At 44.0% G+C, this 49,009-nt stretch carries 61 protein-coding genes and 2 pseudogenes; 15 read left to right on the top strand and 48 right to left on the bottom strand.

Going from position 1 to position 49,009, the window contains the following annotated elements; translation table 11 throughout:
• Window positions 1-413 precede the first annotated feature (413 nt).
• From F4V45_RS06840 to F4V45_RS06830, 3 genes are read left to right on the top strand one after another with little or no spacing between them, the layout of a single operon-like run.
• Complete coding sequence (locus F4V45_RS06840; protein ID WP_210670600.1) at window positions 414-1,295, top strand: DUF5718 family protein; 882 nt, start codon at window positions 414-416, stop codon at window positions 1,293-1,295.
• Entirely contained in the window at window positions 1,288-1,983 is a 696-nt protein-coding gene (locus F4V45_RS06835) for an amino acid ABC transporter permease (protein WP_150337630.1), read from the top strand. Before F4V45_RS06840 ends, F4V45_RS06835 begins: the two co-directional genes overlap by 8 nt.
• Before the next feature lie 33 nt (window positions 1,984-2,016).
• On the top strand, window positions 2,017-2,673 hold the full coding sequence (locus tag F4V45_RS06830) for an amino acid ABC transporter permease (RefSeq protein WP_150337620.1): 657 nt from the start codon (window positions 2,017-2,019) through the stop codon (window positions 2,671-2,673).
• A 41-nt stretch (window positions 2,674-2,714) separates the two neighbouring features.
• On the opposite strand, the gene F4V45_RS06825 is transcribed toward F4V45_RS06830, so the two are convergent.
• Window positions 2,715-2,879 (bottom strand): transcriptional regulator, encoded by a 165-nt coding sequence (locus F4V45_RS06825; protein WP_084330996.1) that lies wholly within the window; start codon window positions 2,877-2,879, stop codon window positions 2,715-2,717.
• A 269-nt stretch (window positions 2,880-3,148) separates the two neighbouring features.
• Between F4V45_RS06825 and rfbF the strand changes: the two genes are divergently transcribed.
• Genes rfbF through F4V45_RS06810 form a run of 3 tightly spaced genes read left to right on the top strand, consistent with a single transcriptional unit; the run spans window position 3,149 to window position 6,276 of the window.
• Entirely contained in the window at window positions 3,149-3,973 is an 825-nt protein-coding gene (rfbF, locus tag F4V45_RS06820) for a glucose-1-phosphate cytidylyltransferase (protein WP_150337619.1), read from the top strand.
• Between the two features lies 1 nt (window position 3,974).
• Window positions 3,975-4,991: a radical SAM/SPASM domain-containing protein gene (locus tag F4V45_RS06815; protein WP_150337618.1), complete on the top strand. Its 1,017-nt coding sequence runs from the start codon at window positions 3,975-3,977 to the stop codon at window positions 4,989-4,991.
• Window positions 4,984-6,276 carry a glycosyltransferase family 8 protein gene (locus F4V45_RS06810; protein WP_210670599.1) on the top strand — a complete coding sequence of 431 codons (1,293 nt, stop codon included), beginning with the start codon at window positions 4,984-4,986 and terminating at the stop codon, window positions 6,274-6,276. Before F4V45_RS06815 ends, F4V45_RS06810 begins: the two co-directional genes overlap by 8 nt.
• Window positions 6,277-6,301: 25 nt before the next feature.
• Here F4V45_RS06810 and F4V45_RS10010 read toward each other — a convergent pair whose 3' ends face one another.
• Both F4V45_RS10010 and lysA read right to left on the bottom strand, forming a co-directional pair.
• The gene (locus F4V45_RS10010) at window positions 6,302-6,772 is read right to left on the bottom strand and encodes a hypothetical protein (protein WP_342779762.1); all 471 of its coding nucleotides are present in this window, start codon (window positions 6,770-6,772) and stop codon (window positions 6,302-6,304) included.
• A 225-nt stretch (window positions 6,773-6,997) separates the two neighbouring features.
• Window positions 6,998-7,996, bottom strand: a pseudogene (lysA, locus tag F4V45_RS06805) (diaminopimelate decarboxylase); the annotation flags it as partial.
• A 137-nt stretch (window positions 7,997-8,133) separates the two neighbouring features.
• Here lysA and F4V45_RS06800 point away from each other — a divergent pair.
• Genes F4V45_RS06800 through F4V45_RS06775 form a run of 6 tightly spaced genes read left to right on the top strand, consistent with a single transcriptional unit; the run spans window position 8,134 to window position 12,842 of the window.
• A complete protein-coding gene (locus tag F4V45_RS06800; RefSeq protein ID WP_150337617.1) occupies window positions 8,134-8,541 on the top strand; it encodes a hypothetical protein in 408 nt (135 codons plus the stop codon).
• A gap of 13 nt (window positions 8,542-8,554) precedes the next feature.
• On the top strand, window positions 8,555-9,238 hold the full coding sequence (locus F4V45_RS06795) for a sulfite exporter TauE/SafE family protein (protein ID WP_150337616.1): 684 nt from the start codon (window positions 8,555-8,557) through the stop codon (window positions 9,236-9,238).
• A gap of 9 nt (window positions 9,239-9,247) precedes the next feature.
• Window positions 9,248-9,787 carry a D-glycero-alpha-D-manno-heptose-1,7-bisphosphate 7-phosphatase gene (locus F4V45_RS06790; RefSeq protein WP_150337615.1) on the top strand — a complete coding sequence of 180 codons (540 nt, stop codon included), beginning with the start codon at window positions 9,248-9,250 and terminating at the stop codon, window positions 9,785-9,787.
• Between the two features lie 9 nt (window positions 9,788-9,796).
• Window positions 9,797-10,855, top strand: coding sequence for an ADP-glyceromanno-heptose 6-epimerase (gene rfaD / locus F4V45_RS06785; RefSeq protein ID WP_150337614.1), 1,059 nt, complete (start codon window positions 9,797-9,799; stop codon window positions 10,853-10,855).
• Window positions 10,852-12,282: a D-glycero-beta-D-manno-heptose-7-phosphate kinase gene (gene rfaE1 / locus F4V45_RS06780; RefSeq protein WP_150337613.1), complete on the top strand. Its 1,431-nt coding sequence runs from the start codon at window positions 10,852-10,854 to the stop codon at window positions 12,280-12,282. Before rfaD ends, rfaE1 begins: the two co-directional genes overlap by 4 nt.
• A 2-nt stretch (window positions 12,283-12,284) precedes the next feature.
• Entirely contained in the window at window positions 12,285-12,842 is a 558-nt protein-coding gene (locus F4V45_RS06775) for a D-sedoheptulose 7-phosphate isomerase (protein WP_150337612.1), read from the top strand.
• A 17-nt stretch (window positions 12,843-12,859) separates the two neighbouring features.
• On the opposite strand, the gene F4V45_RS06770 is transcribed toward F4V45_RS06775, so the two are convergent.
• From F4V45_RS06770 to F4V45_RS06570, 41 genes and pseudogenes are all read right to left on the bottom strand, one after another.
• A complete protein-coding gene (locus F4V45_RS06770; protein ID WP_150337611.1) occupies window positions 12,860-13,858 on the bottom strand; it encodes an asparaginase in 999 nt (332 codons plus the stop codon).
• Window positions 13,858-14,823 (bottom strand): tRNA modification radical SAM protein MnmL/YtqA, encoded by a 966-nt coding sequence (locus F4V45_RS06765; RefSeq protein WP_150337610.1) that lies wholly within the window; start codon window positions 14,821-14,823, stop codon window positions 13,858-13,860. Before F4V45_RS06765 ends, F4V45_RS06770 begins: the two co-directional genes overlap by 1 nt.
• Window positions 14,823-16,310, bottom strand: a complete 1,488-nt coding sequence (gene purF / locus F4V45_RS06760; RefSeq protein ID WP_150337609.1) for an amidophosphoribosyltransferase — start codon at window positions 16,308-16,310, stop codon at window positions 14,823-14,825. Before purF ends, F4V45_RS06765 begins: the two co-directional genes overlap by 1 nt.
• A gap of 136 nt (window positions 16,311-16,446) precedes the next feature.
• Entirely contained in the window at window positions 16,447-17,712 is a 1,266-nt protein-coding gene (locus F4V45_RS06755) for an ArsS family sensor histidine kinase (RefSeq protein WP_034577794.1), read from the bottom strand.
• 27 nt (window positions 17,713-17,739) lie between these two features.
• Complete coding sequence (gene arsR / locus F4V45_RS06750; RefSeq protein ID WP_150337608.1) at window positions 17,740-18,417, bottom strand: acid response regulator transcription factor ArsR; 678 nt, start codon at window positions 18,415-18,417, stop codon at window positions 17,740-17,742.
• 210 nt (window positions 18,418-18,627) lie between these two features.
• A complete protein-coding gene (locus F4V45_RS06745; protein ID WP_210670598.1) occupies window positions 18,628-19,377 on the bottom strand; it encodes an amino acid ABC transporter ATP-binding protein in 750 nt (249 codons plus the stop codon).
• A 24-nt stretch (window positions 19,378-19,401) separates the two neighbouring features.
• Window positions 19,402-20,100 (bottom strand): pirin family protein, encoded by a 699-nt coding sequence (locus F4V45_RS06740; protein ID WP_150337607.1) that lies wholly within the window; start codon window positions 20,098-20,100, stop codon window positions 19,402-19,404.
• A 30-nt stretch (window positions 20,101-20,130) separates the two neighbouring features.
• Window positions 20,131-21,810, bottom strand: coding sequence for an ABC transporter ATP-binding protein (locus tag F4V45_RS06735; protein ID WP_150337606.1), 1,680 nt, complete (start codon window positions 21,808-21,810; stop codon window positions 20,131-20,133).
• Complete coding sequence (locus F4V45_RS06730; RefSeq protein WP_150337605.1) at window positions 21,807-22,739, bottom strand: pyrroline-5-carboxylate reductase; 933 nt, start codon at window positions 22,737-22,739, stop codon at window positions 21,807-21,809. The genes F4V45_RS06735 and F4V45_RS06730 overlap by 4 nt, the downstream gene beginning before the upstream one ends.
• Window positions 22,739-23,092: a rhodanese-like domain-containing protein gene (locus F4V45_RS06725; RefSeq protein ID WP_150337604.1), complete on the bottom strand. Its 354-nt coding sequence runs from the start codon at window positions 23,090-23,092 to the stop codon at window positions 22,739-22,741. Before F4V45_RS06725 ends, F4V45_RS06730 begins: the two co-directional genes overlap by 1 nt.
• An 84-nt stretch (window positions 23,093-23,176) precedes the next feature.
• Complete coding sequence (gene rplQ / locus F4V45_RS06720; protein WP_023930298.1) at window positions 23,177-23,530, bottom strand: 50S ribosomal protein L17; 354 nt, start codon at window positions 23,528-23,530, stop codon at window positions 23,177-23,179.
• A gap of 23 nt (window positions 23,531-23,553) precedes the next feature.
• Window positions 23,554-24,567: a DNA-directed RNA polymerase subunit alpha gene (locus F4V45_RS06715; protein ID WP_150337603.1), complete on the bottom strand. Its 1,014-nt coding sequence runs from the start codon at window positions 24,565-24,567 to the stop codon at window positions 23,554-23,556.
• A gap of 19 nt (window positions 24,568-24,586) precedes the next feature.
• On the bottom strand, window positions 24,587-25,213 hold the full coding sequence (rpsD, locus tag F4V45_RS06710) for a 30S ribosomal protein S4 (protein ID WP_034577790.1): 627 nt from the start codon (window positions 25,211-25,213) through the stop codon (window positions 24,587-24,589).
• 10 nt (window positions 25,214-25,223) lie between these two features.
• Window positions 25,224-25,613, bottom strand: a complete 390-nt coding sequence (gene rpsK / locus F4V45_RS06705; protein ID WP_023930294.1) for a 30S ribosomal protein S11 — start codon at window positions 25,611-25,613, stop codon at window positions 25,224-25,226.
• A gap of 20 nt (window positions 25,614-25,633) precedes the next feature.
• Window positions 25,634-25,999, bottom strand: coding sequence for a 30S ribosomal protein S13 (rpsM, locus tag F4V45_RS06700; RefSeq protein ID WP_023930292.1), 366 nt, complete (start codon window positions 25,997-25,999; stop codon window positions 25,634-25,636).
• A 3-nt stretch (window positions 26,000-26,002) separates the two neighbouring features.
• Window positions 26,003-26,116: a 50S ribosomal protein L36 gene (rpmJ, locus tag F4V45_RS06695; protein ID WP_033588102.1), complete on the bottom strand. Its 114-nt coding sequence runs from the start codon at window positions 26,114-26,116 to the stop codon at window positions 26,003-26,005.
• 108 nt (window positions 26,117-26,224) lie between these two features.
• A complete protein-coding gene (gene infA / locus F4V45_RS06690) occupies window positions 26,225-26,443 on the bottom strand; it encodes a translation initiation factor IF-1 (protein WP_023930291.1) in 219 nt (72 codons plus the stop codon).
• 10 nt (window positions 26,444-26,453) lie between these two features.
• Entirely contained in the window at window positions 26,454-27,212 is a 759-nt protein-coding gene (map, locus tag F4V45_RS06685) for a type I methionyl aminopeptidase (RefSeq protein ID WP_150337602.1), read from the bottom strand.
• A gap of 27 nt (window positions 27,213-27,239) precedes the next feature.
• Complete coding sequence (gene secY, locus F4V45_RS06680) at window positions 27,240-28,499, bottom strand: preprotein translocase subunit SecY (protein ID WP_023930288.1); 1,260 nt, start codon at window positions 28,497-28,499, stop codon at window positions 27,240-27,242.
• 14 nt (window positions 28,500-28,513) lie between these two features.
• Entirely contained in the window at window positions 28,514-28,957 is a 444-nt protein-coding gene (gene rplO, locus F4V45_RS06675; RefSeq protein ID WP_150337601.1) for a 50S ribosomal protein L15, read from the bottom strand.
• Window positions 28,958-28,968: 11 nt separating this feature from the next.
• Window positions 28,969-29,409: a 30S ribosomal protein S5 gene (gene rpsE / locus F4V45_RS06670; protein WP_023930286.1), complete on the bottom strand. Its 441-nt coding sequence runs from the start codon at window positions 29,407-29,409 to the stop codon at window positions 28,969-28,971.
• 16 nt (window positions 29,410-29,425) lie between these two features.
• Entirely contained in the window at window positions 29,426-29,782 is a 357-nt protein-coding gene (rplR, locus tag F4V45_RS06665) for a 50S ribosomal protein L18 (protein ID WP_150337600.1), read from the bottom strand.
• Window positions 29,783-29,795: 13 nt separating this feature from the next.
• Complete coding sequence (gene rplF, locus F4V45_RS06660; protein ID WP_150337599.1) at window positions 29,796-30,332, bottom strand: 50S ribosomal protein L6; 537 nt, start codon at window positions 30,330-30,332, stop codon at window positions 29,796-29,798.
• 12 nt (window positions 30,333-30,344) lie between these two features.
• On the bottom strand, window positions 30,345-30,740 hold the full coding sequence (gene rpsH / locus F4V45_RS06655) for a 30S ribosomal protein S8 (RefSeq protein WP_023930282.1): 396 nt from the start codon (window positions 30,738-30,740) through the stop codon (window positions 30,345-30,347).
• 13 nt (window positions 30,741-30,753) lie between these two features.
• Complete coding sequence (locus tag F4V45_RS06650; protein ID WP_084330938.1) at window positions 30,754-30,939, bottom strand: type Z 30S ribosomal protein S14; 186 nt, start codon at window positions 30,937-30,939, stop codon at window positions 30,754-30,756.
• Between the two features lies 1 nt (window position 30,940).
• Entirely contained in the window at window positions 30,941-31,486 is a 546-nt protein-coding gene (gene rplE / locus F4V45_RS06645) for a 50S ribosomal protein L5 (protein ID WP_023930281.1), read from the bottom strand.
• A 3-nt stretch (window positions 31,487-31,489) separates the two neighbouring features.
• On the bottom strand, window positions 31,490-31,720 hold the full coding sequence (gene rplX / locus F4V45_RS06640; protein ID WP_150337598.1) for a 50S ribosomal protein L24: 231 nt from the start codon (window positions 31,718-31,720) through the stop codon (window positions 31,490-31,492).
• Window positions 31,720-32,088, bottom strand: coding sequence for a 50S ribosomal protein L14 (gene rplN / locus F4V45_RS06635; RefSeq protein ID WP_023930279.1), 369 nt, complete (start codon window positions 32,086-32,088; stop codon window positions 31,720-31,722). The genes rplX and rplN overlap by 1 nt, the downstream gene beginning before the upstream one ends.
• Window position 32,089: 1 nt before the next feature.
• The gene (rpsQ, locus tag F4V45_RS06630; RefSeq protein WP_150337597.1) at window positions 32,090-32,344 is read right to left on the bottom strand and encodes a 30S ribosomal protein S17; all 255 of its coding nucleotides are present in this window, start codon (window positions 32,342-32,344) and stop codon (window positions 32,090-32,092) included.
• The gene (rpmC, locus tag F4V45_RS06625; protein ID WP_023930277.1) at window positions 32,341-32,535 is read right to left on the bottom strand and encodes a 50S ribosomal protein L29; all 195 of its coding nucleotides are present in this window, start codon (window positions 32,533-32,535) and stop codon (window positions 32,341-32,343) included. Before rpmC ends, rpsQ begins: the two co-directional genes overlap by 4 nt.
• Window positions 32,522-32,947, bottom strand: coding sequence for a 50S ribosomal protein L16 (gene rplP, locus F4V45_RS06620; protein WP_023930276.1), 426 nt, complete (start codon window positions 32,945-32,947; stop codon window positions 32,522-32,524). Before rplP ends, rpmC begins: the two co-directional genes overlap by 14 nt.
• 3 nt (window positions 32,948-32,950) lie before the next feature.
• On the bottom strand, window positions 32,951-33,661 hold the full coding sequence (gene rpsC / locus F4V45_RS06615; protein WP_023930275.1) for a 30S ribosomal protein S3: 711 nt from the start codon (window positions 33,659-33,661) through the stop codon (window positions 32,951-32,953).
• A gap of 161 nt (window positions 33,662-33,822) precedes the next feature.
• Window positions 33,823-34,167, bottom strand: a pseudogene (rplV, locus tag F4V45_RS10005) (50S ribosomal protein L22); the annotation flags it as partial.
• Between the two features lie 9 nt (window positions 34,168-34,176).
• Window positions 34,177-34,458, bottom strand: a complete 282-nt coding sequence (gene rpsS, locus F4V45_RS06605; protein ID WP_023930273.1) for a 30S ribosomal protein S19 — start codon at window positions 34,456-34,458, stop codon at window positions 34,177-34,179.
• Between the two features lie 9 nt (window positions 34,459-34,467).
• On the bottom strand, window positions 34,468-35,295 hold the full coding sequence (rplB, locus tag F4V45_RS06600; RefSeq protein WP_023930272.1) for a 50S ribosomal protein L2: 828 nt from the start codon (window positions 35,293-35,295) through the stop codon (window positions 34,468-34,470).
• Window positions 35,296-35,306: 11 nt separating this feature from the next.
• Window positions 35,307-35,612 (bottom strand): 50S ribosomal protein L23, encoded by a 306-nt coding sequence (locus F4V45_RS06595; RefSeq protein WP_023930271.1) that lies wholly within the window; start codon window positions 35,610-35,612, stop codon window positions 35,307-35,309.
• Complete coding sequence (rplD, locus tag F4V45_RS06590) at window positions 35,613-36,242, bottom strand: 50S ribosomal protein L4 (RefSeq protein WP_023930270.1); 630 nt, start codon at window positions 36,240-36,242, stop codon at window positions 35,613-35,615.
• Between the two features lie 9 nt (window positions 36,243-36,251).
• Entirely contained in the window at window positions 36,252-36,830 is a 579-nt protein-coding gene (gene rplC, locus F4V45_RS06585) for a 50S ribosomal protein L3 (protein WP_023930269.1), read from the bottom strand.
• Between the two features lie 27 nt (window positions 36,831-36,857).
• Window positions 36,858-37,169 (bottom strand): 30S ribosomal protein S10, encoded by a 312-nt coding sequence (rpsJ, locus tag F4V45_RS06580; protein ID WP_023930268.1) that lies wholly within the window; start codon window positions 37,167-37,169, stop codon window positions 36,858-36,860.
• 324 nt (window positions 37,170-37,493) lie between these two features.
• Complete coding sequence (locus F4V45_RS06575) at window positions 37,494-39,509, bottom strand: ATP-dependent helicase (protein WP_150337595.1); 2,016 nt, start codon at window positions 39,507-39,509, stop codon at window positions 37,494-37,496.
• Entirely contained in the window at window positions 39,509-42,904 is a 3,396-nt protein-coding gene (locus F4V45_RS06570) for a YhdP family protein (protein ID WP_170235199.1), read from the bottom strand. Before F4V45_RS06570 ends, F4V45_RS06575 begins: the two co-directional genes overlap by 1 nt.
• Window positions 42,905-43,052: 148 nt before the next feature.
• Here F4V45_RS06570 and mltG point away from each other — a divergent pair, with 148 nt between their 5' ends.
• Genes mltG through F4V45_RS06555 form a run of 3 tightly spaced genes read left to right on the top strand, consistent with a single transcriptional unit; the run spans window position 43,053 to window position 45,421 of the window.
• Window positions 43,053-44,003: an endolytic transglycosylase MltG gene (gene mltG, locus F4V45_RS06565; RefSeq protein WP_150337593.1), complete on the top strand. Its 951-nt coding sequence runs from the start codon at window positions 43,053-43,055 to the stop codon at window positions 44,001-44,003.
• Entirely contained in the window at window positions 43,993-45,024 is a 1,032-nt protein-coding gene (locus F4V45_RS06560; RefSeq protein ID WP_170235198.1) for an alpha/beta fold hydrolase, read from the top strand. Before mltG ends, F4V45_RS06560 begins: the two co-directional genes overlap by 11 nt.
• A 1-nt stretch (window position 45,025) precedes the next feature.
• Window positions 45,026-45,421 carry a DUF1090 family protein gene (locus tag F4V45_RS06555; protein WP_150337591.1) on the top strand — a complete coding sequence of 132 codons (396 nt, stop codon included), beginning with the start codon at window positions 45,026-45,028 and terminating at the stop codon, window positions 45,419-45,421.
• Window positions 45,422-45,553: 132 nt separating this feature from the next.
• Here F4V45_RS06555 and F4V45_RS06550 read toward each other — a convergent pair whose 3' ends face one another.
• Genes F4V45_RS06550 through F4V45_RS06535 form a run of 4 tightly spaced genes read right to left on the bottom strand, consistent with a single transcriptional unit; the run spans window position 45,554 to window position 48,958 of the window.
• A complete protein-coding gene (locus tag F4V45_RS06550; RefSeq protein WP_150337590.1) occupies window positions 45,554-46,396 on the bottom strand; it encodes a hypothetical protein in 843 nt (280 codons plus the stop codon).
• Between the two features lie 36 nt (window positions 46,397-46,432).
• Complete coding sequence (locus F4V45_RS06545; protein ID WP_150337589.1) at window positions 46,433-46,984, bottom strand: LPP20 family lipoprotein; 552 nt, start codon at window positions 46,982-46,984, stop codon at window positions 46,433-46,435.
• A gap of 9 nt (window positions 46,985-46,993) precedes the next feature.
• Complete coding sequence (locus tag F4V45_RS06540; protein ID WP_150337588.1) at window positions 46,994-47,575, bottom strand: LpoB-related protein; 582 nt, start codon at window positions 47,573-47,575, stop codon at window positions 46,994-46,996.
• A complete protein-coding gene (locus F4V45_RS06535) occupies window positions 47,576-48,958 on the bottom strand; it encodes a hypothetical protein (protein ID WP_150337587.1) in 1,383 nt (460 codons plus the stop codon).
• Window positions 48,959-49,009 lie beyond the last annotated feature (51 nt).

The raw sequence follows: 49,009 nt of genomic DNA, 5'->3' as shown, positions 1-49,009 counted from the left end.
GGGAGTTGGGGATTACGCATAATGCTTCTGTAAGGTGGCATTACTTTTTCTAGCCTAGGGCGATTCAGCTTTGCGCGATAAAGCAGGGAGTTTGTGGCTCACTGCGTCAATAGACCTCTAGTCTTATTTCCTTGTGAGCCTTGAAAAACGCCGTTTTTAGCTCAAAAATCCTACCGCCCGCGACTTTCTTAGTTTTTCAACACAGCCCCACCGCAAATCTTAGAATCGTGTTGAAGCAAAACGAGCTTTTATACTAGAATCCACTTTTACACTATGCTTACACACCCTCTCACCAAAAGCACAACACCATAAATGCGTAGATTTGGACATTTGTGCGAGAAATTTTGTAAAACTTAGTAGCGTTTTGTGTAAAGTTGGCTAGAATCGCGTTTATTTTATCCGCAAGGACATTTATGCAAGCAGACAAACAAGCGATAATTGGCTTTGGACTCGCAGGGAATTTCGCCAACCACCTAGAGCAAGCAGGAGAGGCAAAGGACTTTGCCAACATTGTATGTGATGATGTCAATGCGCCTAAGGGGATTTTTCCATTTTATGTGCCTAGCTCCGCTACGCTAGGGCGCGACTGCTTTAATGATAGAGCCATAATCTTGCCGCAAGATTCTGCTATGTGCATACAAGCAGAGCCAGAAGTCGCCTTGGAGTGTGAGATCATCTATGAAGATTCTAGCGCGCAAAGGCTGGTCAAAGCCGTTGTGCCCAAATTTTTTATGGCGTGCAATGATACTTCTGTGCGCAACGACTGCAATGCCAAAAAGCTCTCGCAAAAGAAAAACTTCTCCCTTGGCTCCAAAGGACTTGGCACAAAAATCCCTATCGATACTTTCATAGAATCTGGCATTTGCCACCGCTACTCAATCGCCTCTTTTATCTCGCATAAAGGCGCAGAGTTTATGCCTTATGGCGAGTGTAGCCCCCTTAGCTCTTATAGCTACTTTTATGGCAAGCTTACTGAGTGGATCGCCTGTAAATTTAACACGCAAAAGGACTTTGGTGTCCTAGAAGATCTCGCCCAGATTCTAGCGCAAGCAAACTACCCACGCCAAGCACTTATCTCTATCGGTGCTACTCGCTATATGCCACGCTATGAGCAGTATTTCTTACAAGCAGGCGATGAGCTTGGCATTGTCGTGTTTGACCACACACGCTTTAGTGCCACGCAAGTAAAGGATCTTGTAGAATCTATCGCCAAAGCACGCAGAGACTGCACGCCACAAAGCTGCATAGATGGAGTCTCTGCACTTTATCAGGTCGTGCAAGCACACAATGCTTGATTTTGCATTTATTTGGCAGCATATTGGGCTGTTTAAAAGCGGGCTGCTTCTTACAATCACTATCTCACTTTGTGGCATTGCGCTGGCTATTGTCATAGGGCTTTTGTGTGCGTGCGTGCTTATAGAGTGCGAGCGTGAGCTAGCTAATAGCGGCAAGCTTAAGCGCGCACTTTTGCAAGCCACGCGCTTTGCTATCACAAGCTATGTCGAAGTAGCACGCAATACACCCTTACTTATCCAGCTCTTTTTTCTCTACTTTGCTTTGCCAAAGGTAGGTATCACGCTCTCTGCCTTTACTTGCGCGAGCACTGCGCTGGCATTTCTTGGCGGGGGGTATATGTGCGAGAGCTTCCGTGCCGGGCTTGGGAGCATTAGCAAGACACAGGTAGAATCTGCACTTAGCATAGGGCTTTCCCGCCTAAATATACTACGCTTTGTCGTGCTACCCCAAGGGCTTGGAGTCGCCCTACCCGGGATCACAGCAAATGTGATCTTTCTCATCAAGGAAACTTCTGTTGTGGGGATTTTGGCATTGGGAGATATTTTATACATTAGTAAGGATATTATTGATTTGTATGGGAAAACTTATGAGGCTCTCGCTATGCTGCTTTTAATGTATGTCGTGCTGCTTTTGCCTATTTCTTTAGCAGCAAGCGCGCTAGAATCCCACCTAAACAAGCGACTATAAGCCCGATAAATAAGAAAGTGTAAAGGAAGTGTGATGGAAGTGCTCTATAATATCCACAATCTTACCAGACTCCTACAAGGCATTGGCGTTAGCTTCTCTATCGCACTTGCTTCAATTGCTTGCTCCATTGTCATTGGCACGATTGTGGGGCTTATGATGGTATCTAGCTCTAGGATTTTGCGCATAGCCTGCAAGCTCTACCTAGAATCTGTGCGGCTGATCCCTATCCTAGCTTTGCTCTATGTGTGCTACTTTGGCTTGCCCCAGCTCTTGCATATAAGTCTATCAAATATCGCAGTGGCGGTGCTAGTCTTTAGCTTCTGGGGAGGTGCTGAGATGGCAGATCTGGTGCGGGGGGCACTGCAAAGTGTCGATAAACACCAAAAAGAAGCTGCCCTATCCCTTGGGCTCTCCCCCCTTAGTGTGCAGCTCTTTGTCATCTTGCCCATTGCGAGTAAGCGGCTTTTGCCCGGGCTTATCAATCTTTTTACAAGGCTGATTAAGACCACTTCACTGCTGCTTTTCATCGGTATTGCCGATATGCTGCAAGTAGGGCGCCAGATCATAGAAGCAAATCGCTCTATCCCCACAGCGGCATTTGCCATATATGGCGCGTTGCTTGTGGGGTATTTTGCGATGTGCTTCCCGCTAAGTCGGCTTGCCAAATCCCTAGAAGCGCGCGCGAAGTAGATTCTAGCTAGAATCTAGCAGAATCTACCAGCCTTATGCCGCTAAGTAAGATGCGCTTCTATCTCCAAAAGCTCTGCATAATTTCTCTTGCTACACTCTAGCAGCTCGTCAAATTTAAAGCCTAGCATAACAATGCGGTAAAGATTTGGCTTATGCTTTTTCCAATTATAGAGCGTTTTAGTATCAATGCCCAAAATCCCAGCCATATCGCGCTGGAAGAGCTGCTTGCCGCTTTTTTGCTTGGGGGCTTTGGGGGCTTGGCTAGATTCTAGCTTAGGTGTGGAGCTTGACATAAGCGACCTTGCATTGGTGTTTCTGCAAGCATATAAACTCTTAGCATAAAAATAAACAAAGTAATATTTACTATATATTCTAGTTTTATAAGTAATAATTCCCTAATTATTAAGTATGGTTAAAACTTTTTACCCCTATAATCTCGCCAAAGTTTTACCAAAGTGCAAGAGAAAGGTGCAGCGTGAAAGTGCTAATTTTAGCCGGTGGGCTTGGGACAAGGCTTGCTGAAGAGACAAGCTTCAAGCCAAAACCTATGGTAGAAATCGGCGGCTATCCCATTTTGTGGCATATTATGAAACTCTATGGATTCTATGGGTTTAATGACTTTGTCATCTTAACAGGCTACAAATCCCACATTATTAAAGAATACTTCACAAGCTACACTATGCGATATAGCAATGTAACCATCGATCTCTCTACAAACTCCCTGCAAATCCATAGCAGCAAGGTCGAGCCTTGGACAATCACCATACTCTACACCGGACAGGAGAATATGACAGGCTCTAGAATCTACCAAGCAAGAGACTATATAGGGGGTGAGCGATTCGCCCTAACTTATGGTGATGGGCTAGGCGATATTGACCTGCACGCACTGCTAGATTTCCACAAGAAGCACAAAGGCGCAGTAACGATGACTTCTGTGCTGCCTGAAGGGCGATTTGGCGCGCTACACTTTGATGAGAGCGGAGAGAGAGTTAGCTCATTTTATGAAAAGCCCAAAGGCGATCTAGCGCAGCTAGATTCTAGTGCGCAAGGCGGGTGGATCAATGCTGGGTTTTTCATCTGTGAGCCTAGTGTGTTTGAGTATCTCTCAAGCGATAAGGCTTGTGTCTTTGAGCAAGAGCCCTTGCGCAATCTATGCGCTTCTAACAATCTCTATGCCTATAAGCATTATGGATTCTGGCAGTGTATGGACACCCTGCGCGATAGAAATAAGCTCATAGAGCTATGGAGCAGCGGCAGCGCACCTTGGGCACTATGGCAATCACAAACCACAAAGGACTAGTATGGAACTACAGCGTAACGCAAGCGAGCTTACAGGGATTCTAGGGGCGGAGAAAATAGAGCTGCTGCAAGCCATCAATGACCCTATCCTTTGGCGCAGCTACCGAGACACTTACGCCAAAGCACAAAAGCTAGAGATAATCACCCCCTACCCCATACAAATCGACTTTGAGCTAAATGCTACTTGCAATCTCGCCTGCCCTATGTGCCCACTATCAATGGAGAGCAATGCAGAAAAATCACATCTAAACTTCCCCTATGAGCTCTTTTGCAAAATCATCGATGATGGCGTGCCAAAGGGCTTAAAGGCGATCAAGCTAAACTACCTAAACGAGCCGCTTTTGCGCAAGGATTTAGAACGCTTTATCACCTATGCCAAAAAGGCTGGGGTGCTTGATGTGTATTTCTCTAGCAATGGGCTTTTGCTGAATGAAAACCGCATACGCTCTTTGGTAGAATCTGGGCTAGATCGCTTGCAAATCTCCATTGATGCGATCTCTAAAGAAGTCTATGACATTATCCGCCCCGGCGGAGACTATAAGCGCGTGGTAGAAAATGTCCTAGCTCTTCTAGCCTACAAAAAGCAAGCAAACTCCCTAACACCGCTTGTGCGGGTGAATTTTGTCCGCACACAAAGGAATGAATTTGAGCTGCAAGATTTCCTAGCATTTTGGCAGAATAAGGCAGATATGATTGGCGTGCAAGAGATGGTGCTACCTACCAAAAAGAAAGAGTCCATACTCTCCAAAACCACGACAAAAAAGCATAATTTCTCCTGCTCTTTTCCCTACAAGCAGCTTGTCATCACTGCTGAGGGCAATGTGCTTCCTTGCTGCACATTTTGGGGGGAGAAGCTAGCTTTAGGCAATATCCTAGAATCTTATAAGCAAAGTGGGCGAGTAGATATAGAGGGCTTCTGGGGGAAGATGCAAGAGCTACGGGAATTGCATAAAAGAGGGGAGTTTGCAAGCAATGAGATTTGTAAAAAATGTGTGCTAGGAGCGGTTGAGAATGCCTAGCCTAGAATCTACTTTTGAAAACGCCAAAAATTTAAACAAGTCGCAGGCGGCAGGATTTTGCGATGATTTTCTAAAGAAACTTCGTTTTGTGGGTTGTCAAGCTGGAGGTGAAGGGAGTTACCTAAGCGGTAATGACCAAGACTCCAGCGCAGACTCCCGCAAAAGCGCGCAAAAGCCAACGCCCAAACCAAGCAAAGCCGAATCCTCCCAAGAAGCCCACCATATCTTTTTCAACTCTTCCACCCCCTACCTCAAATATTTATCCGTGCTTCTACACAGCATCATAGCCCACGCCAATGCCACTAATAGCGCGCCCTTTGCTTTCCATATCCTGCTAGATTCTAGGGGCTTTGATGAAGATAGCCCCCAAGAGCTAGCCAAACTACCTGCCCTAGAATCCTTGCTAAATAGCACACATCCTTGCACAATCAGCACGCACGATTGCGCCACGCTTTTAGATACGATCAACGCCCCAAAAAACCAAACTCGCGTGATTTACAGCCGACTATTTCTCGCCCGTTTTGTGCCAGAGAGTGTGCAAAAAGCCCTATATTTAGATGTAGATATGCTAGCTTTAAGTGATGTGAGAGAGATATTTGCAAATCATATGCAAGACTCCATTATAGCGGTGGTAAGAGATGTGGTCTCCAAGCAGTCCCCTTTAAGCGCGCGCGATGCCACAGGCGCACCCTATCACTTTAGCCCAAAGCATATCTACTTTAATTCTGGAATGATGCTCATAAATCTCCCCAAGTGGAGAGAGAAGCGAATCGAGCAGCGATGTGTAGAGTTTCTTAACACCTACTGCGCGCTATACTTTGACCAAGATGCGCTTAATGCCGTGGTAGGAGAGAATGCCCACTACCTTGATATAAGCTGGAATCTCCAAACGCAGTTTTATAATCAATATCGATTCTATGAATACCGCATAGCAAACGCACTCTCCTACAAAAACCCACTAGCACAAAGCTTTGCTGCAAGAAAGATTATCCACTATGTGTGTGAGCCAAAGCCCTGGGACTCCCCCTATCTCGCGCTAGATTCTACACATTTGCCAATGTTTGGCTATGAGCGCGCGATCTGGTGGGATCTAGCGCGGAAAACAACGCCCTTTGCCAAGCAGCTTATAGAGCTAGAATCTAGCTTTGCAAGCCTAGAAGACTATGCCCACGCACTAAGCAAGGATCTGCAAGCAATGCAGCTGCGAGTTGATAAAATCATAGCCCTACTCAAAAACCCTTTAGGCTTTGCCTACCGCGCTTGCAAAGCAAGATTCACAAAATAATGTCTTGCAAAAAATACCTTCAGGGCTATTTACTAGAATCTAGCAAAGCTAGCTCATCAGCCACACTTGCTTCAAAGCTCTCTCTAGGCTTAATCAATCTCGCCCCATCTGCATAAATCCCCACTTCTGCTGGGCGCATTCTGGCATTATAAGTGCTAGCCATAGAGTATCCATACGCCCCGGCGTTTTCAAAGCCTAGCAGCGTGCCATTATGCAAAGGAGGCAGAGCGATATTTTTGCAAAAGGTATCGCTGCTCTCGCACACAGGTCCCACAATGTCAGCTTTTGGCATTGGCTGCTCGCTGGAGGATTCGGCTTTGCGCGATAAATCGGCGATTCTGCGCGATTGTCGCAGGTCTCCACTAAGGTAACTCCCTTGCCAATCGCTTGAAAGCCCCGATTTACTAAAGAAACTGCGGCTGCGCCTTGTTTTCTCATCGCAAATCCTAGAATCCTTTGTTGGCTCGTTTAGAGTTGTTGTGGTGCTAGAATCCACTTGCGCGCTAGATTCTAGTGTGGATTGCTTCGCGGATACCGCTCGCAATGACAAAGAAGCCTGATTTTCTTCTAGGATTCTAGGATTTGCGGTGGGGCTTTCGTGGTTTTTTAGGGATTTGGGGGCAGAGCTAGACTTGAGGTCTGCGGTTGTCTCCAAATCCCTAAAATCTGCGGAATGACTACCCAAAGCCGAATCCCTACCATAGCCTAGCACAATAGGCTGATGAAACGCACCATACAACGCCGGTCTCATCAAATCATTCATACCCGCATCAACAATAACAAACCGCTTAGATTCTGTGTGCTTTTGGCTAATCACGCGCGTAAGCAGTAGCCCACTATCGCCCACAATCCTTCTGCCCGGCTCGCATATAATCGTCCAATCACAGCCACTAAGCGTGCTTAGAATCCCCTGCGCATAGGCATATAAATCGATGGGCTTTTCATCTTCATAGCATATTCCAAGCCCCCCACCGATGTCAAAAAAGCGCAGATTGATCCCAAGGGCGACAAGTGAGCGTGCGAGATCAGCGATTTTACGCGAGGCTTCTATGAGTGGCTCTAGCTCTGTGAGCTGGCTACCTATGTGGAAGTGGATTCCAATAGGCTCTAAAAATGCGGATTTATGCGCATAGAGATACATTTGTTTCGCACTATCCATATCCACGCCAAATTTATTTTCGTGCAAGCCTGTGGAGATATAGGGGTGGGTTTTGGCATCGATATTGGGATTGACACGGATAGAAATGCGCGCCTTTTGCAATGAATCTTTGCTAGATTCTAGCTTTTGCTCTTTAGATTCTAGCTCCTGTGCTAGCTCTTTAGCGATAGCTTCTACACGCTTTAGCTCTTCAAAGGACTCCACATTGATAAACAAAATCCCAAGCTCTAATGCCTGCTTGATCTCATCATCTCTTTTCCCCACGCCAGAGAAGATGATTTTATACGCTGGGATTCCAGCTAAAAGTGCGCGCCTAACTTCGCCGATAGAGACGCAGTCCGCCCCGCTACCAAGCTCAGCCAAAAGGCGCAAAACGCTAAGGTTGGAGTTTGCCTTCAAGGCGTAGCATATAAGCGATTTGCGACCACTAAAGGCTTGCTTAAATGCTGTGAAATTACGCGCAATTTGGGGCATATCATAGACATAAAGCGGCGTGCCATAAGTGTGTGCTAGCTCTTGTAAAAGCTGGATTCTAGCTGGTGGGAGATGATGTGCTGTCATTTGCTATCCTAGTGTAAATCTCGCGTGAAGCCCAAGTTAAAGCCCCCCAATAAGCCCCAATGTTTGCGAGCAAAATGATAAAAAATAAGCTAAAATTCTACCAAAATTATGAAAAATTGGGTGTTTAAGGTATAGCAATGGAAGAGCTGCTCTTTTATCTAAGTTTGTTTATCTTTGTGATTTTAGCCTGTGTGATTGTGGTAGCGCGTTTTAGTAAGCCAGCTCCTGTAAAAGACTCTAGCGATGAGTATGAGATCATCAACTTTGAGACAATGCTCCTACCGCTTGAGTTTTCCTCCAGCTCTAATGAGCAGCTAGCCCAAGCTGTCGCTAAGCTTTTTGCACACTACGATGAGCTTGAGATGACCACGACACAAAAGAGATTTTTTCTCTACTGCCTTAGCAAGCACCCAAATGTCCAAGCTGACCTAGTGCTACAAGCCCTTGATGATATGAGTGAAAAAAACCCAGCCATAGCCAAAGAGCTTGAAGCAAGCGTGAAAAAGGGACTTGATAGGCGCGATCTAATCAAGAGAATGGTCTAGCTAGATTCTAGCGATGGAGCTAGTAGAATCCACTCTAATCCCCTTAAGCTTGGTATTTATAAGCGCATTTACGCTCTCTCTTGGACATTGCGCGGGAATGTGCGGGGGGATTGTGCTAGCCTATACGCAGATCAAAAGCCCTAGCTGGGCGGGGCATTTGGCATATAGCCTAGGGCGATGGTGTAGCTATGTGTGCATTGGCGTAGTATTTGCCCTACTTGGCAAGGCATTTGCGCTGCATCATTTGTGGCGCGAGTTTGCAAGCTTATTTGTAGGGGTGCTGCTAATTGTGTATGCGATATGCTATGGCTTTTTTCCAAAAGTTTTGCGCGCTCTAGAGCCAAGGATACAGGATTCTAGGTGGCTTAGCAGGAGCTTTGGCGCGCTGCTTCAATCACGCTCTTTATGGAGCTTTTTTGGCATTGGCGTGCTCAATGGACTCCTGCCTTGTGGGCTGGTGTATTTTTTCGCGCTTTATACGCTTAATGAGCAAATCCTAGGACTTAGTGGTGTGCTTGGAGCTGTATGTGTGATGAGCGTATTCTGGCTAGGGAGCTTGCCTAGTATGCTAGGACTAGGTATGCTAGGCAGTGCGCTTAGCGCGTATAAAAAGCAGGCATTTTGGGTAAGCTTTATAGCTATGGTGCTACTTGGTTTATGGAATATTTATGCAGGCATTACTACAATGTGGCATTAAAGGAGTGTGATGAAAAAGGCGGTGTTTTTTGATAGAGATGGCGTGATCAATAAAGACTTAGGCTATGTATATAAGCAAGAGGACTTTATCTTTAGCGAGGGGATTTTTGATGCGCTGCGCTTTTGCAAGGAGCAGGGATTCTTGCTCTTTGTCGTTACTAATCAAAGTGGCATAGGCAGGGGGTATTACACACTAGAAGACTTCCGCACTATCACTGCCTATATGCAAAAAGAGCTAAAAACTAGGCTAGGCTTTGGCTTTGATAGTATTTATTTCTGTCCGCATACAGAAGGGGAGGATTGCGTGTGCCGCAAGCCAAAGGCTGGTATGATTGAGCAGGCGAAAAAGGATTATGATATAAAGCTTACTGACTGCTTTATTATCGGTGATAAAATTACTGATATGCAAGCAGGGCAAGCAGGCGGGATCCGCCATAAACTCCTTGTAGGCAAACTCCCCAAAGAACGCTTCGCCCCCATTGACAATCTCCACATACTCCCAAACACCAAGGCGATTTGTGAGAGTATGCAAACTATCCTTTCTGTATAGGAGTGTAAAATGCTAGATTCTATCCCTAATCCAAAAATCCCAGAGCACCTGCTCCCAAATCTCTCTGGCAAGAGTATTCTAATCACCGGTGGGGCAGGATTTATCGGCAGTGCGCTTGCCGCCTACTTCCAAGCCCACCATAAAGATACGCACGTCATTGTGCTAGATAAATTCCGCGATGGAGAGTGCTTCCCAAGTGGGAATCCCACTTCACTAGGACATTTTAAAAATCTCTTAGGCTTTCAAGGCGATGTGCTAGCCCTTGATATTACCAAAAGCTTAGAGATTTTGCGTGAGCTGCATTTTGACTATGTATTCCACCAAGCTGCCATAAGCGATACCACCGCGAGCAATCAAAAGCTAATGATCGAGACCAATCACCACGCATTTTTAGAGCTTTTGCATATCGCGCTGCAAAAGGGTGCGAAGATGATTTATGCAAGCTCGGCAGGCACTTATGGCAACACCCCTGCTCCAAACACCATAGGCTCTGGCGAGATCCCAGAAAATATCTATGGCTACTCAAAGCTGCTTATGGATCATAGTGTGCGCAAGATTCTAGCAGACTCGCCCAATGCGCCAATCATAGGACTACGCTACTTTAATGTCTATGGCAGGAGAGAATTTTACAAAGGCAAGACTGCTTCGATGATTTTGCAGCTTGGCTTGCAAGCACTAGAATCTAAGTGTGTGAAGCTCTTTGAGTTTGGCGAGCAAATGAGAGATTTTGTCTATATCGATGATGTGGTAGCGGCAAATGTGCTAGCGATGAGTGCGCAAAAAGGCGGGGTCTATAATGTGGGCTTTGGAGTTAGCCGCAGCTTTAATGACATTATTGCCATTTTGCGCAAGGAGCTAAATGCTTTAAGTGCGCGCGAGAATCTAGCACCCTTAGGAGATTTCACGCTAGAATATATCAAAAACCCTTACACATTTTTCCAAACACACACCCAAGCAGACATTACTCTAAGCACGCAAGATCTAGGCTATATCCCAGCTTATAGCTTAGAAGATGGCATAGCTGACTATATTGAAGGCATTTACAAGCTACATAAGGATAAGCAATGATACGACTGCACAACAAAACACCTAGAATCCTTGTCGTAGGGGACATAATGGTAGATCACTATATCTGGGGATCGTGCAATAGAATCTCCCCAGAAGCCCCTGTGCAAGTGGTCAATGTCAAAAGTGAAAACAATCGCCTAGGCGGCGCGTGCAATGTAGGCGCGAATCTTAGCGCGCTTGGAGCGAAAGTAAGCTTGTGCGGGATTGTCGGCGAAGATAATTTAGGCAAGTGGCTTATTGGCGAGCTAGATCGACTAGATATTGATGTCTCCTATATTATCCCCACCCCTCGCCCCACCACGCAAAAAAGCAGAATCCTAATCTCCCACCAGCAAGTTTTGCGCGTAGATAGAGAAGACTCTGCCCCTATCACAACGCAGCTAGAAGATGAGCTCTTTGAGCTGTTTTGCCACAAACTGCATAATTTTGATGCAATTATTTTGAGCGATTATGCTAAGGGCTTGCTAACCACAAATCTCACCCAACGCATCATCACTCTTGCTAGAAGCTTACATAAGCCTGTGCTTGTTGATCCAAAGGGAAGCGATTATACAAAATACAAAAACGCCACCCTGCTAACGCCCAATAAGCTTGAAGCAAGCATTGCCACGCAGACGCAGATACAAGATGATGAGAGCTTAAAAGTAGCGATGAAGAAGCTCCAAGCTATGTGTAATCTCAAAATCTGTCTTGTTACACTAAGTGAAGATGGGATTGCGATTTTATGCGATGATAGCTTAGTGAAGTCCCCCACCATTGCCAAAGAAGTCTATGATGTAACAGGCGCAGGAGACACAGTCATAGCAGCCCTAGCCTTTGGGCTTAGCAGTGGGCTTGATATTTATCAAGCAAGTGATTTTGCTAATGCCGCTGCGGCGGTGGTGATAGGCAAAATCGGCAGTGCTACTGCAAGCCTAAGTGAGATTATTAGCTTCTTGCATAATGGTGCATATACAGACTCTAAGATCATCACACAAAGTGATGTGCAAGCCTTGCTACAAAGCCTACGAGAGAAAAAAATCATTTTCACCAATGGCTGCTTTGATATTCTGCACGCAGGGCATATCTCCTACTTGCAAAAGGCAAGAGAGCTTGGGGATTTGCTCATTGTAGGGCTTAACAGCGATAGCTCGGTAAAAAGGCTAAAAGGCGAGAGCCGCCCCATAATCCCCCAAGAAGATCGCGCTGCCGTGCTAGCTGCGCTAGAGTGCGTGGATTTTGTCATAATCTTTGAAGAAGACACGCCTTTAGAGCTTATTAAGCTCATTAAGCCTGCTGTGCTTGTAAAGGGCGCGGATTATGCAGGCAAGGAAGTAGTAGGCAGTGCGTTTGCTAAAGAAGTCAAGCTCATAGAATTTGTGCAGGGCAGATCTAGCACAAGCATTATTGACAAAATCCGCTCACACACACCATCACACAAGGAGTAACAATGCAAAGCTTTATCCATAACGAAATAAGTGAGAGTATCGCTACACTACAAGCCACGCTAACGCTCAAAGCCCACATTGAGCAAGTCGCCAAAAAGCTTAAGGCTGTGCTAGATTCTGGCGGGAAGATCATCGCCTTTGGCAATGGTGGCAGCGCAGCAGATGCCCAGCATTTTGCCGCGGAGCTTAGTGGGCGATATAAAAAGGAGCGCAAAGCCCTAGCAGGGATTTCTATCACCACAGATACTTCCGCACTCACTGCCATTGGCAATGACTATGGGTTTGAGTTTGTGTTTTCTCGCCAAGTAGAAGCACTTGCGCACAAAGGGGATGCGCTCTTTGGCATTAGCACAAGTGGGAATTCTGCTAATGTGCTTAGAGCCTTTGAAGTAGGGCAAAAGCTTGGCTGCTACTGCGTGGGGCTAAGTGGCAAAGGTGGGGGCAAGATGAATGAGCTAAGCCAGAATCTAGTAATCCCAAGTGATAACACACCTAGAATCCAAGAAGCGCATATTCTTGTGATCCACATTATTTGCGGGCTGCTTGAAGCAGAGTATTAAACCTGCCTTAAGCGCACTTATATTTGCCTAAAGATTTGCGCAATTTCTTTGTGAGTAAAGCTATGTGCTAGGGCTAGCTGAAGTAAGATTCTAGCCTTTGGCGCACTTATATTACCAGCAGTGATAAACCTCCTAGCCACAGCCCCAGATACTGCGCCTTGCTGGATTCTACTACTTATGACAACAGGGATTTTTTCGCTAAGATCGCTTAAAGCCTGCAAAGCTCTAGCACTGCAATTCCCAGCTCCAAGCCCCGCATACACCACGCCTTTATACTCTCCCTTAAGCACTTGAGCAAAATCGCCCACGCAATCGCCCTGATACCCATAAAGTATGGCGACTTTAGGCAGTGGAGCACAAAGCTGCTCTAAAGAAAATGGTGTCTTATAAGTGTGGATTTGCCTAAGCTTATAGAGAAACTGCGGCGTATGCTCTAGCATATAGCCTATGTAGCCGCATTCAAAGGCATTGACTGCTAGAGTGTGGGACTTTATCACATCGCGCGCGCTTAAGATTAGGTCATTTAGCGCAATAAGCACGCCATTTTTCGCTGATTTTGGGCAAGCGGCAAGTATGAGTGCGTGGTAGAAATTGCGCACTCCATCACTGCCTAGCGCGCTATTTGGGCGCATAGCCGCGCTAAAAATAATGGGCTTTTTGCTAGTGCTTAGCAGGTGGAGAAAAAAGCTGCTTTCTTCTAAAGTATCTGTGCCTTGTAGCACGACTACCCCACATACACGCTTGTTTTGCAGAGCCTTTTGCACTGCTCTTGCAAGCTCTAGTAAAATCCTAGAATCTATCTCCGCGCTATCAATGCTCGCTAGGCTTAATAGCGTGATTTTCGCGCCAAGCCTTTGCTCTAGCTCGGCACGCTTGAGCCCTAGCGTTACACACAGCTCCTTAGTCAAGCTCTCCACGCCCATTGCCCCACTCACATAGCCTTCACAACCCCTTTTGCCCCTGCCCAAAATCGTCCCACCAAGTGCGATAACCACTATCTCCTGCCCAGCACGCATCAATACACCACCCCAATTTCTAGCAATCTCTCGCGCAAAAGTCGCATTTGGATATTTTTGTCAAAGCACCATTTGGGTGCTAGCAAGCTCTCCTCGTGCGCACTAGCACTAATGCGGTGGATCACCACTTCAGGCGGGAGCATTTGGATAGATTTGATGATTAAATCAGCATAAGATTCTAAGTCGATTGGAACATAGGTGCGCGCGTGATACATACGCGCTAGCGGTGTGCCTGCGATGACATAGAGCGGGTGGATTTTAATGCCATCAATCCCCCACTCAAGCACCTTTTGCAAAGAGTGCAGCATCATCTCGCTATCTTCGCCCGGTAGCCCATAGATGAGATGCGCACACACCTTAACCCCACTTGCTCTTGTTGCAGCAAAAAGCTCTTTAATCCCTTGAGTTGTGTGGGCGCGGTTGATTCTTTTTAGCGTCTCATCAAAGACTGATTGCACCCCATACTCCAGCCAGATCTCCGCGCCACTTTTGACAAACTCCCCTAGCATTGCAAGCACCCTAGAATCCACACAATCCACACGCGTGCCGATACTTAGCCCCACGACATTAGCAAAGCTCAAAGCCTTGCTAAAAAGCGTGCGCAGTGTCTCTAAAGGCGCGTAAGTGTTGGTGTAGGACTGGAAATACACCATATATTTTTGCACACCAAATTTGCGCTTGTGGAATTCTGTATGCCAGAGAAACTGCTCTTCTAGCTGGCTTAGCTGCTTAGGAAGCAAGGGGTTTGTAGAGAGATTTGGGCGCATAGTGGGGCTAGAATCCACTTTTGGCACCTTTATGGCACTTGGCGAGAAGCTCTCATTGCAGCAGTAAATGCAGCCACCTTTAGCCAGCGTGCCATCGATATTAGGGCAGGTGAAGCCTTGTAAGGTTATGGGGATTTTACGCACGCGCTGCCCAAAGCGCGCTTGGAAGTATCGCCCAAGTGTTAGCAGCTCTCTCATCACTTATGGATAGAATCCACATAACAGCCATCAAAGCACGCTTGGCAGTAGGAGAGCTTCTCTTGCGCTTGGGTGATTGGCGCGCTAGATTCTATGCTCTTTCTTAAGCCCTCTAGTGATAAAAACCCTAGATAATCCGCGCCTATGAAGCTCTGCACTTCTTTTAAACTATGGCTTGCGCAAATTAGCTGCTCCTTCTCTGGCGTATCCACACCATAGTAGCAAGGAGCGATCGTAGGCGGAGCAGAGACTAGCAAGTAGATTTTACGAGCACCTGCTTGGCGCAGGATTTTAATAATCTGCTTACTTGTAGTCCCTCTCACCACAGAGTCATCGATGACAATAATATCTTTGTCTTTAATAAGCCCTGCTATGGGATTAAGCTTAAGCTTGACTTTTAGCTCTCTTGCTTGCTGCGTTGGCTCGATAAATGTCCGCCCGACATAGTGATTGCGGATAATGCCTAGCTCAAAGTCTATGCCACTCTCTTTCGCATAGCCTAGAGCTGCCGCCACACCAGAGTCTGGCACAGGGATCACCATATCAGCCTTTAGTGTATGCTCTCTTGCTAGCTGCTTGCCTAGATTTTTACGCACTTCATAGACATTGCGCGAGAATACCACGCTATCAGGGCGCGAGAAATACACATACTCAAACACGCAAGGAAAGGGCGTGGGAGCTTTGTAGCGGTAGGATTTGTAGGTGGGATTTGTGGCTTGCTTGTCAAAGACTAGCATTTCTCCGGGCTCCACATCGCGCACAAACCGCGCCCCCACTAGATCAAAAGCACTTGTCTCGCTTGCCACAATGTAGCCCTGCGTGCCATCGTCATTTTCGATTATGCCTAGGCTTAAAGGGCGCAAGCCATAAGGATCGCGTATGGCAAACATCTTGGTGCGAGAGAGAATCACTAGGGCAAATGCGCCATCGATTTGACAGATGGATTCTATAATGCGCTCACTTAGCGTGGATTTTTGGGATTTGGCGATTAGGTGGATTAGCACTTCTGTATCAAGGTAGCTTTGGAAGATTGAGCCTTCTTTGGTGAGTGATTCTCGTATGGTGTTGGCGTTGGTGAGATTGCCATTGTGGGCGATAGCGATTTCGCCAAGGGAATAGCGCGCAAAAATAGGCTGACACTCATTGATACTCTCTTCGCCTGCGGTGGAGTAGCGATTATGCCCGATAGCGGAGAATCCCACGAGATTTGCCAAAATCTCTGGCTCAAAGACTTGGGTTACAAGCCCATTTTTCTTATAGATTGCGATTTTTTGGGTGTTGCTAGTGGCGATGCCACTGGCTTCTTGCCCTCTGTGCTGCATAGCAAAGAGTCCATAGTAGGCTAGGACATTGGCATTTGGCGCGTTATACACGCCCACGACCGCGCATTTCTCACGCCAAAGAGACTGCGCTTGGCTGGATTCTAGGGCTTTTGGCTTGGTGCTGCAAGTGGAGGATTCTATGGGGGTATATGTGGAGCTAGGCATAGTATGTATCCTTAGATTCTATAATATGGCAATGATTTGCTTGCGGAATTATAAGGGAAATTATCCAAGTGTGGCTTAAAGTATGGGACTCTAGGAATCTGCTAGCTAGATTCTAGCTTTAAAGTGGCTTATGTGGCTAGGCTGTTATATCTGGGATAGGCAGTGGGCAGGAGCTCTCAATAATGCAGCCTTCAATAGTAAAGCTATTGACCCCATCGCTATGTGTGTAAGTGATATTGAAATTTTGCGCATCAAGGGTGTTTTTGATGATATACATTCCAAGTCCAAAGCCCTGCGAGCTAGGCTTGGTAGAGTCCTTAAAGTAGGGTTTGCAATAATCTTCAAAGGGCATTGTAAGCGGCGCGCCATAATTAGAAATGATAAGATTGCGCCCATCAGATTCTAGGGAAACTCTACCATCTGTGCTGTATTTAATGGCATTATCAATTAAGTTTTTCACCGACATTGCAAAGAGCTCAAAATCTGCCTTTATCAAATCATTGGGGCAGTGGTTAGCAATGGGGCTAGATTCTAGCTTATCAATTAGGAGCATTTTCTCTATGTGAGCGATAAGCTCTTGCACGATAAATTCACTTTTTTGTAGGTTGTAGTTATGTGAGGAGAGCTGCTCGATTTTGGCAAACTCATCAATTAAGAAATTAAGCCGATCAAATGCCGAGATTAGCCGCTGCTTATGCGTGGGGTTCTCAACCATTTCTGCTGTGATTCTGCCCTTGGTGATGGGGGTTTTTAACTCGTGCATAATAGAGCGCAAAAAGAGTGTGCGCGAGTTATTAAGCGCATTGATACGATTGATCGCCTTATGAAACTCACTTGCAAGCTCACCTATCTCATCTTTTTGTGGGATTCTACAATCTACCCGCACATCGCCCTTGGCAAATTTCCTAATCTGCCTGCGTAGATAAATCATCGGCAGGAGCGAGCGTATCACTAGCGCGAAAAGTAGGATCAAAATCACCGAGCCTATTAAAAGGATAAGGTAGTAATTGACATAAAGACCTCTCATAGAGTCCTTATACAAATACACTTCTCCATCGCTTACCACAAGGATAAACAAGTCATCTTGCACTTCCACAGAGCGCAAAAATATCCCCGGAGTATCGTAGGGAATGGGGATTGACTGGATAATGGCTTGACGCAAGCGATTATCGTTGATTTGTATGAAGCCCACTTCTTTAAGATAGTTTTGTATGGTCTCAAGGTTGTTTTCTTGGGAAATTATGCGGTTGAATACAATGCTGATTTTCTCGTATTTTTCCTTTTCATTTGTATTGTCATATCGCTCAACTTGAAATTTTAAGAAGTAGAAAGAAAAGGCAAAAAAGCTCCCCATAGCAAACAAAAACAACATAGAAATTTTGAAAAATATGGAATGCTTCATTATTGTTAGAGAGAGTGGTTTAGGAGATTAGAACTCAAGCTTATAGCCCACGCCCCGCACAGAGATGATATGCTTTGGCTTTTTGGGGTCATCTTCAATTTTCGCGCGCAATCGCCCAATGATCACATCAATGCTTTTATTAGAGCTCTCTGGGTTGATGGATTCAGATTCTATGGCGATTGCTTCTCGTGTGAAAACATTACCCTTCTTGCTAATAAGTAGTGTCAAAATCTCGTATTCCGCGCGAGTAAGGCTAAGCTTTTTATCGTGGAAGTAGATTTCTCGGCTATTTTTATCAATACGGAAAGTCGGGCTTGCTTCTGCATCATCTTTTGGGGTTTGGCTTTTGTAGCGGCGCAGAAGCGACTGGATTCTAGCGAGAAGCTCCTTGGGGTCATAGGGCTTTGGCAGATAGTCATCAGCACCACTCTCAAGTGCGCGCACTTTATCATCGACATCGCTGCGAGCTGAAGAGATGATTATGGGGATATTTTTTTGCTTGGCTACGCGCTTGCACACTTCAAGTCCATCAAGATTAGGCAAAGTCAAATCAAGCAAAAGCAAGTCAAAATGCTTAGCATTGATCGCACTCATACCCGTATATGGCTCATCATAGCTTGTTACATTGATATCGTGCTTGGAGAGATATTCGCTCAAAATTTCTGCAAGCTCTACATCATCTTCTATCATTAAGATTTCTAGCATAGTGTTCCTTTGGATAGCTCTTGCGGTATCCTAGCAAAAATAGTTTAAATAATGGATTAAAGGATAAGGAGTAGAAAGGCTACTGCTGGAGGGGGTGCAGTAGCCTAAGTAGTGTAGCTTTGGAGGGGATAAGCTACACTACTGCCATAAAGGCAAAGCGGATTCTAGCGAAATTTGGTAAATATTACTAGAGCCCTGTAAGTGTCGCCACTAGTGCGACTTGCGCTTAAAGTCAAAAGTATGGAGAAACTTGCGTGCGCGCTCGGTAGCAGGATTGGTAAAAAACTCGCTCGGCGTGCTTTCTTGCACAATTTTACCAGAATCCAAAAACACAATCCTATCGCTCACAGCCTTTGCAAAGCCCATTTCGTGGGTTACAATCATCATCGTCATACCAGAATCTGCAAGCTCTAAAATCACATCAAGCACCTCTCTTACCATTTCTGGATCAAGCGAGGCGGTTACTTCATCAAAGAGCATAAGCTTTGGATTCATACAAAGAGCGCGCACGATTGCCACGCGCTGCTTCTGCCCTCCACTTAGGGCTTTGGGGTAGGCTTTTGATTTAGATTCTAGCCCTACACGCTTTAGCAGGCTATGAGCTTGCTCTAGCACTTCATCTCGTGCGCGTTTTTGGACTTTTAGCGGTCCTAGCATAATGTTTTCCTCCACATTTAAATGCGGGAATAGCTCGTAGTTTTGAAACACCATACCAATGTCTTGGCGCACCTTTGTAAAATCTGTGTGCTTGGTATTGATCTGCTTAGATTCTAGGTAGATCTCACCTTTTTGCGTAGATTCTAGCCCGTTAATGCAGCGCAAAAGAGTGGATTTGCCACAGCCACTAGGTCCTAGAAGTGTCAGCACCGACCCCTTGTGCAGCTCTAGGCTAATATCATCTAGCACAAGATGATCGCCATAAAACTTATGCAAATGTGAGATTGTAAGCATTGCAGACATCACGCCCCTTTATACGCCATACGCCTAAGGCAAATCAAAAATCAGCACTTCATTGCTAGAATCTAAGCCTTTAAGATTGAAGCTAGATTCAGCACAGCACATCACGCCATCGCTTGTTTCTATGACAAAGGGCTTAGTTTGGCTAGATTCTATCTCTAGTTTGCCACGCACCACTTGGATATATGCCTTGCGACCACTTTCAAAGCTAAAAGTCTCATTTGTAATATCCCTATACAGCCACAAACGCATATCTTGATACACTTTGAGTGAATCTTGCTGCGCGTTTGGGGAGAGAATAAGTGTTTTACCCTTGTTTATGTCAAATGCCTTTTGCTCATATCGTGGGGTAATGCCTAGCTCATTTGGCATAATCCAAATTTGATAAAAATGCAATGGCTCACTCAAAAGATTAAACTCCGAATGTGTAATGCCACTGCCCGCACTCATTATTTGAAACTCTCCACTTGGCACTCGCTCTTCATTGCCCATACTATCTTTATGCGCGATGCTCCCACTTAGCACATAAGTTAAGATCTCCATATCCTTATGCGAGTGCGTCCCAAAGCCTTGGCTTGGCTCTACTCTGTCCTCATTGATGACGCGCAACGCGCTAAAACCCATAAACCTTTCATCATAATACCCTGCAAACGAAAAGCTATGATAGGTATCAAGCCAGCCGTGATTAAAATGCCCCCGCTCATTTGCTTTGCGTAGTGTTAGCATACTCTCTCCTTTGTGGTTATTTTATGCACTCTAGGATCTCTTTAGCTCTATTTTGCGCTCGCAATGCTCAATGGTATTAAGCCTGTGAGCGATGACTAGCAGAGTCTTATCCTGCGCTACGCCATAAATCTCTTCCATAATTCTAGCTTCTGTTTTGGAGTCTAGCGCACTTGTCGCTTCATCTAGGACTAAGATTTCTGGGTCATCATAAATCGCGCGCGCAATGCCTATGCGCTGCTTCTGCCCCCCACTTAGCAAAATCCCACCCTCGCCCACGCGCGTATCAATGCCATCGTGCTCACATAAAAAGTCATAAATATTTGCTTTTTTGCACGCTTGAATCACTCTGCGCTCATCAAGCTCGCTACCAAAGGCTACATTCTCCGCGACACTTCCGTCAAAGAGATAAATTGTCTGTGGGATATAGCCTATTTTCTTGCGCCAGCTGCGGAGATTGTGGTTATCGATTTTTACTCCATCGATTAGAATCTCGCCCTTTTGGGGCTTATAGATACCAATAATCAAATCCACCAAAGTGCTTTTGCCCGCGCCACTCTCCCCACAAAATGCTACCTTTTCTCCCTTGTTGATTATGAGATTAAAGTCTTTAATAATGGGCTTATTAGGCTGGTAGCCAAACTCAATACCGCGCAGCTCAATACTCCTTGCAAAATGACAAGGTGCATTATCTTCATAGTCTGTATGATAGAGCAAATCCTCATAGACCTGCTGCACAGCTATACCATAAAACCCCATCATATTGTAGTTTTGCAAAATCTTTGTTACCGCAGGTAGAATCCTATATAACGCAAGTGCATACATAGAAATGATCGGCAACACCGCCGCAGCAGAATCATAACGCACTAAAATATACACCACACTAGCAATAAGCACGCTAAATCCTATCGTCTCTAAAATGAGCTTAGGTGTAGGTAGAAGGGTTTGCGCGAGAATCTCTGCACCAATGCGCGTGTGGCTAGCACTCTCAAACTCTTTTTGCACATCTTCTTGATTGCCCTTGAGCTTGATGATCTTAAAATTCCCAAAAGTTTTAGAAATAATCTCGTGGAAGCGCATATCCATAGCGTTGCGTATCGTGCCCATTTTTTTAATCTTGCCGCCGATAAATCGCGTAATAAGCAGCACCTGCACACCTAGAATCACACTTAGCACCAATGTCATCTTCCAGCTAGTTAGCAGCAGTAGCCCATACATCAGCACGATCGTAAAAATCTCAGCAAACATCTGCAGCCAATACTGCACATAAAAAGACGCCTTAAGCGCGGAATCTGTAATAGAGTGGCGAATGGTATCGGTCTTTTTGCGCGTGAAATCAGCATAGTTTAAATCCACTGCCTTGCAAAAGAGCCGATAGGCGAAGAAATGGTATTTGCGGAATGCGAAGCGATTTAGCGCGTAATTATACGCCACGCCATACACAATTCTAAATAGATAGAATGCGATCAAAATCACGCTGAAAAACACCATAAACTGCAGCGATGAGCTACACTCTAAAAGCTCATAAATCTGCTTTGTAATATCTTGAGCGAAGATTAAGTCAGGATTGGAGGCAAAAGTAATATAGGGCATAATAATACTAATGCTAATAGTCTCCATCACGGAGAAAAATATCGTAGCGATAAAAAGACAAAGCAAGATAACTTTATCGCGCCTTGTGAGCATAGCGCGAAGCATAGAGACATAGCTCATTGGGATTCTTTACTTGGGCTATCTAAAGCCACTTGCGCGCTAGCGGCTTTAGAGACACTTGCTTGGCAAGCGCGCATAATCGCGCCACGCACGCCGCTAGATTCTAGCACGGCTAGCCCTTCAATGGTCGTCCCTCCCGGTGTGGTTACCATATCAATAATCTCTTGAGGGGTGCGATTTTCAAGATACATTAGCGAGCCAACGCCTTGGAGAGTCTGTGCCACAAGCTTAAAAGAATCCTCCCTTTTCAGCCCTGCGCGCACCCCAGAATCCACCAACGCTTGGGCGATAAGCGCGAGAAACGCAGGCGAGCTACCGCTTGTAGCGATGCTAGCATCAATGAGCTTCTCATCTTCTACAAACACCACGCTGCCAAAACTCTCGCAAATCTCTTGCGCTTGCTTCATATCGGCATTGACACAAAAAGCCGCAGTCGCACTATCTAGCTGGCTAGCAGCGACATTTGGCATAAGGCGGATATATGCTTGCGCGCTTATGTGGCTTTGTAATGTAGCGACACTCACGCCAGCAAGCACACTATACACAGCTTTAGCCCGTCCAACATAGTGAAAACTACTTAGCCCATAGGGCTTCACACACAAAAACACGATTTTATCTTGGATATCGATAGAGAGAGCGTTACTCTGTGTGGATTCTAGAGTATTATGGCTGCTATCGCACTGACTACTAGAGTTAGATTCTAGTGCGATGGCTGTGGCATTCTTTAGCGCAAACTCATTGATAAGCATTTGGGCTTTTGATACATCTCTGCCACACATCTCTAAGTGGTATTTGCCTATACAGCTCAAACCATAAGTAATAGCCCTTGCCATAGCACCATAGCCCACTATAATAATAGTTTGCATAATGGTATCTTGCGCGGGGGTTACTTGCTGTGCTGGATCTGTAGGCGATTGCATATGTGTCATTACTCTTGCTTATGGTGGTTTTGTAACGCTTGTTTAAGCTCATAAAAACTCTCGTCAAAATAATACACATTCTTTGCGCCCATCTCCACAAGATAAGAGCCATACACAGAGACTGTATAGCCACTATAACAATGAAGTAAGTATGCTGCCTGCGGGTGGGCTAAAATCTCTTGTGATAAGCTAGCAAAGTCTTGCATAGGAAAATTCCTAGCATTGTCTATATGATCTACAGCATAATCGTTAGACTCTCGTATATCAATGATCTGTATATCTGGGGTATTTTCTAACAATGCTATAACATTTGCAGAGCAGACGGGCTCTGCACTACTTGGGTGAATAGGAGAGTAATTCACGCCGCTACCTGTATAGGCACTATGCCATTCCTAGTCTCTTTAATACACACCACCATCAAAAGCAAAGGTGCATACCTCCAGTGCCTACTCAACAAACTCGATAAAAGCCATCTGCGAAGCATCGCCTCTTCTTGTCCGCGTTCTTTGTATGCGAGTGTATCCACCTTTGCGTTCTTTATACTTTGGAGCAATTTCGGCTACTAGCTTCTTTGTCGCACCTTTATTTTGCAAATATGCAAATACCAAACGATGTGCATTAAAATCGCCAACCCTAGCAGTCGTAACAAGACGCTCTATATAAGTTTGCAATTCTTTTGCCTTAAAGACACTAGTCTCTATCTTGCCATTATCAATCAACGCAATAGCAAGATTCTTCAATAGTGCTTTTCTGTGTGAGCTTGTTCTGCCAAGCTTTCTATATCCGTGTCTATGTCTCATTCATACTCCTTAGCTACGATAGGTTACTTTGATCGACCAATTTTTTTATTAAAAGCTTCAAGCACTTCTGTGCTCAAAGATGTCCCTATGGGATAGCCAAATGAGCTTAATTTCTCAGCAATCTCATCAAAAGATTTCTTACCCATATTTTTAATATTCTTCAAATCATTTTCGCTCATCATCACAAGCTCACCAATATATTGAATACCAATTTTATCTAGGCAATGAAAGCAGCGCGTGCTAAGATTGAGTGTATCAATTTTGACAAGAAGATTCTTTATATCCACAACATCTTCCGCAGCATTTCCAGAATCTGGGCTCAAAACCGCTACATCTTCCCCAAATATATTAAGCTGAGTTTGTGCTACAGCCACAGCATTCTTAAAAGCATCAATCGGTGCAACCTGCCCATTTGTCTCTATCTCAAACACAATCTTTTCAAAATTAGGATTATCTTCCACAAGCACATCTTCAATCCTATATACAGCTTCCTTTACAGGGCTAAAAAATGCATCAAGAGGTATAAGCCCAACCTCCCCTGTGAAATCCTTATCTTTTCTTACTAACTCGCTAGGCATAAAGTCAATGGAACGCTTAATGACAAGAGAAAAGCTAAATTTCGCATCCTCGTTAATTGTAGCAAGATAGGCATCTTTATTGACCACATCCACTTCATCATTTACCAAATTTGCACCACGAAGCTCCATAGGACCGGTAAATTCATAATTAACACGAATTGTGTCCTTAACTTCTGGACCCTTTCCTGCAAAATAGATACTCTTAAGATTAACGATAAAAGGAGTAACATCTTCTGTAATACCACGCACAGAATCAAACTCGTGAGCCACGCCATCAATATGCAACATAACAGGTGCATAACCGGGCGTGCAAGAATAAAGCAAGCGTCTCAAAGGATGTGCAAATGTAATGGCACTTCTAGGCTCAAATGGCCACACACTCACGCGAATGCGATTTTCACCAATATCCTCTATCTTAATCTCATTAGGAATGTAAGGAATAGTTCTAAAAATATCCATAAATCACCTGCCTAATCTATTATTTAGAATACAATTCAACTATCAAGCGTTCTTCAATAGGAATAACAACTTCTTCTCGCTGTGGGTAGCGTGTAAAAATACCGAATCGCTTATCTTTATCTATATCCACCCAAGGCACAATCCCAACCTGCGCCGTAAGATCAAGCGCAGCAGACACTTGTGGATTATTTTTAGTCTTTTCTACCACTTCGATCTTTTGACCCGGCTTCACAAAATAAGATGGAATATCAAGCCTCTTGCCATCAACTAAAATATGCCCGTGTGTAACAAGCTGCCTAGCAAAGCGTCTAGTAGTAGCAAACCCCATACGATACACAACATTGTCGAGCCGACACTCAATCAGTCTAATCAAATTCTCCCCCGTGTTACCCTCTTGCCTATTTGCTTCAACAAAGATGGAGCGAAATTGCTTCTCGGAGACACCATACATCACCTTAGCCTTTTGCTTCTCTCGCAATTGTAAGCCATATTCAGAAATCTTCCCTCGTCTTTGTCCGTGCTGACCAGGTGCATATGGTCGCTTTTCAAGCGCACTCTTGCCAGCCAACCTTCTTTCACCCTTCAATGCAAGTGAAACACCAAATCTTCGCTCTAATTTTTCAACAGGTCCTCTATATCGTGCCATTATTATCCCCTTACACTCTTCTTCTTTTTGGCGGTCTGCAACCATTGTGTGGCAATGGCGTTATATCCTTTAGCCATAATACTTTAATGCCTTCAACAGCACCTACGCTCTTGATAGCAGTTTCTCTACCGCTTCCCGGTCCTTGCACTTTAATACCAACTTCTTTAATCCCATGTTCTTTGGCTTTTGCTAAAGCACTCTCAACCGCCTGCTGTGCGGCGTATGGGGTAGATTTCTTACTTCCCTTGAAGCCCAATCCACCAGCAGTAGCCCAGCATAGCACATTGCCCATCTCATCTGTAACAGTTACATTCGTATTATTGAAAGTAGCTGATATACACACTATTCCTCGCGCGATATTTTTCTTAACAACGCGTTTTTTTGTCGTATTCTTAGCCATTATATCTCCTTAAGATCCTATCAGCTTTTAGAGCCAACTGTTTTACGCTTTCCTTTTCTTGTGCGCGCATTGTTTTTAGTTGTCTGCCCACGAACAGGAAGCCCCTTTCTATGCCTTAGACCACGATAGCTACCAAGATCCATAAGAGCCTTTATATCCATCTGCACTTTTTTACGCAAATCACCCTCAACAACATAGCTTTCTTGAATTTTCTTAGCAATAACAGATACTTCATCTTCGCTGAGATCATTAACTCGCTTGTCAAAAGAAATATTTACAGCTCTAAGAATATCTCTCGAACTCTTAAGCCCAATACCATAAATATATGTGAGCGCATACTCAACTCTTTTCTTTTTAGGCAAATCTACACCAGCAATTCTCGCCATTGTTTATCCTTGTCTCTGTTTATGTTTGGGGGTGGCGCAGATCACTCGCACAACACCCCTACGCTTGATAATCTTACATTTATCGCACATCTTCTTGACCGACGGTCGCACTTTCATACGAACTCCTTATAAATTAATGACATCTAGGACATCGCTTAAAGCAATAGCTCTGTCATTTCCAAAACTAAAAACGCGGATTATAGCCGACATTAGTTTAAAGCAGGCTTATTTATAGCGATATGTGATCCTACCTTTATCTAGGCTGTAGGGGGTTAATTCTAGCTTTACCCTATCGCCCGGTAGAATCTTAATATAATGCATTCTCATCTTTCCGGCAATATGGCACAGAACAATATGTCCGTTATCCAACTCGACTCGAAAAGTCGCATTTGGCAGAGACTCAATCACCTTACCATCTATTTCTATTACATCATCTTTCGCCAATCTTACTCCTTTAGCTGTGGGTTAAAATTCTCGCTCTACCATCAATCATAGCAATCGTATGCTCATAATGGCTACCATTTTGCATATCCTTAGCGACAACAGACCATTTGTCTTCCAAAATCACTGGCACTCCATCACTCTGGCATACCATAGGCTCAATACAAAACACCATACCATCTTTAATTTTTGGTCCCTGCCTTGGGTTGGGTGATTCCAAGTAGTTTGGTATCTCTGGCTCTTCGTGCGGTTTCCTACCTATTCCGTGCCCGCAAAATCCCTGTAAAGGAATAAAACCTCTTTGCGTAATTGCCTGTTCTAAAAACAAACTTAACTCTTTAAAATGCATACCAGAGCAACAAAAATCAATAGCTTCATATAACACATCTTTCGCACAAGCGATCAATTGCTCATCTTTAAGGCTTATTTTCCCAATACCAATAGTAACAGCACCATCACCAAACCACCCCCCACACTCAACACCCAAATCAACTCCTAAAATATCACCATCTTGCAGCCTATAATCACTGGGGATACCGTGAATAATCACGGAATTAAGAGATAAGCAAGTAGCATTTGGGAATCCATAAAGCCCCTTAAAAGCTGGACGAGCACACTGAGATACAATATAATCCTCAGCAATCCTATCGAGCTCATAAAGGCTAATTCCAGGCAGAGCATTCTCCACCACAAGTGCCAGTGTTTTTGCCACAATTGTCGATGACTTCTCTAAACCAGCAAGGTCTCGCTTACTACGAATTGCTATCGCCACAACACTACTCCGCGACCATTCACAATTCTAGAATCCAACCGCACTCAATGTCTTGTATTTATTCATATAGACTTGTGCTTCAATCTTACGCATTGTATCAATGGCAACCTGCACGACAATAAGCACAGCAGTCCCACCAAAATAGAAAGGCACGCCCAAAAGCTTCACTAATGCCCAAGGAAGGGTGGATACAATCGCCAAATACAATGAGCCCCACAAGGTCAAATTATTTGCGACAAAATTCAAAAATGATGAAGTCCCCTCACCCGGACGCATTCCAGGTATATATCCACCTTGGCGCTTCAGGTTATCTGCAATATCCTTAGCATTAAACACAATCGAAGAATAAAAATAAGCAAAAAACACGACAAACACAAACATTAAAATGTGGTGCAAATAATGGCTAGGGCTTAAAATATCTGCGACAAGCTGTAAATATTGATTGCTTGAAGCTTGCAAAATCGTGGATGGAAACACAAGCAATGCAGAAGCAAAAATAGGCGGTATCACTCCACTTAAATTCAGCTTAATGGGAATATAGTTCATAATGCGCTTATTTTGATTCTGCATTACCACTTTACGTGCATAAGAAATAGGGATTCGCCTTTCAGCCAGCTCAATATACACAATACAGCAAATTGTAGCGACAATGATAATGCCAATCACAACAAGACTTAGGATACTAATTTCTCCAGTATTAACAAGCTTGAAAGTCGATCCAACTGCACTTGGTATCCCAGACACAATACCACCAAAGATAATAAGGCTTATGCCATTACCTACGCCCCTCTGTGTAATCTGCTCGCCAATCCACACAAGAAGCATTGTCCCAGCAAGCATAGCAAACACAGAAATAAGCAAAAACTCTTTCATATCAATCAAAATTGCACCATTAGGACCGCCGCCGATACTACGCAACCCAAACGACACACTAATAGCCTGAATAATTGTAATAAAAATCGTAACATAGCGAATGATTTGCATATATCTCTGCATACCATCGCGCTCTTTTTTCATTTTTGCAAGTGGAGCAAAAGTGGCTGCCAAAAGCTCCATAATAATGGAAGCTGTGATGTAGGGCATAATGCCAAGCGTAATAATACTTATACGCTCCACAGCTCCACCACTAAACATATTGAAAAGCCCCAAGGCATTGCTACTGCTCATACGGAAGAAATCTTTAATGACCGCCGCATCGACCCCGGGTATTGGAACATATGCAAGCACACGATAAGCAAATAAAAAAGCTAGCGTGATAAGAATCTTATTAACAATCGCTTTATTCATACGAGACTCTTGTCCTATTTTCGCTGCCCACTCACAGCTACCCTAGTATCTCTCACTTTATCTGCAAGTGCAGATGCACCAGCACCTATAAGCTTAACGAGAACTTTCTGTCGCGCCAATGATGCAGATTGAGCAACCTTAGCACAACTAGGAAGCTTATGAACACCATCTATACTCTCTATGGTAATCTCACTAAGACCAACTACGGCTTTGATTCTATCGACATTGATAATATAAGGTTTGTGGATTCTAGTTGTGAAGCCGACTTTTGGCAGACGACGCTGAAGTGGCTGCTGCCCACCTTCAAACCCTCTCTTAGCTGTGTAGCCTGTGCGAGCCGTCTGCCCCTTGCCACCTCGAGTAGATGTCTTACCCATACCACTACCTTGACCACGACCCACTCTCTTAATATCCTTTACGCTTCCCTTAGCTGGTTTAATTATATGTAAAGAAGCCATACAATACCCCCTTATGCTTTAATCTGTGCTAGAGCATCAAAAGTAGCCCTAACTACATTGTAAGGATTACTAGAGCCCAAAGATTTTGTCAAAATATCCTTAATTCCAGCAAGCTCTATCACAGGTCTAGCTGACCCACCTGCTATAACACCCGTCCCTTCGCTGGCAGGTTTGAGCAAAATACGACTTGCATTATATTTATACTCGATATCGTGGGCTATCGTTGTGCCTTTGATATTAACCTTGATAACATTCTTAAATGCATCATCGACAGCCTTTTTAATAGCATCTGGAACTTCTTTCGCCTTACCCAAGCCAAATCCAACCATACCATTACGATTGCCCACGACAACAAGTGCATTAAAACGAAACCTTCGCCCACCTTTAACTACCTTTGTTACACGACCAATATTTACAACAACTTCACTAAATTCTTCTCTATCGATTTTCATAACATCTTCCTTAATTTTATAGTGCTATACCTTGCTCTCGCAAAGAATCTGCAAAGACGCGAACAACACCGTGAAACAAATACCCATTACGATCAAATACCGCCTCATTGATCCCCTTACTCTTTAGCTCTTGCGCAAATACTGCAGCAATCTGCTTAGCCTGATCTTTATTGTTGCCAAGCTTAAGCTTTCTCCCATCAACGGCTGCAAGAGTTATCTGCCTAACATCATCGATCGCCTGAGCATACAAATACTTATTTGATCGAAAAATACTAATTCTAGGGCGAGAATCCACGCCACTCACCTTATCTCTAATGCGAGCTTTTCTCTTAAGGCGCAAGCTCTTTTTCAATTCCAAAACTTTACTAGTCATATCAGCCCCTTAGTTATTTTTTCGCCGTCTTACCAGCTTTTCTAATAATGATCTCATCAGCATACTTTATCCCTTTACCCTTATAAGGCTCAGGGGGTCTAAACTCCCGTATCTCAGCTGCAATTTGCCCAATCTGCTGCTTATCGCTACCCTTGATAGTAAGCTGATTCTTATCAAGTGTCATCTCTACTCCAGCAGGTATGGGATATTTGATCGGATGAGAGAATCCAAGAGCAAGCTCAAGCATATTACCTGATACAGCAGCCTTGTAACCGACCCCGTTAATTTCAAGAGTTTTTGCAAACCCCTGAGTCAATCCAACAACTATATTATTTGCCAAAGCTCGATAAGTCCCCCAAAAAGCTCTAGACTGCGGAGCAGAATCCAATGCAGAAAAAACAAGTTCCCTATCCTTTAACTCTACCTTAACTCTGCCGTATGTTTCAAGCTCCTTTGTAGCTTTCGCCCCTTTAAATGTGATCTTACTGCCCTCTACATTCACTTGCACAGAATCTGGAATACCAACAGGTCTTTTACCAACTCTTGACATAATGTTCTCCTACTACCAAATACTACACAAAGCTTCACCACCGACATTTGCTCTATATGCTTCGTCGTTGGATATCACTCCCTTACTAGTGCTTACAACTATAGTCCCATATCCATTCTTAAATCGCTTTAGCTCACTGCGAGCCTTATATACCCTGCGACCAGGCTTGCTGATACGCTTGACCTCGTTAATCACAGATTTGCCACGCTCATCATAAGCAAGCTGCACAAGAATCGACTGCTTACCATCTTTCTCTGTTACATTATATTCCTTAACAAAACCCTTATCCTTAAATACCTCCAAAATCGATACAACGATCTTGGCATAATATAATGTCGTAGATTCTAGCCTTCTCATAGAAGCATTACGAATCCTTGTCAAAGAATCTGCAATAATATCATTCACCATTATTTACTCCTTTCTACCAGCTAGCTTTGCGCAACCCTGGGATTAAGCCTTCATTTCCCATTTTTCGCAAACAAACTCGACAAAGTCCAAAATCCCTATAAACAGAATGTGGTCTTCCACATACCTTGCATCGAGTATATGCCCTTGCACTAAACTTCGCTTTCCTATTGGTTTTTGCAATCATTGATTTTTTTGCCATACTATCTCCCTTTTGCAAATGGCATACCAAATAACTCTAAGAGCTTAAATGCCTCTTTATCATCTTGTGTCGAAGTAACAATCGTAATATTCATACCATGCGTTACCATAATATCATCATAAACAACTTCCGGGAACATTAATTGCTCATTCAAGCCAAAGCTATAGTTCCCTCTTCCATCAAACCCATTCCTAGGCACACCCCTAAAGTCCTTAACCCTAGGTAAAGAGATCACAATAAGTTTTTCTAAAAAGTTATACATCTGCTTGCCGCGCAAAGTTACCTTTACACCGACAGGCATACCTTCACGCATTTTAAAGCCAGCGACAGATTTTTTCGCCTTGGTAATAATGGCTTTTTGTCCTGCAATAAGCGAAATAGTGTCAGCTATATTTTGCATAATCTTAGAATCCTTAGCATAATCACCAGCCCCCACACTAATAACTATCTTCTCCAATTTTGGAAGAAGCATAGGGTTTTGTATATTGAGCTCGTTCTTAAGCTGTCCTTTTATCTCATCATTATACTTTTTCTTCAATGCAAACATAACCTACTCCCCATCTTTCTTAACATTAGAAATATGTATGGATTTTTCCTTAGTAACAAACCCACCTTTAGGGTTGTCATCAGTAGGTTTTACCGCCTTCTTTACCAGAGCACAACCCTCAACAACTACCAATGACTTCTTGGGAAACACAGCCAGCACTTTCCCTACCTTGCCCTTATCATCTCCAGCGATAACTCTAACCATATCGCCTTTTTTTATCTTACACTTTACCACTATAACACCTCCGGAGCTAACGATACTATCTTCATAAAATTAGCATATCGCACTTCTCTACTTACTGGACCAAAAATTCTCGTCCCTATCGGCTCTTTCTTGGCATCAAGAATCACTGCCGCATTATCATCAAATCGAACAAGCGAGCCATTAGCCCTGTGGATCTCCTTTTTTGTCCTAACAACAACAGCCTTGACAACCTGAGCTTTCTTGACTTTACCATTAGGGATCGCTTTTTTAACAGATGCCACAATAACATCACCAACACTTGCATAACGCTTATGGCTACCACCAAGCACCTTAATACACATAATTTCCTTCGCACCGCTGTTATCTGCTACATTTAAGCGCGTAAAACTCTGTATCATACTACACTCCTACTGATACAATCTCTTTGAGACTAAACGATTTGGTTTTAGAAATAGGTCTGCACTCTATCGCTATGATTTCATCACCAACCTTAACTTGATTCTTCTCGTCGTGTATTGTGTATTTCTTAAAGCGTTTAACGATTTTGCGATATTTTGGATGAACGACTTTGCGCTCTACCAAAACCACTGCACTCTTATCCGCTCGAGAAACAACTCTACCCTGTATCACTCTTTTATGTGGCATCTGGCTCATTTGTTATCCTTTTTTGCTGATATTGCAGTATTGATTCTAGCAATATCCTTTCTCACTATTGCAATTTGACTAGGATTGGTCAGTTGCATCGTTTTAAGCTTTAAACGTAATTCAAAAAGCTCGGACTTTTTATCTTTAAGAATCTTATGAAGCTCCGCCAAATCTTTATCTTTCAAATCAATAAATTTCATTTTCACTCTCGCTAGTTATGATTTTTGTTTTAAAAGGAAGCTTGCTCTGCGCTAAAGCCAAAGCATCTCGAGCCATACTCTCTTCAACACCAGTAATTTCATAAATAATTCTACCGGGCTGGATATTCATCACCCATTTTTCTACTGCGCCTTTCCCCTTACCCATTCTCACCTCAAGCGGCTTTGCTGTCAATGGCTTATCAGGAAACACGCGTATCCACACCTTACCAGATCTCTTAATATGTCTAGTAAGAGCTATTCTTGCAGCCTCTATTTGGCGAGAATCTATCCTGCCTAGCTCAAGAGCCTTAATGCCTATATTACCATAAGCCAAAGATGAGCCGCGTATAGACTTACCACGATTACGACCCTTCATTTGCTTTCTATATTTCGTCTTTTTGGGCATTAACATAATTTATTGTCCCCCTCTTCTGGATTTTGATCGCGACCCTCTTAATTCTTCTTCGCCATCTTCGCGTTTATCTGGCTGAATACCCTTTTGCAGAATCTCACCCTTAAAGATCCATACCTTAACTCCAATAATTCCATAAGTAGTAAAAGCTTCAGCGAAACCATAGTCAATTTTAGCGCGCAGAGTATGAAGCGGCACCCTACCTTCCATATACCACTCTGTTCGCGCCATTTCAGCTCCAGCCAAGCGTCCAGACACCTTAATCTTCACGCCTCTCGCGCCAGATTTCATAGCAGCTTGCATAACCTTTTTCATAGCGCGCCTAAATGCTACACGCTTCTCAAGTTGCATGGCGACATTTTCTGCAGCCAGCTGTGCATTAGCTTGCGGACGCTTGACTTCCTTGATATTGATTGAGACATCTTTTTTAATGAGTTTTCTCAATGCCTCTCTTTTGTTTTCAATATCAGCACCTTTTTTACCTATGATGAGTCCGGGGCGTGCTGCCACCACAGTTATGCGGATCTTTGCTGCTGCTCTCTCTATAATAATCTCGCTAATGCCCGCGTAATACAGCTCCTTCTTGAGAAATTTCCTAATAATGTGATCTTCAAGAATATTATCAGGAGCAGTTTGAACATTAGGAAACCAGCGAGATGTCCAATTCCTATTGATACCTAGTCTAAGTCCTATTGGATTAACTTTTTGTCCCATTGTTATTTATCCTTAGTTTCTGATTTTTTTGCTTTAGATTCTGGCTGAGCCTTCGCTTTAGAGACCGACACTCTAGCTTGCTTTGCTCCACCCTTGCGCACTTCCCCTTTATTTTTCACATCATCACCAGCAATAGATGTGCTAGAAGCAGTTTTAGCAGACTTTTTCGCTTGCAAAGAACTGACCTCGCTTTGAGACAATACTTCTACAAGGATGTGCGAAGTAGGTTTGCGTATAGGAGTAGCACGCCCCCTAGCCCTAGGCATAAACCTTCTTAGCACAGGACCTGCATCAACACGACAGGAATATACGATGGCATTTTTCGGTTCATATCCACCATTTGCCACGGCTGAAGCAATTGTTTTGGCAATCAGTTTAGCAGCCTTATTTGGAGTAAATTCCAAGCTAGCAAGCGCAAGCTCAACATTCATACCCTGCACTTCTCTCGCCACTAAGCGAGCTTTCGTTGGAGATAATCTAACAAAACGCAACAAAGCTTTACTCATAGCATACCCCTACTTTCCAATCTTTTTTTGAACACTACCCTTGTGTCCCTTAAAAGTTCGCGTAGGAGCAAACTCACCTAACTTATATCCAACATGGTTTTCTGTCACATACACTGGAACAAATGCTCTCCCATTATGAACATTAAAAGTCAAGCCTATCATATCGGGCAAAATAGTGCTTCTTCGAGACCAAGTCTTGATGGGCTTACTATCCTTGGTTTCTTTAGATTTTGCCACTTTCTTCGCTAAATGCTCATCAATGAAAGGACCCTTTTTAATCGATCGTGCCATACTATATCCTTACTTTTTCTTTCTTGAGATAATTAACTTATCGCTCGCTTTTTTACGGCGAGTCTTATAGCCTTTAGCTGGTGTTCCCCACGGAGAAACAGGATGTCCGCTAGATCCAGTCTTACCTTCACCACCACCATGTGGGTGATCCACTGGGTTCATAGCACTACCACGCGTTTGAGGGCGGACTCCTAAATGACGATTTCTACCTGCTTTACCAATGGATATGTTAATAAAATCTTCATTCCCCACGACACCAATGGTCGCCATACATTCATCAAGAACATAGCGCATCTCTCCACTTGGCAAACGCAAGATCACATACTTGCCCTCCCGCCCCATAATCTGCGCACTTGATCCAGCACTTCTAGCAAGCTGTCCGCCAGCACCCGGATGCATCTCAATATTATGCACAACCGTTCCAATAGGGATATTTTTTAACTTCATTGCATATCCTGTCTTAATATCAAGCCCGGACTCCGCAGAAATTACCATATCTCCCACTTGCAATCCACTGGGCTGAAGTATATAGCGTTTATCACCATCGGGATACACAACTAAAGCTATGCGACAATTCCTATACGGATCATACTCAATCGCTGCCACACGCCCTTGGATACCAAACTTATTGCGCTTGAAGTCAATCACGCGATACAACTTCTTCGCACCACCCTCTTTATGACGACTTGTGATTCTGCCATTGTTATTTCTCCCAGCAGAAACAGGAAGCTTAATCAACAGCTTCCTTACACTAGGCTTTGCAGTAATGTCGCTTGAGCTAAGATTGCTCATAAACCTACGACTTGGGGTATATGGTTTATATGTCTTAATTGCCATACTCTACTCCTCTATGCTGTGAGCGAATCAATTTTCGCACCCTCTGGAATCTTCACATAAAACTTCTTGTAAGAGCTTCGCTGCCCATAAAATTTTTGACTTCCATTGCCGCCCCTCTTTATCGAGCGTTTAACTTTACCATCTTGGCGCAAGGAATTAATTTTCACTGGAACCACGCCAAAATACTCCCTGAAGACCTCTTTGAGTTGATTTTTTGTAACGCGTGTTGATGTTTGCACGACCAAAACCCCACTCTCTTGAAGCGATAACGACTTCTCTGTGTAGAGAATGGATTTAATATCTGTTATATCAGCCATTTACTTCCCCTTACTTCCAGATTCTAAAAATGCATCAAATACAGCCTTTTCAATCACAACTGCGTGGAAAACCGCCACAAGATAAGCATTCATCTCACTTGCTTCAATAAAATAGCAATCCTGTAAATTACGATATGCTAAAAATGTCTTCTCATCACGGATTGACTGAGAGACAAAAAGCACACTTCTCTCATTAAGAGCCTTAAACACAGCATACGCATCTTTTGTCTTCCCGCTTTCAACACTTAGAGAATCTACAACATAAAGCTTGCCTGCTTCTGCCTTTTGTTTAATGGCATACTCAAGGGCAAGCCGCTTTTGCTTCTTGTTAATCTTTAAGTCATAGTTACGATTATTACTTGGACCATGAGCCACCCCACCTCCAACAAAAACAGGTGAAGTGATACTACCAGCTCTGGCACGCCCGCCACCCTTTTGCGCCCAAGGCTTCTTACCACCTCCGCTCACTTCACCACGCTTTTTAGCCTTGGCATTGTTTGCGCGCAAAGATGCTAAATACGACTTGACATACAAGTAGAGATTATGCTCCTTGATACCCTTATAGCTTTCAGGCAAAGCAATCTCGCTTGTCTTTTTAAATGATTTATCCAACACTACTGCACTACTCATTTGTAACCCTTATTTAATGATAGTAATCTTGCCAAATGCGCCATTATGCCCAGCGACAGAACCCTTTAGCACGATAATGCCATTTTCCTTGTCAAAGGAAATGACCTGTGCCTGCACTGTTACTTTTTCATTCCCATAATGCCCTGCCATTTTTTTCCCGGGCTGGACACGACCTGGCCACTCTCTGTTTCCTATAGATCCAAGTCTCCTGTGGAATCTACTGCCGTGCGCAGCTGGACCACCTTGGAAATTCCATCTCTTCATAGCTCCGCTAAATCCGCGCCCTTTCGTATTAAACGACACTTTGAGACGCTGTGCATTCTCAAGAGAAGTCATATCAAGATCGCCAACCTCAGTATTTGCCACCGCTAAAGTAGCAAAGCGGTTATACTCCTTGCTGAGATTATACTTTTTTTGCTGTCCTGCAATGCTCTTATTCTGCGCTTTGCCCTTAGCATAAGCGACCAATGCTTGACCATTTTCCTTAATCTCGCATACTTTGGTGTTTAAAATTTTTAGGAGTGTAACAGGTGTGCTAACACTACCGATAGTCCTGCTCATTCCTATCTTTTGCGCTAAAAATTCCATCTCAAATCCTTATGTAATTTATGCAAGCTATTTGCCCATCGAAGTTACTTCGACATCAACTTCTGGAGCCAAATCAAGCTTCATCAATCCCTCAACAGTATCCGGTGTCGCGGACATAATATCTATAATCCTAGTATGCACGCGGATTTCAAACTGCTCTCGAGAATCTTTATTTACATGCGGAGAGCGCAGCACGGTGTATTTCCTACTTCTAGTAGGGAGTGGGATAGGACCGCATATCTCCGAGCCAGTGCGCTTCACAGCTTCCACAATAGAAGCAACCGATCTATCAAGAACCCGATGATCATAAGCCTTTAGCTTCAATCGAATTTTTTCCATAGATTTTCCTTAAGTCATTGAAAGATTTATCAAACTCTAAAACAAAGATTCTCTGGCTATCCTCTTAAAGAACCCACTGCCATAAATGCAATGTATGAAATTTGAAAGCGAGATTATAGATAAAAACCATAAAAATAGTCAAGCGATTTGCCTATTTCTAGGCATAAAAAGAAAAAAATATTTCCTTATAAAAAGGACAAACCATAGAGTCGCGCAAGTGATTTTAGTCTCCACTAATGCAAGAAAATACAATGTGGCTTTGCCCACATTTAAGCAAAGCCTACAAATGCGCGCTTCATCAAAACAAGTGCGCTTAGATAGAATCTACTGGCACAAGAGCCCAGCTTCATAGAGAAATACAGAAGGCTCGTAGCTAATGTTTTTTATCTCATCTTTTTTTGCATAAGACAGGTAAAGAATCTCCTTTGCCCTTGTGATAGCGACATAAAACAACCTCCGCTCTTCTTCTATGCTTCCACCTTTGGCGATTAGTTTAAGATTAGGAAAACGCCCTTGCATTAGATCAATGATAAACACCATACCAAATTCTAGCCCTTTGCTTGCGTGGATCGTTAGGAGATTGACACCGCTTCCTTGTGTGTTTTCGCCGCTACTAAGCACCATAGCATTTAAAAATCGCCCTAGATTCTCATAATTCTTCGCAATATCTTGGAGCAAAATAATCTTGCGCACAATGGCATCTTTTGCCTGTGTCTTACGCTCTATATCAATGCTCCCGTCTTTATTTTTCGCACGCCTTGCACAAAGCAGCTCGATAATATGCTGATACAGCGGTGTTGCTGCAAGAGAGCTAATCAAATCATAAGGCTTGCTATGGTGGCTATGCTGATCCACTAGCGCGTAAAAATCACTCAAAAACCGCGCCCCATCAAAGCTAAGTTTCGGGTGCGATAGAATCGGGTGTCCCACAAATCCACCTTGCACAACAGAGTCAAACTTCTTCACATCTTGCAATGCGAAAAAATCATCAAAAAGCCCAAGCTGGGCGTTTTTGGCTTTTTTCTCAAATGCGCGCTTACTAGAATCTGGCGCTAAAAGCCCTTTTCTTGCACTGCCATCACCCAATCGCAATAATCCTTCATAAATCTCCCTAGCGATAGAGTCCCCAATCCCAGCACCATAGCTTAAAGTATGGATATATGCCATCATATCCCTTGGGTTGTATAAAAGCGAGCATAGATCAAGCATTAGTGCCACTTCTTTAGCGTCAAAAAAGCTCACCCCACCCTTGCGCTTTGAAGGGATATTAAGCTCTCGCAGCAATGCCTCGCAGCCATCCGCAGAAGAATTGTTGCGGAAAATAATCGCAATATCATCAAGCGGATAATTAGCTGTAAGGATCTTTTGCGCTACACCTTGATACTGCTCAAACAATCCATTATAAATGAGTAGCTTTGGTGCAATAGGCTCTTGCAAGTTGATGACTTCAAGCTCTTTAGGATAAATGCGCTCATTTTTCTCTATCACGCGATTAGCCAGATCAAGGATATAGCGCGTAGAGCGATAATTCTTGCTTAAGGTAAAGACACGAGAATCTACATAAGTCTCCCTAAAACTTGAAATAATCGAAATATCCGCACCATTAAAGGCATAAATACTTTGATCATAATCCCCTACACAAAAGAGACTTTTAGGATTTAGCGCGTGGATTACATAGTTTTGCAAAGGGTTGGTATCTTGGTATTCATCGCATAAGATCTCTTTATAAGGGCACTCTATCTCGCGCATTTCTTTGGCATACTCTAGGAGTAAGTCATTGTAGTCCATATAGTTATGTGATTTTTTTAACGCGCGATACTCTGCAAAAATCCCTTCATAAATATCAATATATGCACTATGATCACCTGTGCGTGCGCCAAGCCATTCTTCAAAGCTCTCATTATTGCGCGAGTTGAGAAAAAGAGAGTAAATATCAAAGAGATACTCCCCAGAGTAAGGCGGCGTGCTTGTCTGGTGCTGATAGACACGCGATTTTGCGATACTTTTAAACAGCACTTTCAATTCTTTTGGCTGCTTTAGTGATATGGCATATTTATCTTTCAAAAATCGGTAGCACACAGCGTGGAATGTCCCACACTCTATCTGCTTTGCCACCTCGCCAAAGCGGCTTGCCACGCGTGCGATCATCTCTTGGGAAGCTTTGTTGGTAAAAGTGAGCAGTAGAATCTCACTTGCCTGCACACCGCTCTCTAGCAAATGCGCTATACGCCCCACAATAGTAGAAGTTTTCCCCGTGCCAGCAGAAGCGATGATGAGATTATGCCCCATAGGTGCAGTGGCTGCTGCGTATTGCTCCGCATTTAGATTCTGTAAGGGCATTAGCGATCAATACTCTTTACAATCTCATCGATCACAATATCCACCGGTGTGAAAGCGCGCTTAAGCACTTTAAGCGGAGTTTTAAGCAAGTCTTGTGCGAGAGAAATTTGTGTTTTAGGATCTTGGATCGTGCCGCGCACGCTTACTTGGGTGGTTACCTTGCCATCTTTGCCAAGGAGCAAATACCCCACAATGGGGATTTTGTTTAAAATCCCGCTAAGGTTTTTTAGCGTGGAGATAGAAAGCCCCATATCCACTTCTTGGCTCTCTAGCTCGATAAAGCCACTCCCTTGTATATCCATAGATTTGCCGATTAAATCAATCGACTCTAAGCCCACATACTGCGTATTGAGCGCAAGCTTAATGCTACCCTGCTTGACCTCATAGCCCTTAGCACTAAGCCCCGGACTCCTAAACATCACAAGCGAAGGAATCGTATCAATTAGTCCAATGACATTTTGCACAATCGCAAAGCCCTTAAAGCTAGTATTTTGAATATGAACATCGCCATTAAACATATCATTTTTATAGATTCCACTTAGCTCAAACAATCCACCATCAACAATATGCCTCCCAACGACACGATTTAAAAACTCCCCACTAAAATTCCCTGCTTTTATAATAGTGTTGCCGTGGATAATGTCAATATTAGCAATGCCATTTTTATAAGTCGCATCAGCACTAATGCGATCATCGCGAATTTTGGCATTAAAGTCATCAAATGGGATCACGACATCTTTGAAAAACCCTGTGATATTCTGCGCTTGGATTGCTATGATTCTAGGCTTAATGCCATTTTGCCGCTCATATCTACGCTTAGCGCGCAAGAACTCACTCTCAAGCAAAATCTCTTCTCTAGTGAAAACCGCCTTTTTCTCACTTGATGTGCTAAAGGCTTCTTGGATCGCTGGGATTTTACTAGCAAGCAAGCCATCAATGCTTACATCAATGTCTGTAAAGTTTGCAAGGATCGTATTGTCATACAAATCAAGGCGGATCTTCCCATCATCACTAAGCACTTCTAGCTTATCATCTTTGTAGCTACCATTAAAGACAAAGGTATGCAGCAGTGTCTTATCTTTAGAGAGCAAAAATGTAGGAAAGTCAGCGATACGCACTTGGAATGCCACATCTCGCGCACCTTTTAGCTCCACGACAGCACTGCCAGATGAAAGCCCAAGATATTTCATAATGGGAGAAAAAGGCGCGAACTTGCTAAAATCCACCACATTAGCGCGGATTCCACTGCTAGAGATTTGCATATACACATCAAGGGCTGGGATACTTACCCGCACAGGCTCACTTGAAAAATCTATCTCCACATCAACTTGCGGCAATGTCTCTCGCGTAGCTTTAAAAATATCATAGGTGAATTTCTGCTCATCTTGGCTTTTAATGAGAGCGATAATTTTCTCAAGCATTTCTTTCTCACCCATAGGCTTTGAGAAGTCAAGCTCTACGCCATTTCTAGTATATTTTCTAGATTCTATCTTGGACTCTTGTGGCTCTTGCTCGCTAGGTGCGCTAGAATCTACACTTTCATCTTGCGCTAGATTCTTATCTTGCGGTGTGGGGAAATCTTGGGGAGACTTGGACTCTTGTGGCTCTTGCTGGGCTTTGCTGGAATCTTGCCCTTCTTGCTCTTCTTTCTTCTCTTGCTCCTTTTGCTCTTGCGTATCTTGCAAGATAGATTCTAGTGTCTCTAGCTCTTTATGCGCGCTCTCTTGGTCTTGCAAATCATCTTCGTGCTCCCTGCTAGAAAAGTCAATGATCTCTTCTGTAGGAGCTAGAGAAGCATCTGGCTTGGCAAGTGGCGTAGTAGGCGCAGAAGCATCGCTAGAATCTACTACCTCATCTTGTGCTGGCTCTGGCGTATTTGGCGTGCTAGATTCTAGCTCTTGCTCGCTAGTGCTAGGGCTCTCTAAATCTTGCTCTTGTGTGGCGGACTCTTCAAGGCTCTGGGTAGAATCTAGCTTGGCATTAGAAGCTAGATGTGCAATGTGTGCAAGCATATCTTGGGGGGTAAATGGCATAGCTTGAGAGAGTCTCAACGACTCAAGGCTTACGCTAGATTCTAGTGGCTTAAGCGCGGATTGTGCCTGCTTTTTTGGCTGGCGTATTTTATCTTGGGGGTTGATTAGGCGTTGGTTGATCTCTGGATTGGTGCTCACGCGCAGAGAATGCACAAAAAGGCTTGTCTTTAGCAGCTTTTGGGAAAGATCGATACGCATTGTTGTATCAATGTCAAAGAGATTTTCATAGCTTGTGTTTTGCGTCCATATATCGATGAAATTGCTCCCAGCCTTTGGGTTAATGTCAATCACTATGGAAGCTCCCTTGCTCACAAAGTCTAAGCCCCCGGCACTTAGGATAGCTTGCTGCGCTGCTAGCTTGCCCCCTAGCTTTAGCGGGGCATTATCAGCAAATGGAATGTTTATGCTCAAGTTTGCCTGCATATCCGCACTAATGCGATCAATGGGGATCTGCACACCATAGAATGCCAGCAAATCTCGCAAAGCTTTTGTATAAAGCAGCTTGCTAGAAGTGGCAAAGATAGAGAGCGTAGGCACAGAATCCACAAAGGCAAAGGCAAGTGTCGAGCCATTTAAGTCGATAGATTCTAGCTTGGGTGCTATCATCTCAAGCACAGCCTTGCCGTTTTCTACTTGGATTTTGGCACGATTTGCACTAAAGGGTGCGAGCGTGGGATCAAGCTTATATGTGGGCTTGGTGGCATAGAGTGTGAGCTTGGTGTTATTGATGAGTGATTTCATAAACTGCTTTTGGTGCAAGACTATATCAAAGCTTGCTTGATCAATCTCTAGCGTCTCAAAGCCCAGCGCATTAAATAGCCACATATCTAGCGTGGGGAGCAAATCTTTAGCATTTTGGGCTATAAGCTTTCTAATGGCACTAAGGTCGCTCATTTTTGAGGTTTTCGCCTTGAGCACAAGGCGTTTGAAGTCGCTTGTGCCTTGTAAAAATAGCTTGCTTGTGGATTTGCTAGCAGAAGCTTGTACCACATCGTGCTTGCTCCCACTAGAATCTATTAGCAAAGGAGCTACCGATACGCCAAAGCTAAACTGCCCACTCGCCCCAGAGTAGATAATGCGCCCAGCCACCTCAACATCTGGCTCAAACACCTGCAGCTTGCGAATGTCAAGCTCAATTGTATTGCCCTGACTTTGGACATTAAACACCGCTTGCAGCTTAGGGAAAGAAAGCGCGTAATGCTCTCCGTCATAAAACACGCTAGCGACATACTCATCGCCTAAGATGATTTTCTCAACCCGCAAATCCTCAAAATACGCCAGCCCCCAAAGTGCGTATTTGACATAGTCGCTAATCTCTTTGAGCGTAGGGGTTTGGGTGGGTTTTTGCGGTTTTTTCTCCATTGCTTTTGCTAGATCAAGTTCTTTGATCTCTAAGGAGAATTTATTATTTAGTTTTAGATACAATCCACGGACTTGTATATCAGCGAAGCGGAGACTACTAATAGTAATCCCATCAGATAGGATCTTGAAGCCACCAACAAGGGTAAATATGGTAAGAAACAAAATAATATATACGCTTAATGCTCTTTTAGATGGCATTTTTTTCATCATATTAGCGATCTTTTTCTACTTGGGGTTACCTATTGCTAGCGCACCTGTTGTCGTGGTGCCACAAGGCTCAATTAGCGGAATTATAGCACATCTAGCCAAAAATGGCTTGGATATTAACCAAATCGATAAGCATATTTTGCGCCTACTTGGCAAGCCACAAAGTGGGGCGATTGACATAAGCTCTGCTTTATCTAATGGCGTCATTGCAAAAGGTGATTTTCTCTACGCGCTCACTTCTGCTAAAGCCGCGCAAGAGAGCATTACGCTAATCCCGGGGGAGACAATGTATTTTTTCATCAAAGAGAGCGCGGCGCAGCTTGGCTTAGATGAAGACAAGCTCCTAGAATCCTATCTGCGCTATGCTCCCTATGAAGAAGGCGTGATCTTGCCAAATACTTATAAAATCCACGCTAACACCACAGAAGATACCCTTATGCAATCGCTTATCCAGCAGTCTCTAGCGATCCACGAGAATCTAGCACGCAAATATCTTGGGCGATACGACAAAGATGAGTGGTTTAAACATATCGCTATGGCTTCAATCATTCAAAAAGAAGCTGCCAATACACAAGAAATGCCCATCATCGCCGCAGTGATTTACAACCGCCTAAAGCTCAATATGCCCTTGCAAATGGACGGCTCACTCAACTATGGCAAATACTCCCATAGCAAAGTAACGCCAGAGCGCATACGCAACGATAGCTCCCCCTTCAACACCTACCGCAATAAGGGCGTGCCAAAGACCCCCGTGGGAAGTGCAAGTTTAGAAGCTATTCAAGCGGTGTTTGAGCCAGCGCAGGTAGATTATCTCTACTTCGTGCGCAACAAAAATGGCACACATTCATTTAGCAAAACTTTCAAGGAGCACAGAGAGAATTTTGACAAATAGCTTTGAGTTAGATTCTAGCTCAAAGCTAGAATCTACTTGGCTACAATCCCAAGCACAAGGAGCAGCTATGCAAGCGACAATTACAATACACAAAAATCTCCACTTTTCTTCAGATTTTGGGCAAGTGGCGTATGATCTCTATGAGCCAGCGCAGGTAGATTCTAGCCCTATAATTATCCAAATCGCACACGGAATGATCGAGCACAAAGACCGCTATGAGTGGGTAGCAAACACACTTGCGCAAAAGGGCTACATCATAGCAGTAAGCGATCACAGGGGGCACGGAGAGAGCCTTAATAGCGATAATGGCATTACACTTGGCTCAATGGGCGAAGATGGATTCTGCCGAGCGAGCTATGATCTCTATAAGCTCTCCTGCTTGCTTAAAGAGCGTTATGCAAATGCGCGCATTGTGCTGCTTGGGCACTCTATGGGATCGCTCCTAGCTAGACGATATACTTCACTATATAGCGAAGCACTTAGCGCGCTTATCCTTAGTGGCTCTCCAGCATTTGATGAGAATCTAAAATACGGCATAACACTTGCGAAACTTTTGCGATTTTTTGGGGCGAAGAGCTTTGGACAAAAGTTTTTTACCAATACACTTTTTGGCGGGTTTAACAAGCAGTTTAAGAAGGATCTTCCAGCGGGCTTAGGCTGGCTCTGCTCTAATGAAGCTGTAAGACAAGCATATAAAGATGATCCAAAATGCCAATTCCACTTTGATATAGAGAGCTTTTTGCACCTTTTTATGGGTATGCAAGAAGTCTATGGCACTTACCCTAGCCCTAAGAATGCGCATTTGCCTATTTTGTTTGTAAGTGGGAGCGATGATGCGAGCGGACACTTTGGCACAGGGGTGAAAAAAGCACGCGATCACCTAGAATCTCAAGGCTTTGATGATGTCAATATCCTACTCTATAAAGATGCGCGGCACGAAGTGCTAAATGAGCCTATAAAAGAGCAGGTTATAGCAGATATATTGCTATGGCTAGAATCTAAGGGCTTATCAAGGGGTTAAAATGAAGTGCGCCACTCTTTTGCTTTTAGTGTTTGTCTCTTCACTCTATGGTGGCTCAATTTGCGAGTATAAAATCAAGCAGGCACGAGATGGGCTAGAAGCCTATATGCAAAAGCCACACAAAGACCCCCATAAGCTCCAAGAAGCCCAAGATGAGCTAGCTAGCCTACTACAACACTGCGATGATAAAGAGATTTTAGAAGAAGTTGCAAGCTATATCGCCTCTATGAAATCCGCACTCACACACGCCAATAGCACCCTAGCTCAAGCAAAGCAAACAGGAGATAAAAGCGCGATCCACCAAGCCACATTAGCGCAGAAAATCGCCCAAGCCCAATACATCGCCGCGCGCCAAGAAGAGCTACGGCTTAAAGACTTGCTAAAAGACAATCCGTAAAACTATATAGATTCTAGCTTGCAAGAGCAACCAAGGAGCTAGAATCTAGCTTTTTGTGTATCTGTAATGATGATACACTAGAATCTAGCTTCCACCTTTGCCCTGCTACTTCCTAGCTTGCTATTTTAGATTCTATTTGCCATTGATCCACGCATTTAGGAGCTTATAGGCTCTGGTATCAGCCCTTTTGCTAAACTCGCCAATAGCAGCGACACGATCTTTAGCATATCTATCATCAAAGCTACCGGTATAGATACTACTGCCGTGGCAGTCAAGCAGCTCTAGCTCAAGTGCTACTTGATTATTATCATAATCGCCATCAATGAGCAAACCGACCTTCACAACAGAAGCGCGCCCATCATTTGCGCCCAGCACCTTAAAAAACTTACTAAACTCTTTATTTAGCTTGCTTTGTAGGATTCTAGCTTCGCTAAAGTTTTCACTATACTCGATCACTGTTGTTGGCTTTTCTAGGAGCAGTTTATTTAGCTCGGCGATTTTGACATCGCCTATACTATTGCCACCAGAGGCATTAAGCACATCGCGGTAGTGTATCGCTCTATCAAGCGCGCTTTGCAGCTCTCTTTGGTGCTTTGGATTAAGACTACAAGTAGAATCATAGGAGATAGATTCTAGTGCTTGGCGTTGCTTTTGTGTGTAGCTTTTGATGAGATCGCTTTTGCGGATTCTCACTTCTGCGCTCCACGCATTGCCCTCTTGCCTTGTCCCAAAAAACTTCTCCACATCTAAATCAATATCTTTAGATATGGCACTTGTGTTTAGCTTCGCGCTTGTTGTAAGCGTGCTATCGCTTCGCACTTTGCTTGACTCATAGCTTGAGCTAACGCTTATTAGCACTTGGCTTGAAATATCGTGCAAGGCATTGCGCTTGGCTTCTGCTTCTGTGAGTCCAACCCCCTTGCCGATGAGTAGATCCTGCCCTAGTGGGTTTGTGGCTCCATAAGCAAGCCCCACAAACGCCGCGCATATAAGCAGCCTTCATACGCATTCCTAGTTAGCTGGCGCAGTTAGGATAGAGCGCAGCATAGAGTCTGTCGCTGTATCGATATATTTGCGATATTTTTCTTCCGCATTTTTATCCATTTGTAGCAGCACCCAATACTCATCTTTATCACTCACAAAGGCTTCTTTTTGCGAAGTGCCGGGCAGTTTGTTTGCCGCGCCTTGTTTGAGCTGATTGAGCGAGTTTGTAACTCTTTGATGATTCATTTTATTGCCATCTCCTAGCTGGCTGCTAGATTGTATAGTTTTCTCATACTTACTATCTACATAGGCATAGATTTTTAGAATCATACTCTGCCTAGCAGCTGCCATAGCTTCCTGCCTAGCAAAATCCAAATCTCCACCTACAATAGGCGCACTTCCTACTGCTTCAAAGTCTCCTACACTGCCAGATTTGCCTAGCACCCACGCAGGCGCACCCTTTAGCCCGTGCTTTTCTTGCGCTTGCTTGCCGATACCCCCGCTAGCACAGCCTACCATAGCAGCTCCTGCTAGCACCACAGCTCCTGCTAGCACCACACTTTTAACGATCTTTTTCATTGTTGCTCCCTATTTTAGTTTGACGATTTTTTCTTCAGCGTCCCATAGCTCTTCACCAGTGTGCCTGTCCGTTAGATTAAAGATCAAAAAGTAATCTCTCTGCTCTTTTTTATTGACTCGAGTTACCTTTTCGATGATTTTGCCACCTAGGCTGATTTTGGCTAGGCGTTGGCTACCCTTTTCAGCGACATCAAGCTGGTTTATCTCTTCATTATCTCGTTGCTGATGCGTATTGATTCGAGTATTTACACGCCCGCCACTTCCAGCACTTGTCCGTGAAATGCGATACTTTTTCGCATTCCGCAAATCTCGCGTGATGAGTGCCGCCAATCGCTCGACATCAAATTCTTGCATAGTGTCATTGATAATATCGCCCACTTCTAAAAACTCGCTGCCATCAGCATTTGCACCATAGGATTCTAGGAAGTTATCTACAAGCTTTTTGGCACTCACTTCAAGATCTTTGCTATCTAGCCCAGCACTCACAAGCCCTCTTGCCTTAGGATCAAGAACGGAAACTTCTTTCCCACCACAGCCGATAAATAGCACCGCTAAAGTAGCGGCGGCACATAACTTTAGCGCGCTATTCATTTACTGCTCCTTGATGATTTGCGCATTTACCGGAGCATTTGCGCTTGTGGCTCGTAGCACTAGGATATTGTTTTTATCCGCGCAGAGAGATTCTGTCGAGCCGCTTTTATCCCCGCAAGTCTCTAGCTTGGCGTTAAAGATTTCTTTGCCATCGCCTTTTACGCTGATTTCATCGCCTGTATTTGGGATAGAGACTGCTAGGTATTGCTTAGGAAGTGTGCTGATAGATTCTACTATCTTTGGCTGCATAAGCGCATCGGTAGCTGCATCAGCTGCCACTTTTGTCCCCACAGCTCCTAGTGCGCCAAATTTCGAAGCAGCTGCTTCAGTAGCGAGTGCTTTTGCTACACTAATAGATAAGCCTTGTAAAATCGATAGAGTCACCGCCATTTTCGCACCTGCTTGGAGCTCATTTGCTGCCACAGCATCTAGGCTGCTAAGAAGCTTGATAGTCTCTCCATTTGCACTATAGCTGCCAAACGCACTCTTGCCTTCTTCAAGCTTCGGTATATAGAAAGTAAAATCTAGTGGCGCACTAAGCCCAACCGCTGCGCTTATCAAAATGCCACTGGCAGGATCTAGTTTATAAGGCTCTTTCCACTTAGCAGCGATAGAGCCATCTTCAATGAGAATCCAAGTGCGCTTCTGCGTATCGCCACTTGCCATAAGCTCAAAATCTTTGTTTAAAATCTCATTATTTTCTACAACTTTATCGATTTGCTTGTAGAGATTCTCTGCCTTTGGTCTATCGCCTTCTATCATCGCTGATAGCGCGCTTACATAGGTTACATAAGGATTCACAAAGCCTTTATACTTCTCATACTCTTTAGAGACTTTATATTTAGCACTAATTTGTGAAATCTGCCCTTCTAGCTTATCAAGTGGCACTTTCTCTGGGATTTTTGCCTTTAAGTCTTCTACTTGCTTTTGCTGCTTTTCTATCTTTTTGGCAAATGTCTCTTTTGCTTGATTTTGCTTGTCGTGTGCGCGGTTTAGTGCTGGGCGAGCCTTTTGCACATCATCTTGGCTGCCATAGTTATACGCAGTATAGAGATCTAGCAGCACGCTCTCATACACATAAGGGTTGTAGCCTGTGTTTATGAGCTTTTCTTGCGCTTTTTCTATGCCTTCATCGGCACTTTTTAGCAGCTTTGCTGCTTCTTTGCTCTCACCTAGCCAAAACGCATTCACACCACTTTGATAGTCCCATAGCACACCCTTGCCACCCTTAGCGATTTTGAGCGCTTCTTCTTTGTCTCCTGTGTAGAACGCCTGATTAAACTCCGCCATATTGACCTTGCCGCCGCAAGCACTTAGCAGCAGTGCCGCACACACGCTAAGACCAACGCCTAAAGCACCTTGTAACGCAACTTTTGTCTTCATTTCTATCCTTTAGTCCAAATATTTTCAAGCTATTTTTACGCGGCTTGAAGT

This window comes from Helicobacter canis, assembly GCF_008693005.1.
Lineage (GTDB): Bacteria > Campylobacterota > Campylobacteria > Campylobacterales > Helicobacteraceae > Helicobacter_B > Helicobacter_B canis.
This window is presented reverse-complemented; position numbering and strand designations above follow the sequence as displayed.

Coding starts and splice junctions, on each gene's coding strand:
- rplD (WP_023930270.1), bottom strand. CDS start 36,242: ATGAGTAGTGCAGTAGTGTTGGATAAATCATTTAAAAAGACAAGCGAG.
- rplP (WP_023930276.1), bottom strand. CDS start 32,947: ATGTTAATGCCCAAAAAGACGAAATATAGAAAGCAAATGAAGGGTCGT.
- rpsK (WP_023930294.1), bottom strand. CDS start 25,613: ATGGCTAAGAATACGACAAAAAAACGCGTTGTTAAGAAAAATATCGCG.
- F4V45_RS06765 (WP_150337610.1), bottom strand. CDS start 14,823: ATGAGAGAGCTGCTAACACTTGGGCGATACTTCCAAGCGCGCTTTGGG.
- rpmC (WP_023930277.1), bottom strand. CDS start 32,535: ATGAAATTTATTGATTTGAAAGATAAAGATTTGGCGGAGCTTCATAAG.
- F4V45_RS06810 (WP_210670599.1), top strand. CDS start 4,984: ATGCCTAGCCTAGAATCTACTTTTGAAAACGCCAAAAATTTAAACAAG.
- F4V45_RS06745 (WP_210670598.1), bottom strand. CDS start 19,377: ATGTCTGCAATGCTTACAATCTCACATTTGCATAAGTTTTATGGCGAT.
- F4V45_RS06595 (WP_023930271.1), bottom strand. CDS start 35,612: ATGGCTGATATAACAGATATTAAATCCATTCTCTACACAGAGAAGTCG.
- rfaE1 (WP_150337613.1), top strand. CDS start 10,852: ATGATACGACTGCACAACAAAACACCTAGAATCCTTGTCGTAGGGGAC.
- mltG (WP_150337593.1), top strand. CDS start 43,053: ATGGTAAGAAACAAAATAATATATACGCTTAATGCTCTTTTAGATGGC.
- F4V45_RS06800 (WP_150337617.1), top strand. CDS start 8,134: ATGGAAGAGCTGCTCTTTTATCTAAGTTTGTTTATCTTTGTGATTTTA.
- rpsS (WP_023930273.1), bottom strand. CDS start 34,458: ATGGCACGATCGATTAAAAAGGGTCCTTTCATTGATGAGCATTTAGCG.
- arsR (WP_150337608.1), bottom strand. CDS start 18,417: ATGCTAGAAATCTTAATGATAGAAGATGATGTAGAGCTTGCAGAAATT.
- F4V45_RS06570 (WP_170235199.1), bottom strand. CDS start 42,904: ATGGAGAAAAAACCGCAAAAACCCACCCAAACCCCTACGCTCAAAGAG.
- rplF (WP_150337599.1), bottom strand. CDS start 30,332: ATGTCAAGAGTTGGTAAAAGACCTGTTGGTATTCCAGATTCTGTGCAA.
- rpsD (WP_034577790.1), bottom strand. CDS start 25,213: ATGGCACGATATAGAGGACCTGTTGAAAAATTAGAGCGAAGATTTGGT.
- F4V45_RS06790 (WP_150337615.1), top strand. CDS start 9,248: ATGAAAAAGGCGGTGTTTTTTGATAGAGATGGCGTGATCAATAAAGAC.
- F4V45_RS06555 (WP_150337591.1), top strand. CDS start 45,026: ATGAAGTGCGCCACTCTTTTGCTTTTAGTGTTTGTCTCTTCACTCTAT.
- F4V45_RS06815 (WP_150337618.1), top strand. CDS start 3,975: ATGGAACTACAGCGTAACGCAAGCGAGCTTACAGGGATTCTAGGGGCG.
- rpmJ (WP_033588102.1), bottom strand. CDS start 26,116: ATGAAAGTGCGACCGTCGGTCAAGAAGATGTGCGATAAATGTAAGATT.
- rpsC (WP_023930275.1), bottom strand. CDS start 33,661: ATGGGACAAAAAGTTAATCCAATAGGACTTAGACTAGGTATCAATAGG.
- rplC (WP_023930269.1), bottom strand. CDS start 36,830: ATGGAATTTTTAGCGCAAAAGATAGGAATGAGCAGGACTATCGGTAGT.
- rplO (WP_150337601.1), bottom strand. CDS start 28,957: ATGGCTTCTTTACATATAATTAAACCAGCTAAGGGAAGCGTAAAGGAT.
- rfaD (WP_150337614.1), top strand. CDS start 9,797: ATGCTAGATTCTATCCCTAATCCAAAAATCCCAGAGCACCTGCTCCCA.
- rplB (WP_023930272.1), bottom strand. CDS start 35,295: ATGGCAATTAAGACATATAAACCATATACCCCAAGTCGTAGGTTTATG.
- F4V45_RS06775 (WP_150337612.1), top strand. CDS start 12,285: ATGCAAAGCTTTATCCATAACGAAATAAGTGAGAGTATCGCTACACTA.
- rpsJ (WP_023930268.1), bottom strand. CDS start 37,169: ATGGAAAAAATTCGATTGAAGCTAAAGGCTTATGATCATCGGGTTCTT.
- rpsQ (WP_150337597.1), bottom strand. CDS start 32,344: ATGAGCCAGATGCCACATAAAAGAGTGATACAGGGTAGAGTTGTTTCT.
- F4V45_RS06715 (WP_150337603.1), bottom strand. CDS start 24,567: ATGGATATTTTTAGAACTATTCCTTACATTCCTAATGAGATTAAGATA.
- F4V45_RS06650 (WP_084330938.1), bottom strand. CDS start 30,939: ATGGCAAAAAAATCAATGATTGCAAAAACCAATAGGAAAGCGAAGTTT.
- rpsE (WP_023930286.1), bottom strand. CDS start 29,409: ATGAAAATCGATAGAGAAGAATTTAGTGAAGTTGTTGTAAATATTGGT.
- purF (WP_150337609.1), bottom strand. CDS start 16,310: ATGCCTAGCTCCACATATACCCCCATAGAATCCTCCACTTGCAGCACC.
- F4V45_RS06735 (WP_150337606.1), bottom strand. CDS start 21,810: ATGAGCTATGTCTCTATGCTTCGCGCTATGCTCACAAGGCGCGATAAA.
- F4V45_RS06545 (WP_150337589.1), bottom strand. CDS start 46,984: ATGAAAAAGATCGTTAAAAGTGTGGTGCTAGCAGGAGCTGTGGTGCTA.
- F4V45_RS06540 (WP_150337588.1), bottom strand. CDS start 47,575: ATGAATAGCGCGCTAAAGTTATGTGCCGCCGCTACTTTAGCGGTGCTA.
- rplE (WP_023930281.1), bottom strand. CDS start 31,486: ATGTTTGCATTGAAGAAAAAGTATAATGATGAGATAAAAGGACAGCTT.
- F4V45_RS06795 (WP_150337616.1), top strand. CDS start 8,555: ATGGAGCTAGTAGAATCCACTCTAATCCCCTTAAGCTTGGTATTTATA.
- F4V45_RS06730 (WP_150337605.1), bottom strand. CDS start 22,739: ATGACACATATGCAATCGCCTACAGATCCAGCACAGCAAGTAACCCCC.
- rpsM (WP_023930292.1), bottom strand. CDS start 25,999: ATGGCGAGAATTGCTGGTGTAGATTTGCCTAAAAAGAAAAGAGTTGAG.
- rplR (WP_150337600.1), bottom strand. CDS start 29,782: ATGACTAGTAAAGTTTTGGAATTGAAAAAGAGCTTGCGCCTTAAGAGA.
- F4V45_RS06835 (WP_150337630.1), top strand. CDS start 1,288: ATGCTTGATTTTGCATTTATTTGGCAGCATATTGGGCTGTTTAAAAGC.
- F4V45_RS06755 (WP_034577794.1), bottom strand. CDS start 17,712: ATGAAGCATTCCATATTTTTCAAAATTTCTATGTTGTTTTTGTTTGCT.
- F4V45_RS06535 (WP_150337587.1), bottom strand. CDS start 48,958: ATGAAGACAAAAGTTGCGTTACAAGGTGCTTTAGGCGTTGGTCTTAGC.
- F4V45_RS06840 (WP_210670600.1), top strand. CDS start 414: ATGCAAGCAGACAAACAAGCGATAATTGGCTTTGGACTCGCAGGGAAT.
- F4V45_RS06770 (WP_150337611.1), bottom strand. CDS start 13,858: ATGCGTGCTGGGCAGGAGATAGTGGTTATCGCACTTGGTGGGACGATT.
- F4V45_RS06740 (WP_150337607.1), bottom strand. CDS start 20,100: ATGCTAACACTACGCAAAGCAAATGAGCGGGGGCATTTTAATCACGGC.
- F4V45_RS06825 (WP_084330996.1), bottom strand. CDS start 2,879: ATGGCTGGGATTTTGGGCATTGATACTAAAACGCTCTATAATTGGAAA.
- rpsH (WP_023930282.1), bottom strand. CDS start 30,740: ATGGTGAATGATATTATTGCAGATTCTTTGACAAGGATTCGTAATGCT.
- rplQ (WP_023930298.1), bottom strand. CDS start 23,530: ATGAGACATAGACACGGATATAGAAAGCTTGGCAGAACAAGCTCACAC.
- secY (WP_023930288.1), bottom strand. CDS start 28,499: ATGAATAAAGCGATTGTTAATAAGATTCTTATCACGCTAGCTTTTTTA.
- rplN (WP_023930279.1), bottom strand. CDS start 32,088: ATGATACAGAGTTTTACGCGCTTAAATGTAGCAGATAACAGCGGTGCG.
- F4V45_RS06830 (WP_150337620.1), top strand. CDS start 2,017: ATGGAAGTGCTCTATAATATCCACAATCTTACCAGACTCCTACAAGGC.
- F4V45_RS06575 (WP_150337595.1), bottom strand. CDS start 39,509: ATGCCCTTACAGAATCTAAATGCGGAGCAATACGCAGCAGCCACTGCA.